47 protein-coding genes and 2 tRNA genes (2 of these 49 cut by a window edge) are annotated in these 57671 nt (G+C 33.4%); 18 read left to right on the forward strand and 31 right to left on the reverse strand.

The window, feature by feature from the left end:
• On the reverse strand, nucleotides 1-2326 hold the 5' portion of the coding sequence (gene mfd, locus RB618_RS04445; RefSeq protein WP_308067654.1) for a transcription-repair coupling factor. The gene continues 1040 nt to the left of window position 1, outside the view; only the first 2326 of its 3366 coding nucleotides appear in the window; the start codon lies at nucleotides 2324-2326; its stop codon lies beyond the left edge, outside the window.
• Complete coding sequence (locus RB618_RS04450) at nucleotides 2319-2927, reverse strand: hypothetical protein (RefSeq protein WP_308067655.1); 609 nt, start codon at nucleotides 2925-2927, stop codon at nucleotides 2319-2321. Before RB618_RS04450 ends, mfd begins: the two co-directional genes overlap by 8 nt.
• A 313-nt stretch (nucleotides 2928-3240) precedes the next feature.
• Between RB618_RS04450 and RB618_RS04455 the strand changes: the two genes are divergently transcribed.
• Nucleotides 3241-4179: an L-threonine 3-dehydrogenase gene (locus RB618_RS04455; protein ID WP_111286321.1), complete on the forward strand. Its 939-nt coding sequence runs from the start codon at nucleotides 3241-3243 to the stop codon at nucleotides 4177-4179.
• A gap of 85 nt (nucleotides 4180-4264) precedes the next feature.
• On the opposite strand, the gene RB618_RS04460 is transcribed toward RB618_RS04455, so the two are convergent.
• From RB618_RS04460 to RB618_RS04480, 5 genes are all read right to left on the reverse strand, one after another.
• Nucleotides 4265-4528: a hypothetical protein gene (locus tag RB618_RS04460; RefSeq protein ID WP_308067656.1), complete on the reverse strand. Its 264-nt coding sequence runs from the start codon at nucleotides 4526-4528 to the stop codon at nucleotides 4265-4267.
• A gap of 2 nt (nucleotides 4529-4530) precedes the next feature.
• The gene (locus RB618_RS04465) at nucleotides 4531-4977 is read right to left on the reverse strand and encodes a hypothetical protein (RefSeq protein ID WP_308067657.1); all 447 of its coding nucleotides are present in this window, start codon (nucleotides 4975-4977) and stop codon (nucleotides 4531-4533) included.
• A gap of 9 nt (nucleotides 4978-4986) precedes the next feature.
• Nucleotides 4987-5535 (reverse strand): Panacea domain-containing protein, encoded by a 549-nt coding sequence (locus RB618_RS04470; protein ID WP_308067658.1) that lies wholly within the window; start codon nucleotides 5533-5535, stop codon nucleotides 4987-4989.
• A gap of 152 nt (nucleotides 5536-5687) precedes the next feature.
• Nucleotides 5688-7568 carry a M1 family metallopeptidase gene (locus RB618_RS04475; protein ID WP_308067659.1) on the reverse strand — a complete coding sequence of 627 codons (1881 nt, stop codon included), beginning with the start codon at nucleotides 7566-7568 and terminating at the stop codon, nucleotides 5688-5690.
• Between the two features lie 64 nt (nucleotides 7569-7632).
• On the reverse strand, nucleotides 7633-9267 hold the full coding sequence (locus tag RB618_RS04480; protein WP_308067660.1) for a S8 family peptidase: 1635 nt from the start codon (nucleotides 9265-9267) through the stop codon (nucleotides 7633-7635).
• Between the two features lie 294 nt (nucleotides 9268-9561).
• On the opposite strand from RB618_RS04480, the gene RB618_RS04485 reads away from it, so the two are divergent.
• Both RB618_RS04485 and RB618_RS04490 read left to right on the forward strand, forming a co-directional pair.
• Nucleotides 9562-15120 carry a T9SS type A sorting domain-containing protein gene (locus RB618_RS04485; RefSeq protein ID WP_308067661.1) on the forward strand — a complete coding sequence of 1853 codons (5559 nt, stop codon included), beginning with the start codon at nucleotides 9562-9564 and terminating at the stop codon, nucleotides 15118-15120.
• Nucleotides 15121-15123: 3 nt separating this feature from the next.
• Nucleotides 15124-15825 carry a hypothetical protein gene (locus tag RB618_RS04490; protein ID WP_308067662.1) on the forward strand — a complete coding sequence of 234 codons (702 nt, stop codon included), beginning with the start codon at nucleotides 15124-15126 and terminating at the stop codon, nucleotides 15823-15825.
• 86 nt (nucleotides 15826-15911) lie between these two features.
• Here RB618_RS04490 and RB618_RS04495 read toward each other — a convergent pair whose 3' ends face one another.
• Both RB618_RS04495 and RB618_RS04500 read right to left on the reverse strand, forming a co-directional pair.
• The gene (locus tag RB618_RS04495) at nucleotides 15912-16769 is read right to left on the reverse strand and encodes an MBL fold metallo-hydrolase (protein WP_308067663.1); all 858 of its coding nucleotides are present in this window, start codon (nucleotides 16767-16769) and stop codon (nucleotides 15912-15914) included.
• Nucleotides 16770-16842: 73 nt separating this feature from the next.
• Nucleotides 16843-17763 (reverse strand): hypothetical protein, encoded by a 921-nt coding sequence (locus RB618_RS04500; protein ID WP_308067664.1) that lies wholly within the window; start codon nucleotides 17761-17763, stop codon nucleotides 16843-16845.
• A gap of 331 nt (nucleotides 17764-18094) precedes the next feature.
• Here RB618_RS04500 and RB618_RS04505 point away from each other — a divergent pair, with 331 nt between their 5' ends.
• The 5 genes from RB618_RS04505 to sufD all read left to right on the forward strand — a co-directional run bounded on the left by RB618_RS04505 (nucleotide 18095) and on the right by sufD (nucleotide 22585).
• Nucleotides 18095-18424, forward strand: coding sequence for an iron-sulfur cluster assembly accessory protein (locus RB618_RS04505; protein WP_068841559.1), 330 nt, complete (start codon nucleotides 18095-18097; stop codon nucleotides 18422-18424).
• A gap of 75 nt (nucleotides 18425-18499) precedes the next feature.
• Complete coding sequence (gene sufB, locus RB618_RS04510) at nucleotides 18500-19948, forward strand: Fe-S cluster assembly protein SufB (protein ID WP_308067665.1); 1449 nt, start codon at nucleotides 18500-18502, stop codon at nucleotides 19946-19948.
• A gap of 7 nt (nucleotides 19949-19955) precedes the next feature.
• Nucleotides 19956-20444: a flavodoxin family protein gene (locus RB618_RS04515; protein ID WP_308067666.1), complete on the forward strand. Its 489-nt coding sequence runs from the start codon at nucleotides 19956-19958 to the stop codon at nucleotides 20442-20444.
• Between the two features lie 11 nt (nucleotides 20445-20455).
• On the forward strand, nucleotides 20456-21202 hold the full coding sequence (gene sufC / locus RB618_RS04520; protein ID WP_008466070.1) for a Fe-S cluster assembly ATPase SufC: 747 nt from the start codon (nucleotides 20456-20458) through the stop codon (nucleotides 21200-21202).
• A 66-nt stretch (nucleotides 21203-21268) separates the two neighbouring features.
• The gene (gene sufD, locus RB618_RS04525; RefSeq protein ID WP_308067667.1) at nucleotides 21269-22585 is read left to right on the forward strand and encodes a Fe-S cluster assembly protein SufD; all 1317 of its coding nucleotides are present in this window, start codon (nucleotides 21269-21271) and stop codon (nucleotides 22583-22585) included.
• Nucleotides 22586-22647: 62 nt separating this feature from the next.
• Here the strand turns inward: sufD and RB618_RS04530 are convergent, their stop codons facing one another.
• The 4 genes from RB618_RS04530 to RB618_RS04545 are packed head-to-tail and all read right to left on the reverse strand — an operon-like array spanning nucleotide 22648 to nucleotide 26482.
• On the reverse strand, nucleotides 22648-23031 hold the full coding sequence (locus tag RB618_RS04530; protein WP_291152357.1) for an ASCH domain-containing protein: 384 nt from the start codon (nucleotides 23029-23031) through the stop codon (nucleotides 22648-22650).
• Nucleotides 23028-24560 carry a PIN domain-containing protein gene (locus RB618_RS04535; RefSeq protein ID WP_308067668.1) on the reverse strand — a complete coding sequence of 511 codons (1533 nt, stop codon included), beginning with the start codon at nucleotides 24558-24560 and terminating at the stop codon, nucleotides 23028-23030. Before RB618_RS04535 ends, RB618_RS04530 begins: the two co-directional genes overlap by 4 nt.
• On the reverse strand, nucleotides 24560-25084 hold the full coding sequence (locus tag RB618_RS04540; RefSeq protein ID WP_308067669.1) for an ATP-binding protein: 525 nt from the start codon (nucleotides 25082-25084) through the stop codon (nucleotides 24560-24562). The genes RB618_RS04535 and RB618_RS04540 overlap by 1 nt, the downstream gene beginning before the upstream one ends.
• Before the next feature lie 48 nt (nucleotides 25085-25132).
• A complete protein-coding gene (locus tag RB618_RS04545; protein ID WP_308067670.1) occupies nucleotides 25133-26482 on the reverse strand; it encodes a serine hydrolase in 1350 nt (449 codons plus the stop codon).
• A gap of 221 nt (nucleotides 26483-26703) precedes the next feature.
• Between RB618_RS04545 and RB618_RS04550 the strand changes: the two genes are divergently transcribed.
• From RB618_RS04550 to RB618_RS04580, 7 genes are all read left to right on the forward strand, one after another.
• On the forward strand, nucleotides 26704-27918 hold the full coding sequence (locus tag RB618_RS04550; protein WP_308067671.1) for a cysteine desulfurase: 1215 nt from the start codon (nucleotides 26704-26706) through the stop codon (nucleotides 27916-27918).
• Nucleotides 27919-27931: 13 nt separating this feature from the next.
• Nucleotides 27932-28357: a hypothetical protein gene (locus RB618_RS04555; protein ID WP_308067672.1), complete on the forward strand. Its 426-nt coding sequence runs from the start codon at nucleotides 27932-27934 to the stop codon at nucleotides 28355-28357.
• Nucleotides 28358-28359: 2 nt separating this feature from the next.
• Nucleotides 28360-28785: a SufE family protein gene (locus RB618_RS04560; protein WP_012023259.1), complete on the forward strand. Its 426-nt coding sequence runs from the start codon at nucleotides 28360-28362 to the stop codon at nucleotides 28783-28785.
• 184 nt (nucleotides 28786-28969) lie between these two features.
• A complete protein-coding gene (locus tag RB618_RS04565; protein ID WP_308067673.1) occupies nucleotides 28970-29380 on the forward strand; it encodes a GxxExxY protein in 411 nt (136 codons plus the stop codon).
• 87 nt (nucleotides 29381-29467) lie between these two features.
• The gene (locus RB618_RS04570) at nucleotides 29468-29791 is read left to right on the forward strand and encodes an SUF system Fe-S cluster assembly protein (RefSeq protein ID WP_008466058.1); all 324 of its coding nucleotides are present in this window, start codon (nucleotides 29468-29470) and stop codon (nucleotides 29789-29791) included.
• Nucleotides 29792-29925: 134 nt separating this feature from the next.
• Nucleotides 29926-30435, forward strand: a complete 510-nt coding sequence (locus RB618_RS04575) for a DUF2480 family protein (protein WP_308067674.1) — start codon at nucleotides 29926-29928, stop codon at nucleotides 30433-30435.
• A gap of 78 nt (nucleotides 30436-30513) precedes the next feature.
• Complete coding sequence (locus RB618_RS04580; RefSeq protein ID WP_308067675.1) at nucleotides 30514-31464, forward strand: DUF3078 domain-containing protein; 951 nt, start codon at nucleotides 30514-30516, stop codon at nucleotides 31462-31464.
• Nucleotides 31465-31631: 167 nt separating this feature from the next.
• Here RB618_RS04580 and hflX read toward each other — a convergent pair whose 3' ends face one another.
• From hflX to RB618_RS04615, 7 genes are all read right to left on the reverse strand, one after another.
• Complete coding sequence (gene hflX, locus RB618_RS04585; RefSeq protein WP_308067676.1) at nucleotides 31632-32882, reverse strand: GTPase HflX; 1251 nt, start codon at nucleotides 32880-32882, stop codon at nucleotides 31632-31634.
• A gap of 166 nt (nucleotides 32883-33048) precedes the next feature.
• Nucleotides 33049-33906 (reverse strand): hypothetical protein, encoded by an 858-nt coding sequence (locus RB618_RS04590; RefSeq protein ID WP_308067677.1) that lies wholly within the window; start codon nucleotides 33904-33906, stop codon nucleotides 33049-33051.
• A 136-nt stretch (nucleotides 33907-34042) separates the two neighbouring features.
• Nucleotides 34043-35377 (reverse strand): DUF5689 domain-containing protein, encoded by a 1335-nt coding sequence (locus RB618_RS04595; protein WP_308067678.1) that lies wholly within the window; start codon nucleotides 35375-35377, stop codon nucleotides 34043-34045.
• 18 nt (nucleotides 35378-35395) lie between these two features.
• A complete protein-coding gene (locus RB618_RS04600; RefSeq protein ID WP_308067679.1) occupies nucleotides 35396-38215 on the reverse strand; it encodes a carboxypeptidase-like regulatory domain-containing protein in 2820 nt (939 codons plus the stop codon).
• 188 nt (nucleotides 38216-38403) lie between these two features.
• Nucleotides 38404-39624 carry an MFS transporter gene (locus RB618_RS04605; RefSeq protein ID WP_308067680.1) on the reverse strand — a complete coding sequence of 407 codons (1221 nt, stop codon included), beginning with the start codon at nucleotides 39622-39624 and terminating at the stop codon, nucleotides 38404-38406.
• A 420-nt stretch (nucleotides 39625-40044) separates the two neighbouring features.
• On the reverse strand, nucleotides 40045-41088 hold the full coding sequence (locus RB618_RS04610) for a Gfo/Idh/MocA family oxidoreductase (RefSeq protein ID WP_308067681.1): 1044 nt from the start codon (nucleotides 41086-41088) through the stop codon (nucleotides 40045-40047).
• Between the two features lie 108 nt (nucleotides 41089-41196).
• Entirely contained in the window at nucleotides 41197-42267 is a 1071-nt protein-coding gene (locus RB618_RS04615; protein ID WP_308067682.1) for an NADH:flavin oxidoreductase/NADH oxidase, read from the reverse strand.
• A gap of 201 nt (nucleotides 42268-42468) precedes the next feature.
• On the opposite strand from RB618_RS04615, the gene rseP reads away from it, so the two are divergent.
• The 3 genes from rseP to RB618_RS04630 all read left to right on the forward strand — a co-directional run bounded on the left by rseP (nucleotide 42469) and on the right by RB618_RS04630 (nucleotide 44082).
• Nucleotides 42469-43812 (forward strand): RIP metalloprotease RseP, encoded by a 1344-nt coding sequence (gene rseP / locus RB618_RS04620; protein WP_308067683.1) that lies wholly within the window; start codon nucleotides 42469-42471, stop codon nucleotides 43810-43812.
• 83 nt (nucleotides 43813-43895) lie between these two features.
• Nucleotides 43896-43969, forward strand: a tRNA-Asn gene (locus tag RB618_RS04625).
• A gap of 39 nt (nucleotides 43970-44008) precedes the next feature.
• Nucleotides 44009-44082, forward strand: a tRNA-Asn gene (locus RB618_RS04630).
• 522 nt (nucleotides 44083-44604) lie between these two features.
• Here RB618_RS04630 and RB618_RS04635 read toward each other — a convergent pair.
• From RB618_RS04635 to RB618_RS04685, 11 genes are all read right to left on the reverse strand, one after another.
• Nucleotides 44605-45285 (reverse strand): hypothetical protein, encoded by a 681-nt coding sequence (locus RB618_RS04635; protein WP_308067684.1) that lies wholly within the window; start codon nucleotides 45283-45285, stop codon nucleotides 44605-44607.
• Between the two features lie 413 nt (nucleotides 45286-45698).
• Nucleotides 45699-46526, reverse strand: coding sequence for a KilA-N domain-containing protein (locus RB618_RS04640; RefSeq protein ID WP_308067685.1), 828 nt, complete (start codon nucleotides 46524-46526; stop codon nucleotides 45699-45701).
• A 171-nt stretch (nucleotides 46527-46697) separates the two neighbouring features.
• Nucleotides 46698-47894 carry a C1 family peptidase gene (locus RB618_RS04645; protein WP_308067686.1) on the reverse strand — a complete coding sequence of 399 codons (1197 nt, stop codon included), beginning with the start codon at nucleotides 47892-47894 and terminating at the stop codon, nucleotides 46698-46700.
• Between the two features lie 220 nt (nucleotides 47895-48114).
• The gene (locus RB618_RS04650; RefSeq protein WP_308067688.1) at nucleotides 48115-49275 is read right to left on the reverse strand and encodes a BamA/TamA family outer membrane protein; all 1161 of its coding nucleotides are present in this window, start codon (nucleotides 49273-49275) and stop codon (nucleotides 48115-48117) included.
• A 56-nt stretch (nucleotides 49276-49331) separates the two neighbouring features.
• Entirely contained in the window at nucleotides 49332-50300 is a 969-nt protein-coding gene (locus tag RB618_RS04655; protein WP_308067689.1) for a transporter, read from the reverse strand.
• A gap of 63 nt (nucleotides 50301-50363) precedes the next feature.
• The gene (locus RB618_RS04660) at nucleotides 50364-51539 is read right to left on the reverse strand and encodes a helix-turn-helix domain-containing protein (RefSeq protein ID WP_308067690.1); all 1176 of its coding nucleotides are present in this window, start codon (nucleotides 51537-51539) and stop codon (nucleotides 50364-50366) included.
• A gap of 129 nt (nucleotides 51540-51668) precedes the next feature.
• On the reverse strand, nucleotides 51669-52247 hold the full coding sequence (locus RB618_RS04665; protein WP_308067691.1) for a DUF4136 domain-containing protein: 579 nt from the start codon (nucleotides 52245-52247) through the stop codon (nucleotides 51669-51671).
• Between the two features lie 304 nt (nucleotides 52248-52551).
• Entirely contained in the window at nucleotides 52552-53952 is a 1401-nt protein-coding gene (locus RB618_RS04670) for a DUF2252 domain-containing protein (RefSeq protein WP_308067692.1), read from the reverse strand.
• Between the two features lie 11 nt (nucleotides 53953-53963).
• Complete coding sequence (locus RB618_RS04675; protein WP_308067693.1) at nucleotides 53964-55433, reverse strand: DUF1254 domain-containing protein; 1470 nt, start codon at nucleotides 55431-55433, stop codon at nucleotides 53964-53966.
• A 33-nt stretch (nucleotides 55434-55466) separates the two neighbouring features.
• Nucleotides 55467-56819, reverse strand: coding sequence for a DUF1214 domain-containing protein (locus RB618_RS04680; RefSeq protein ID WP_308067694.1), 1353 nt, complete (start codon nucleotides 56817-56819; stop codon nucleotides 55467-55469).
• Between the two features lie 32 nt (nucleotides 56820-56851).
• Nucleotides 56852-57671, reverse strand: partial view of a DUF1254 domain-containing protein gene (locus RB618_RS04685; RefSeq protein ID WP_308067695.1) — the 3' portion only. It continues 629 nt past the right edge of the window; 820 of the gene's 1449 nt are visible here — the last part of the coding sequence; its start codon lies beyond the right edge, outside the window; the stop codon is at nucleotides 56852-56854.

Consider the following 57671-nt stretch of genomic DNA (forward strand, 5'->3'; position numbering starts at 1 on the left):
TGAAAAAAACCTGTCCGTTTCTCTGAATTTCATAAGAAATAGCATCACGGATAATTTCTTCATTAAAACCAACCACATTAGTTTCAATAGGATATCGATTTGGCGGAGGCGTTGTAATTACCGATAAATCTCGAGCCGCCATTAACGAAAACTGTAAAGTTCTCGGAATTGGCGTTGCTGTCAAAGTCAGCGTATCAACATTCGCAGCAATAGTTTTCAGTTTATCTTTTACGTTTACTCCGAACTTTTGTTCCTCATCGACAATCAATAAACCAAGATCTTTAAAAACTACATTTTTGTTTACTAACTGATGTGTTCCAATTACAATATCTAGTTTTCCTTCAGCTAAATCTTTTAAGGTTTGTGTTTTTTGTTTCGCTGTTCTAAATCGATTTAAGTAACCTACTGAAACCGGCATATCTTTCAAACGTTCCGAAAAAGTTCGATAATGCTGATAAGCCAAAATAGTTGTGGGAACTAAAACTGCTACTTGTTTGCTATTATCAACCGCTTTAAAAGCGGCACGAATCGCCACTTCTGTTTTCCCGAAACCAACATCCCCGCAAACCAAACGATCCATTGGGCGATCGCTTTCCATATCGGCTTTTACTTCTGCCGTCGACTTCATTTGATCTGGCGTATCTTCATAAATAAACGAACTTTCCAATTCGTTTTGAAGATAACTGTCAGTCGCAAATTGAAAACCTTTTTCTAAACGGCGTTTTGCATAAAGCTGAATCAAGTTGAATGCAATATGTTTTACGCGCGCTTTGGTTTTCTGTTTTAAAACTTTCCAAGCGTTCGAGCCTAGTTTATAGATTTTAGGAGGCGTTCCGTCTTTTCCGTTGTATTTCGAAATTTTATGAAGCGAGTGAATACTCACATATACAATATCATTATCAGCATAAACCAATTTTATGGCTTCTTGTGTTTTTCCTTCGACTTGAATTTTCTGCAAGCCGCCAAACTTCCCAATTCCGTGATCAATGTGTGTTACATAATCACCAACCGAAAGTGCAGTTAATTCTTTAAGCGTAATATTCTGCTTTTTAGAATATCCGTTTTTAATGTTGAATTTATGATAACGTTCAAAAATCTGATGATCGGTATAAGCTGTAATCTGATTTTCTTCATCAATAAAACCTTGGTACAAAGGCAATACAATCGTATGATATTGCTTTCTGATATTTTCTGAATTGGCTTCATCCAAAGATTCAAAAATATCATGAAAACGTTTTGCCTGCGTATCATTCGAACAAAACAGATAATTGACATATCCGTTAAAATGATTATCGCTCAGATTATTCAGCAATAAATCAAATTGTTTATTGAAAGATGGCTGTGGCTGAATATGAAATTCGAATTTCTTAGTTGTTTTATAAACTGGTCTTGAAGCCAATTCTACAACCGAAAAATCTAAAGATCTTTTGATAAATGACGCCTGATTTAAAAATAATTGTTCTGGCGTAGCATGCTTTATTTCTTTCGAAAGTTTTTCAAAGGCTTCTTCTGCCCTTGCAAATTGTTTGTCAAGCTGGCTAAAAAGTCCTTCGGTATTTTGAATAAAAAGAACTGTTTTTTCGGCAATATAATCTAAGAAACTCTCACGGTTTTCCTGAAAAAGTTTGTTTTCAACATTCGGGATAATCGTGATTTTTTTGTGTGTTTCGACAGATAATTGCGTTTCAACATCAAAAGTTCTGATGCTATCTACTTCGTTTCCAAAAAATTCAATTCGGTACGGATGATCATTCGAAAAAGAGAATACATCGACAATTCCTCCACGAACTGAAAATTCTCCTGGTTCGGTAATAAAATCAACTCTTTTAAATTCATATTCGAACAAGACTTCGTTGATAAAATCGATAGAAATCTTATCATTCAAAGCCACTTTTAAAGTGTTTTTATCAAGTTCTCTTCTCGTAACAACTTTCTCAAAAAGCGCTTCTGGATAAGTAACAATTACGGCTGGTTTTTTTCTAGAATTAATTCGGTTTAAAACCTCAGCACGAAGCAAAACATTGGCATTATCGGTTTCATCAATCTGGTACGGACGGCGAAATGAAGCGGGATAAAACAATACATCTTGTTCTCCAATCATTTGCTCCAAATCGTTCAGGTAATATGCTGCTTCTTCTTTATTATCTAAAACAATCAGAAAAGGCAATTCAGTTTTTCTAAAAACAGAACGTATTATAAAAGAAACAGCAGATCCCAACAATCCGCTGATGTTCATTTTTACCTGATTTCCTTCCAGTAAATTTTTAGCAATCTGCTCGGCTTTTGGCAGATTGTCGTATGTAGTATATAAAGCGTTTTTACTCAACTCTTGGTATATTTTTATCTAATGGCGGTGCCGAACTCGGAATCGCGCGTGTTGTGTCTAACATTCTAAGGAAATCTTCTTCTCCTTGTTCTTTAGGAATTTTGGCTTTTTCGACAATTTTATCCATTTGTCTTTCTAAAGAAATCAGTTCTTTATTGATTTCCTGTATTAAAAAAACCACTTTATCATCTGGAATTTTACTTAAATGAATAAATAAATCCAGCATTTTAATTTTTGTAATTAAAATAGAAATACGGCTTTTGATTTGAGGCTGGTTAAATTGTGCCGGAATATTATTGTTCAACGCCATTGCTTTCTTAGAAATAGCAGCCGATTTTTTCTGAAAAGCTCCAATTGTTTTCCTTGGTTTCTCGCCAATCTCTTTCATAAATTCGCGCCACTCTGTCCACGAATTTAATTGTGATTCTGAAATTTCGTTAATGGGTTCGTCTAGAAAAGTCCAACCTTTATTTATATTATTAAAAATAGCTTCTTTCTTTTTTGCTTCTTTTGCATTTTCTGCAAGGCGTTTTTCATTTTCATTTTGGCAAGAAAATAATACAGTTGTCAAAAGCAGAAAAAGAGATATTTGGTATTTCATTTATGTAATAATGTTAGGCTGCAAAGTTACGAAGTAAATTTACAAATATGAATTCTGTTTTTTGCTAAAGATTCTATAAATCAAGGTTATCTTTTTCTTAGCAGATGAAGTCAAATAAGGCGCTTTTTTTCGTTTTAATTCTATTAAAAATGCTCTTTAAAACCAAAAATACAAAGACACAAAGACACACCCCCTGTAAAAGCGAATAATCCAACAAAAAAACTTTTTAATTATTGAATTAATAATTTATAATTCCAGAAAGCAGATGTAATTGCGAAAACGTTATATTTGTGTCTCTAAAATTCTCGGAAAAATGAATCCAAAAATATTGATCATTGGCGCTTGCGGACAGATCGGAACAGAGCTGACTCAAAAACTGCGCAAAATATACGGAACAGAAAACGTAATCGCTTCTGATATCCGAAAATTAAATACTGATGTTGTGAATTCAGGACCTTTTGAAGTAGTCAATGCTTTAGATTTTAATCAGATCGAACATTTGGTTGAAGTGCATAAAATTACCGACATCTATCTGATGGCTGCACTTTTATCTGCAACTGCCGAAAAAAATCCTGCTTTTGCGTGGGATTTAAATATGAATTCACTATTTCATGTTTTGAATTTAGCTAAAGCTAAAAAGATTCAGAAGATTTTCTGGCCTTCAAGTATCGCTGTTTTTGGACCAACAACTCCAAAAGAAAATACACCGCAATATACGGTAATGGAACCTTCTACAGTTTACGGAATCAGTAAACAAGCAGGCGAAAGATGGTGCGAATATTATCATAATATTTATGGTGTTGATGTTCGCAGTATTCGTTATCCAGGCTTAATTAGCTGGTCTACTCCTCCAGGAGGCGGAACTACAGATTATGCTGTAGATATTTTCTACAAAGCAATTGCCGATAAAAAATACGAATGCTTCTTGTCATCAGAAACTAAAATGCCAATGATGTATATGGATGATGCAATTGATGCGACTATTAACATCATGAAAGCACCGGCTGAAGAAATCAAAATACATTCTTCATACAATCTAGCTGCAATGAGTTTTACTCCAACTGAAATTGCTGCAGAAATCAAAAAACATATTCCTGAATTTGAAATTACTTATAATCCAGATTTCCGTCAGAAAATTGCGGACAGCTGGCCAGCAAGTATAGATGATGCTGAAGCAAGAAAAGACTGGGGATGGAATCATAAATTTGATTTGGAATCTATGACAAAAGATATGATTGAGCATTTGAGTTAAATTTTGATTATCATAAAAAAATAAAATCCCGTTTAGAAATTTCTAAACGGGATTTTATTTTTTATACAAACAACATGTATTATGATTACTTATTCGCATTAAAATATTCAATAAAAGAAGTAATTATTTCTTTATTTATTTCTCTAATTTGTTCGATTTGTTCTAAATTACAATTGTTTTCTTTGATATATTTATTTCCCAAATCTTTTAATACAATATCAGCTTCTTCCAAGACATCCCGAAAAATTATCAACCTCGTTTTATATTGACTTACTGTTCCATTATGAACAGGCATCAAATCTTTCTTATTCTCAACTGCTTTGTTTGCTATTTCTCTGTAATCTTCCATAATCAACTAAAATATAATTCAATCTCTTCGACTGTCAAAACACCTGACGTTTTTAATGCTAATGTAATTTGTGCGAGATCCTTTGCACAAATTTTTCCGATAACCTTACAAGATTTATCTTGTATTTTACTTTGGATATTCTCAGAAGATGATTTTATCGGAGAATTACATGATGCAAAAGAATCATGATGTAAAAATGGATTATCTGACTTTAGTATTGGAATTTGAAGGTCTAATAATTTTTTGTCCTTAGCAATAAAAGGATGAATACTAGAATTTATATATACCGAACATGTGTAAACAATATCCTGAGAAATTCCTATTACAATGAACATTTTTAAATGATCAATTCCTGGAAAATCATGTAGAAAAACATCTCCTTTACTCAATCCTGCATTAAATATTTTCTGCAATTCATCACCACCAAATAAATCTCTGAACTTACTCATTAATATTATCTATTGAAGATGGTTTTTTAACAAGTTTTGCTCTTTAAGGTAATCAATATAGCTTTCATCAGATTCAATTTCCTTTAAAATATCTACAAATGAAATAGCTGAATTATTAACCGTATTAATCCATGCTTCTCCATGCGATAACTCTCTAATTTCGTTCCATGACATATTTCCATATTTGTCTAAAGAAATATTCAATTGTTGCAAATCTGTTTGAGATAATTTATTTAGATTTGGCTCCGATTCTTCCTTTAATAAGCAACCTTCAACTACAGAAAAATATTTTGAAAAATGTCCGTTATCCTTAAAATAGCCATTACCTTTTACTGATTTAAAAATATCGTACAAATAAGAAGGAACTGGTCCATCATTCATCGCAATATAATTATCTCCTGTAATAGTTCTTCCGTACTTTAAAAGATGTTCTCTATCAGCAAAAAAAAGAATTTTAAAAATTTTATGAAAATCTTTTCTACTTAATTTTGTAAGAATGTAAAGAACTGCATTGATAGCTCTATCCTCATCAAATACTATTTTGAAATCTTTTATCATTTTACAAAGTTAATAATTTTTTAGAATTTTAAAAAGCAAGATATTCTTTGAAGGAAAAAGATTATATTTTAAATTGAGTTATTTAGCAGGAATAAAAAAATCCAAAGCCAGAAACCTGCTTTGGATTTTTTTATGTTTGAGATTGAGAATCTTTATTTCACTTCAAAAACATTATTTGCTTGTTTTACATCAGCCATTAATCCGCTTGGATCGATCGTGATTTTTTTGATTGACGTTTTGTTTTTGTCAATTGTAAAACTATAGTTTTGCTGTGCCCAAGCCCAGTCTTCTAAAACTGTTCTTTTTTCGTTCGGGTTTGGATTTGGTTTAATGAAATTCATCATTCTTAACGGAATATAGAATGTCTCAGATGTTCCGTCAGTATAATCTACTTTCAAATCAATTGGCATTGGCATTCTTCCAATTCTTTCTAAAGAAACTGTTGTTTTTCCTGCATTGTCAGCTACATCCTTAATTCCGTAATCGATCGTATTTAAGGTTTGTGTCCAATCTATTAAATACCAATCTAACTCCGCTCCAGAAACTCTTTCGGCTGTTCTTTTGATATCGTTTGGAGTTGGGTGTTTGAATTTGAAGTCGTTGAAATATCTTTTTAAAGTTGCATCAACATTCTCTTTTCCAATTACATATTCTAATTGAGAAAGGAAAAGACTTCCTTTAACATAAGAAGAAATGCTGTACGGACGGTTTTCATCGTAACGATCTCCGTGAGTTGTCTGTGGCTGTTCTTTACCAGAATTTACTAAACTGTAATACGCTTTGTAATTTCCAACAAAAGGGTTTACTTCTTTTTTATCCCCTTTTAATTCATTCAATGCACTGTCTTCGATATAAGTTGTAAAACCTTCATCCATCCAAGGGTGTTTTGATTCGTTTGAAGCTAAAATATGCTGGAACCAAGAATGTCCTAATTCGTGCGTTGCAGTTCCCAAAATTCCCTCAAGAGTTCCGTTTCCTAACATTAGAGTACACATTGCGTACTCCATTCCACCGTCTCCACCTTGAATAAATGAATATTGTTTGTACGGATAAGCTCCTACTCTCTGGTTGTAATACTCCATTACTTTAACCATTAAAGGCTCTAACTGTTTCCAGTTTGCAGTTGTTTTTTCGTTGTTTTTGTAGAAGAAATGCAAATCAACATCGTTTGGTCCTTTTACAATATCGTGTGTATATTCTTTATCGGCAGCCCATGTAAAATCGTGAACATTTGGCGCAATAAAATGCCATGTCAGCGTTTTTGTTTTTTTAGGATATGTAACAGTCACACCTGCATCTTGGTAACCGTGTCCAATAGAATTTTTGTCTTGCAAATATCCAGAACCACCAATTGTGTAGTCTTTGTCAATTGTAATTTTTACATCAAAATTACCCCAAACACCGTGAAATTCTCTTGCAATATAAGGATCTGCGTGCCATCCTTCAAAATCAAATTCGGCTAATTTTGGATACCATTGCGACATAGAAAGTTCTACTCCTTCAGAATTGTTTCTTCCAGAACGACGAATTTGAACTGGAACTTGTCCGTCAAAATCTAATGTAAAAGTTGTTTTAGAATTTGGAAGGATTGGTTTTGCCAAAGTCACTTCTAGGATTGTTCCTGAAACTCTTGTTTGAGCTGTAACACCGTCTTGTTTGAAGTTTGCAATTTTTAAATAACCAATTTCATTTGGTTTTAAAGTTTCAATACGGCTTTGCTTTACTTCTTTTCCGTCAGCTTGTTTTACTTTGTTTACCATTCTTCCGTCTGGATCTTTAATAAAATGAAGACGCGCATCCATTTCGCTTCCTGGTTGAAAAGCGTTTGGAAACAAATGATAGAATACTTTTCTCAGAGTATCAGAAGAATTGTTGGTATAAACCAATTCTTGTTTCCCTTTGTACTGATAGTTTTTTACGTCCATTGAAACCTCCATTTTATAGTCAGCGTGCTGCTGCCAATATGGGGCGCTTTGTGCAAAAGCTGAGTTAAAACCTAAACTTAGGAAAGAAAGTAAAATAATTTTTCGCATGTTTATATGTAATAGAAAATGGAAGAGCGTTAGCCCTTCCATCGGATTAATAGTGTATTATCGTTTATTTTTTAGACATCTTTTCTGCCATTAATAAGGCATTGTAAGCATTTACCATCTTAGCGGTTTTTGATGATTCTGAAGAAGAAACAGCTGCTGGTTTTTCTCCAGGATTTTCACTTTTTCCTAAAACTACCGTTGAAGGAAGCGCTACTCCAGAGTCCATCAAAATCTTTTTAACTTGAGCCGCTTTTAATTTTGGATAGTAAGAACGAATTAAAGCCGCAACACCTGCTGCATTTGGAGATGCCATTGATGTTCCTTGCAAATACTTGTATTTATTGTTCGGAACTGTTGCATAAATTTCTTCACCTGGAGCAAAAACGTCTACGTTTATTTTTCCAAAGTTTGAAAATGAAGCGACAACATTTTCTCCGTATGATTTATTAATTGCTCCAATTGTAATTAAATTATCTGCAAATTCTTTTATGTTGTCTTTAGAATCATTTGGATAATTAATGTTTTTAGTTTCATCAATATTGTAACCGTCGTTACCTGCAGCATGAACAATTAAAACATCTTTTTTGGCCGCATAAGCAATCGCATCATAAACCCATTGTTTGTGCGGAGAGAAGCTTTTTCCGAAACTTCCGTTGATTACTTTTGCTCCATTGTCTACTGCATAACGAATTGCCAATGCAATATCTTTATCGTACTCATCTCCATCTGGCACTGCTCTCACTGTTAAGATTTCAACGTTTGTAGCTACTCCGTCTCCTCCTAAATTATTTCCTCTAACTTGAGCGATAATTCCGGCAACGTGAGTTCCGTGAAGTGCTTTTTCTTTATCTGGACCAAAAACTACATTATTACCATAATGGTTGTTTTTAATGTCTTCTGGATTGTCACCTACGATCTTTCTTCCGTCGTAATCTTTGTTTAAGTTATATTTTAACTGATCTTCAACTTGTTCACTATATTCAGTTAATTCAGATTCTGGATTAAAAGTTGGGCCTGCATTTGTGAAAATCTGAGTCATAATTTTTTTACTTTGTAAAACTTTTGCATCTACAGAAGTAATTTTGCTTAAATCTTCAATTTTATAATCTGCTTTATTAAGCTCTTTTTTGATTGTATTGTGAACATCAAGTAAAAAATCTGCTTGCTGTTTGTCTTCAAGAGCCTCTTCATACTTTTTAGTATATTCTGCTAAAGCAGCTTTGTATTCTGCAGAACCATCATCTGCCTTTTTAACGATACGTGTCAATTCTAGATTTTCATGAACCGCATCTCCAAGGAAATTCCATCCGTGAACATCGTCTATAAATCCGTTTTTATCATCGTCGATTCCGTTTCCTGGGATTTCTTTTTTATTCGTCCAGATCATTCCTTGTAAATCTTCATGCTCAATATCAACACCAGAATCTACAATCCCTACAATTACTTTCTGCCCTTTTTTACCTTGCAGTAATTCAGCATAAGCTCTGTCAACACTCATTCCTGGAATTGAGTCTTTTATTAGATCAAGATGGCTCCATCTTTTTAATTCATTTTCGCTAACTGGCGCTTTTTTTACAACTGCAGCCGGCGCTGTAATAAACTCTTTTGAAGTAGAAACCTGCGCCTGAACTGTAGCGCTACATCCTGCTAAAACAAGCAATGCAAAAGCAGATAATTTAATAGGTTTTATATGACTCATGTATCTGTAATATTAAGTAAAGTTAAAAGATGGGTCTAAATTATGCTTTTTTGTTACAAAAAACTAACTGTTAACAATGTGTTATGAAATTTTGACGAAAAATACTGAAAACCAAAATTCCCTCAAAAATTTACCATTCAAATCATTATAAATGTAATTGTATTCATTCAAAAATGTACTTACAATGCTTTGAACGGTAAAAAAATCAACAAATAATATAGTCATTACGGCTTCACGTAAGGTTTCTCCGTTTAAATCTTCTATACTTGCGCGACCTAATCCTAAATTTATTCTATGAAGACAAAACTACTCTTATTGCTATTATTGGCAAGTTTTTCTAATTACGCGCAAACCAATTTAGTCAAGAATGGCGGGCTTGAAGCTTGGGGAGGAACCTTTTCCCCTACCAACTGGACTGTCACTAATTCTGTGTATCAAAATTACGAATTTGCGCACAAATCGTACAATGCAAAATTAGCCTATACCACTTTATCACCTAAACTAACGACCCTAGTACCAATGAAACCGGGCGTTACTTATACTGTAAAGTTTAAATACAAATATGTTTCTGCCAATTATAGCGGACAGCATCCTATTGCATTAAACATATCACAAAATGGGAGCGCAAGCACTATTTCTACAAGTGCTTTTGCAACAAACAATTTATGGACTGAAAAAGTAACTGAATTTACTGCAGATTCTGACTTATCATACAATTTATCTATTTCTACTTTTAGTTTTGATGGACAACCTTTTGAGGTTTTAATTGATGCTGTTCAGGTCTATGTTAAGGGTACAGAACAATATACTTCTATTCCTAGTGTTAATTTTGAAAACAAATTAATTGAGCTTGGTTATGATTTTGCTCCAACCGATGGCAGAGTGCCAACTATTAACATTACTGAATTACTTTCTTTAGATCTTTCAAATACTGCTATAGTCGACTTAACGGGTATTCAAGATTTTGTCTCTTTAGTTTCTCTAAACTGTCACCAGGCCAAATTAACCGATTTAGATATTCGTAAAAATACTAAACTGCTTAGATTAGATTGTCACGGCAATAGTTTAAAAACTTTAGATGTTAGTCAAAATACTGCCTTAACTCTTTTAGACTGTGGTAATAATTCATTAACAAGTCTTGATCTTAGCTCAAATATAGCTCTTGAGTATTTACAATGTGACAACAATGGCGGACAGAGTAATAAATTCTCAGCACTAGATCTTTCTAAAAATATCAACCTAAAAGAATTAAATGTTAGAGGCATTGGTTTACCAGATCTAGATATTAAAAAAAATACTGCACTAAAAAAACTAAACATTAGTGGAAATAATCTGACGTCTATAGACCTATCATTGAATACGGCACTGGAAACTTTACTTGCTGAAGGCAGTAAATTAACGGTTTTAGATGTAAGCAAAAACAAACAGTTAAAAGATTTAGATTGCGATTCTAACCAATTAACTTCGTTAGATGTTAGCAATAATAACGCTTTGCTTTTTTTAAGCTGCTCTAATAATAAGTTAAGCAGTCTAAATTTGAAAAACGGAAATAATGCAAATTTTTCAAAAACCCGAGGCGTCTATTTTCAGGAATTTGATGGTAATTATGGTCTAGATTACTATGCTTCTCTAAAATACAATCCAAGCCTAACTTGCATTCAAGTAGACGACGTTACTTTTGCACAAACAAATTTGTCTGACATAAAAGATAATGGAACTTATTTTACATCACTAGATTGCAGTCTTTCTACTATAATTCTAGATCCAAAATTTGAAGATAAATTAATTGCTCTACAGATTGATAAAGACGGAAAAAATGGTGCGGTCTTAACTTCGAGTATTAGTACAGTTACTTCGCTAAATGTCTCGAATAGTTCAATTTCAGATTTAACGGGTATAGAAGGCTTTACTTCTTTATTAAATTTAAATGCCTCTGGAAATACTCTGAAAAAAATAGATATTTCTAAAAACACAGCTTTAACGACCTTAAATACTGCTGGAAATCCTAATTTAACTTGTATCAAGGTTGCCGATCTTGCTGCTGTGGCAAATTGGAATGTCACAAAAGATGCTATAACAAACTTTAGTCTTGACTGTAATGTTTATACACTTATTCCTGATTCTAACTTTGAAGATTATCTTATTTCTCTAAGTCTTGACAGAGATGGAAAAAATGGGAAAGTGATCACAGAAAATATTGAAAATCTTACTCTATTAGATCTTAGTGGAAGAAATATTTCTGATTTAACAGGAATTCAAGATTTTAAATCCCTAACATTCTTACGTGCAGATCGCAATAAACTGACCAAAATTAATGTATCTAATAATACTGCTTTAACATCATTAAATGTAAGCTCTAATAGTTTAACAGATCTTGATGTCTCCGCAAATACTGCTTTAACAAATTTAGATTTTAGTTGGAATTTGATCTCAAATATCAATGTTACAAAAAATACAGAATTAAAGTCATTAACGGTTTACACAAATAAACTTACCAATATAGATCTTTCTCAAAATACAAAGTTGTCTTATTTTGATGTCCAATCAAATTCTCTTGTTGCCTTAGATGTTTCTAAAAATACAGAATTGACATCATTAATTTGCATTAGCAACCAGATTAGAACATTGGATCTTTCTAAAAACACCAAATTATTTCAAGCTGTATTAGGCCAAAATAAATTAGTAAATCTGAATCTTAAAAACGGTAACAATACTCTGCTGACAGGATCTTTCTTTATGACAGGAAACCCAGATTTAACCTGTATTCAAGTAGATGATGTTGCTTACGCTAATAAAAATTGGGCAGATAAAAAAGATGCTACGGCAGTCTACTCTTCATCTGCATGTTCAATTGTTGTTCCGTACACTTTAATTCCAGATTCAAGTTTTGAAGACAAATTAATTGCACTTCAAATCGACAAAGATGGTAAGAATGGAAAAGTGGAAACAATGAATATTGCCTTGTTAACTACATTAAATGTCTCTAGTAGCAATATTAAAGATTTAACTGGAATTGCAGACTTTGTTTCATTGACTTCATTAGAATGCAACGATAATCAATTGAAAACACTTAATGTTTCAAAAAATACTAATTTGACAAAATTAAATGCAAGCAAAAATCAATTGACAACTTTGGATGTATCTACCAATGTCTTGTTAAATGATTTAAACATTAGCAACAATGCATTTACAAGTGTAAACTTTTTCTACAACCCTCGTTTAAGTCGTTTAAATTGCAGCAATAACGCCCTAACATCATTAAGTGTTTCTGACAAAACAAATCTTACTGCTTTAAGTGCTAGTTTTAATAAAATTAGAAACTTAGATGTTTCTAAAAATACAAAGCTAAAGGAATTAGATTGTGCTTCTAATGACATGTATAATCTAAACTTACAGAATGGAAACAACGTAAATATGCAAGGTATGATTTACGGAAATTTCTCAGAAAACCCTAATCTACTTTGTATTCAAGTTGATGATGCGGCATTTTCTAACGAAAAATGGATTGCTAAAGATGCGATAGCCTCTTACTCAACCGAAGCATGCGGAAATCATACTGGTTATACAACAATTCCTGATACTAAATTTGAAGATAAATTAATCGCTCTTAAAATTGACAAAGACGGAAAAAACGGAAAAGTTGCTACGATGAGTATTGCTGCTGTGATAGATTTGAATATTTCAAATAGTGAAATTACAGATCTAACTGGTATTACAGATTTTACTTCATTAAATTCATTAGACTTTAGCAACAATGCATTGACAAAAATCGATTTGTCAAAAAATCTTGCTCTAACAAATTTAAATGCCACTAAAAATCAGTTAGGTGTTCTTGATGTTTCTAAAAACACAAAACTGGCTACATTAAGCGCAAGTTTCAATAAAATTGAAACTCTAGATGTATCTAAAAATACGCTTCTGAAAGAATTAGATTGTGCAGGAAACAATATGTATAATTTGAATTTAAAGAATGGCAATAACGTAAACATGCAAAGAATGATTTTTGGAAATTTTACTGAAAATCCTAATTTGCTTTGTATTCAAGTTGATGACGCAGCATTTTCTAATCAAAACTGGATAGCTAAAGATGCAACTGCAACTTATTCTTCTCAAGCTTGCCCTGTGAACCTGAGATACACATTAATTCCAGATCCAAATTTTGAAAAATTATTAATTGCCAGCAAAATTGATACTGATGGTGAAAATGGAAAAGTTCTAACCTCAAATATTTCAAAAATAACATATTTGAATCTTAACGATGCTACAATAAAAGTGTCTGATTTAACAGGTATACAAGATTTTACATCTTTATCAACTTTATATTGCTATTCTGCTTCATTAACATCTTTAGATTTATCTAAAAACGTAAACTTGACAATGGTTGACTTTTCAACTAATAAATTAACGTCTGTAGATTTATCTGCTAACACCAATTTAACAACCATAGTAGCATACAATAATCAATTAACAAGTTTAGACGTTTCTAAAAACACTGCTTTAAAATCTTTAAGTGTTTACAAAAACAAATTAACCAGCTTAAATATTTCTAAAAACACAGCATTAACAAGTTTAGACGCTTCTAGCAATCAAATAAGCAACTTAGATATTAGTGCAAATACAAATCTAACAAAAATAGATGTCTATAATAATCAGCTAACTTCTTTAGATTTTTCTAAGAATCTGCTTTTAAAAGAAGTAAGAATTAGCGGTAATAAGTTCGAGAGCATAAATGTATCTAATCTTAACGCTCTAGTATCATTTGCAGCAAGTGAAAATCTACTAACTGCAATTGATCTTTCTCGAAATACCGGATTACTTTCTCTTGATGTTTCTATTAACAAATTAAGCGCGATTGATGTTTCGTCTAATACTGCTCTTACCGCTCTAAGTGTTTCGAATAATCAATTAAAAACTTTAGATATCACAAAAAACAAAGCTTTGGTTGGTCTTTATGCAAATAATAACCAACTAACAAGTTTGGATATGAGAAATGGAAAAAACACATTGATCCAAAATTACAATTTATCACTTGGCACTAATCCACAATTATATTGCATTCTTGTTGACGATGTTACTTATTCAAATGCCAATTGGTCTTCTAGAAAAGATGCAATTGCCAAATACAACACAGAATGTACTGGCGAATTAATTTTGGCTTCAAACAACTTTACTGTAGAAACTAAAGGGGAATCTTGTTTAGGTGAAAATAATGGCGAGATCAGCATTGTTGGAAAAGCTTCGTTTGCTTACAATGCGATGATAAACGACAAATCGTACGCGTTTACAAACAATGCTTTAAAAGTTACGGCATTAACTCCAGGAGTTTACAAAATCAAGATTACTATTCCTGAGACCATTTTTGAGCAAACTTTTAATGTAACCATTCAGAAAGGAGCAACTATTACAGGAAAATCTGAGGTAAGTGCTAAAAATGTAAATGTTGAAATTACGGAAGGAACCGCTCCTTTTACAGTATTTGTTGATGGTGCAGAGCAATTCCAGACAACAGACAGCAATTTTACAGTTTCTCTTGATAAAGCTGGTTTAGTTGAAGTGGCAACAGCAAAAGCTTGTGAAGGTGTTTTTGCTAAAAAAGTTACTTCTTATGAATTAGGAACAATACTTTCGGCTTATCCAAATCCTACTTCTGGCAGTATCGAAATCGAAATTCCTAATGCAAAAACTGAAGTTTTAATTGAATTATACAACTTTGGAGGTCAATTAGTTTCTAAAGGAAATTACAATACCGAAAGTGGTAGAGCAATTTTAAATCTTGAAAATTTACCATCAGGAATTTATGCTGCTAAAATTTATTTGGAAACTCCTGAGTACATTAAAATCATAAAAAAATAAAAAATGAAGAATTCTATATACCTCTCAATAATCTGTTTAATATTTGCAGCCTGTGGAAGCGGAGGTGGAGATGATCCCGTTACTCCCCCAGCAACAAACACAGCTCCTACCGCACCTGTATTGAGCATACCTGCAGACAATAAATTATGTTTAGACAATAATGTTTCTTTTCAGTGGAATGCTTCAACTGATGAACAAAAAGATGCTATTGTTTATCAGATTCAAATTGCAAAAGACAATGCATTTGCTCAAATCGTGAATACTCTTGATAATTCATCTCTTTCTACAAGTGCTTTAGCATTAGAAAAAAACACGGCTTATTATTGGAGAGTAAAAGCAACAGATGCCAAAGGATTATCTAGTGCTTATTCTTCAACATTCAAGTTTTATACTGCTGGTACAGCTGTTGTAAATCATTTGCCATTTGCTCCAGAAATAATATCTCCAGCAATCAATGCGGCCTTGAGCACATCGACTGCAACTTTAACTTGGAATGCTTCTGATGTTGATCTATCCGATGTTCTTACTTATGATGTTTATTTTGGAACTGCAAATCCGCCAACAGCAAAAGTAAGCGAGAATGCAAGTTCAAAATCATTTGAAGTTGCGCTTCAGCCCACTACACTGTATTACTGGAAAGTAGTTGTCAAAGACAATAAAGGTGGTGAAACCGTAGGCCAAGTTTGGAAATTTAAAACCAACTAAGCTTAAAAATTACAATTAGTTAAATCAAGAATCCCATTTTCAATAAAATGAAAATGGGATTTTTTTATGTTTAATATTTGTTTCTTCTAAAGTATTTCGTCGCAAGTAAAAACCTCTTTCAATCGAACACCTTTTTCGGTATGTTCCACTGTTATAATTTGATTATGCGCATCGTGTTCCAAAAATAAATAATGATTTTGGTCTGCTGCCAAATTCAAGAATTTAGATTTCTCAGGCATTGTTAACAAAGGCCTTGTGTCATAACCCATCACATACGGAAGCGGAATATGTCCCGCTGTTGCCAATAAATCGGCGCAAAAAACAATCGTTTTATCTTGGTATTTTATATACGGAATCATCTGTTTTTCGGTATGCCCATCAACATAGTAAATTTCAAAACCAAGTTCTTTTGCAAAGCCAAAATCAGATTCAGGTCTGTCAATAAAACTTAATTGACCGCTTTCCTGCATTGGCAAAATATTTTCAGACAAAAAAGAAGCTTTTTCGCGTGCATTGGGTTTTGTTGCCCATTCCCAATGATTTTCGTTTGTCCAGAATTTAGCGTTCTTAAAAGCTGGTTCGTAACCTGTTTTATCAGCATTCCATTGCACACTTCCTCCACAATGATCAAAATGAAGATGCGTCATAAAAACGTCTGTAATATCATCTCTATTAAAACCATATTTTGCTAAAGACTTATCTAAAGAATGAGAACCCCAAAGCGAGTAATATCCAAAAAACTTTTCTGATTGCTTATCGCCCATTCCTGTGTCAATTAAAATAAGACGATTACCATCTTCGATCAATAAACAGCGTGCAGCAATATCAATTAGATTATTGGCATCGGCAGGATTGGTTTTATTCCAAATGGTTTTAGGAACAACGCCAAACATAGCGCCTCCATCTAACTTAAAATTTCCAGATTCTATTGGGTAAAGTTTCATGAGAGTGATTTTCTAAAACAACAAAGCTAGAAAATTCAAACTCCTTTTGCTAAATTTTAAAGCCAAAAAACTTTTATTCTAATGTAACCGAAGTGCTTCCCATTATTTCCTGCTTATCAAAGTAATTCACAAAATAAGTTCCTTTTTTAAACTGGTCAGCATTTAAAATTCCGTAAGCATTTACCGATTTACCTTGAAAATCGGTGCTTACTATAAAACTATAAACAAGCGCTTTATCATTACCAAATTCAATTAACTTATTATCGCCTAGAACGGTGTTTTTCTGATCTAAAACCTGAACATAAAAAACTTTTCTTCCTGTCTTTGCAACAGCATTTCCGTTAACGGTAAAACTAATTTTAAGTTTCTTAGTATTCTTCGCCTTGGTCGTTTCCAATTCAGCTCCAGAATTTTTTTCACGAAGTGCAATGGCTTTAAAATTGCTTAAATACAATTTTGAAGCATCTTTTAAAGTCGATTCTAACTTTTTTTGTTTAGAGACCAAAGTGTCATTTTCTACTTTTTGATTGTACATGACAACATTCTGGCTTTCTATTTCTGTCAATAAATTTTTATTCTGAGATTTCAGCTTTTTAATTTCCTGAACCCTATTTTCCAATGATGCATTTAAATCTGAAAGCTGATTTCGATAAACTCTAATCTGTTCCGCCGATGGATTATTAGAAGCTTTAATAATAGCTGCTAAATTTTCAACATTTTTACGCTCTAACTCTAATTCTTTAGACAAAGCTGTTTTTTCTAAAATAGCCTGATCATATGCTTTTTTTAATGCATTTAAAGAATCTAAAATATTCTTTTGCTCACTTGTTTCTTTACTTTCAAATGAGATTATATTGGCAATACTTTCCTCTTTAGCTTCACTATTATTCTTATCAGGTTCACTGCTAAAAACCAAGACTACAGCACCTACTCCTAAAACAAAAATTATAGCAAACAAGGGTTTAAACCACTTTATTTCATTTTGTTTTTTCATAATTACTCCTAATTTTCTGCAAAAATATTGAATAAAAAATGGTTATAATCAGTAGAAATACTTGTTTTTTAACATTTAGGAGCGATATTTGCAGCTTAATTCTAAAAAGGAGTTCCTTTTGAAATTTTAGAACTATTTCAAAGTCGATTTTATCAAAATAAGTATTATCTATTTTCTCATTTGTTATAATAATGTGAACCGTTATGGAAAAAGGTTTTTAAGTCGTATCTTTGCAGATAATTTCTATTTAACATTGAAAATTAGCGTTTTAAATCTGTAATAAATTCATTACAGACAAAAAATGTTCATTAAAAACAAACATCTAAGAACAATGATAAAAGTTTCTGATACTGCCAAAAAGAAAATCATCGACCTGATGACTGATGATGGTTTTGACGCCGCAAGCGACTACGTAAGAGTAGGCGTAAAAAGCGGTGGATGCTCTGGTTTGTCTTATGATTTAAAATTTGACAAAACCAAAGGAGATGACGACAAAATATTCGTTGACAACGACATACAAATTGCTGTAGAAAAAAAATCATTCCTTTATTTAGCCGGAACAATTTTAGAATTCTCTGGGGGACTAAACGGAAAAGGATTTGTTTTCAATAACCCTAACGCAAGCAGAACTTGCGGATGTGGAGAATCATTTTCTCTTTAAATCAAAAAAATAAAAGCCTTAAAGTCTTTATGAGGAAATTGACTTTTAATCTTTAAGACAACATTAAAAAATATAATGAGCAAATACACCGAAGACGATTTAAAGATCGAACTGGAAACTAAAGAATATGAGTACGGATTTTATACCAATATAGAATCTGAGACTTTCCCTATTGGCTTAAACGAAGAAATTGTAAGAGCTATTTCTCTTAAAAAAGAAGAACCTGAATGGATGACCGAATGGCGTATCGAGGCTTTCCGTGCTTGGAAAGAAATGATCGAGCCAGAATGGGCAAACGTACGTTATGAAAAACCAGATTTTCAGGCAATTTCATATTATTCAGCTCCAAAACAAGTAGATCCTAATAAAACTCTAGACGATGTTGATCCAGAATTATTAGAGATGTACAAAAAGTTAGGAATTTCTATCGACGAACAAAAAAAGATGAACAATGTTGCTATGGATATTGTGGTCGATTCTGTTTCGGTAGCAACAACTTTCAAGAAAACTTTAGCAGAAAAAGGAATTATTTTCTGTCCAATTTCTGAAGCTATTAAAGAACATCCTGAATTAGTAAAAAAATATTTAGGAACTGTTGTACCTCAAAAAGACAACTTCTATGCGGCATTAAACTCAGCGGTTTTCTCTGACGGAAGTTTCTGTTATATTCCAAAAGGTGTAAAATGCCCAATGGAACTTTCAACGTATTTCAGAATCAATCAAGCGGGAACCGGACAATTCGAAAGAACTCTAGTTATTGCTGACGAAGGAAGCTACGTTTCTTACCTTGAAGGATGTACTGCTCCAAGCCGTGACGAAAATCAATTACACGCTGCTGTAGTTGAATTGATCGCTTTGGATGATGCTGAAATTAAATATTCTACAGTTCAAAACTGGTTCCCTGGAAACAAAGAAGGAAAAGGTGGAGTTTACAACTTCGTTACAAAAAGAGGTTTATGCGAAACAAACGCTAAAATTTCTTGGACACAGGTTGAAACAGGTTCTGCTGTAACTTGGAAATATCCTTCTTGTATATTAAAAGGAGATAATTCAGTAGGAGAATTTTATTCTATTGCTGTAACAAATAATTTCCAACAAGCAGATACTGGAACAAAAATGATCCATTTAGGAAAAAACACTAAATCGACAATCATTTCTAAAGGTATTTCGGCTGGAAAATCACAAAATAGCTACCGTGGTTTAGTGCAAATCTCGCCAAGAGCTGAAAACGCAAGAAACTTTTCTCAATGTGACTCATTATTAATGGGTAACAATTGCGGTGCGCATACTTTCCCATACATCGAAAGTAAAAATCCATCTGCAAAAATTGAGCACGAAGCAACTACAAGTAAAATTGGAGAAGATCAAGTTTTCTATTGCAACCAAAGAGGTATTCCGACTGAAAAAGCGATTGCCTTAATTGTAAACGGTTTCAGTAAAGACGTCTTGAACAAACTTCCAATGGAATTTGCTGTTGAAGCTCAAAAATTATTAGAGATTTCTTTAGAAGGATCTGTAGGTTAATTTAAAGATGCAAAACAAAAAAGTCATCATTTTAGGTTCATCCAGAAAAAATGGAAACACAACAAAAATTGTGGACCAAATTTCGAAGGAACAGCATATTGATGTAGTTAATTTAAGTGATTATAATATTTCCTATTATGATTACGAAAGCAAAAATTTAGGTGATGATTTTTTGCCTCTAATAAGAGGAATTATCGAAAAGTATGATACTTTAATTTTTGCAACGCCCATTTATTGGTATAATATGAGCGCAATTATGAAGGTCTTTTTCGACAGGATTTCAGATTTAATCCGAATTGAAAAAGAAACTGGAAGAAAACTAAGAGGAAAAAAAATCGGAGTGATATCAAATTCTCACGATGATGAAACTGACGAAAGTTTTTACATTCCGTTTCAAAAATCTGCCGATTATTTAGGCATGGAATATTTAGGACACGCGCATTTTAATGCCAACATCCTAAACCAAACAACAAAAATAGAATTGACATTTATATAAAATAAAGAACAATGTTATCAATAAAAAACCTTCACGCCGCGATTGGTGATAAAGAAATCCTTAAGGGAATTAATATAGAAGTTAAAGCTGGAGAAGTTCACGCGATAATGGGACCAAACGGTTCTGGAAAAAGTACTCTTTCTGCTGTTATTGCAGGAAACGAAAATTATGAAGTTACAGACGGAGAAGTTATTCTTGACGGAGAAGATCTTGCTGATTTAGCTCCTGAAGAGAGAGCACATAAAGGTGTTTTCCTTTCTTTTCAATATCCGGTAGAAATTCCTGGAGTTAGCGTTACTAACTTCATGAAAACGGCTATCAACGAAACTCGTAAAGCAAACGGACAAGAAGAAATGCCGGCTAACGAAATGCTGAAAGTAATTCGTGAAAAATCTGAATTATTAGAAATCGACCGTAAATTTCTTTCTCGTTCTCTTAACGAAGGTTTTTCTGGAGGAGAGAAAAAAAGAAACGAGATTTTCCAAATGGCAATGTTAGAGCCAAAATTAGCTATCCTTGACGAAACCGATTCTGGTCTTGATATCGATGCTTTAAGAATCGTTGCAAATGGTGTAAACAAATTAAAAAGCGACAAAAACGCAATTATTGTAATCACACACTACCAACGTTTGTTAGACTATATCGTTCCTGATTTCGTTCACGTTCTTTACAACGGAAGAATTGTAAAATCCGGAGGTAAAGAATTGGCTTACGAACTGGAAGAAAAAGGATACGACTGGATTAAAGCAGAAAACTAGTTTACAGTTACAGTTTACAGTTTACAAAAACTCATAACTCATAACTCATAACTTACAACTAAGAAAATGGATTTAAAAGAAAAATTAGTATCGTCTTTTATGGCTTTTGAAGAGCGTGTCGATGTACATTCAGATTTACATGACATACGCACAAATGCTTTAAAAAACTTCGAAAATAAAGGTTTCCCAACCAAAAAAGAAGAAGCTTGGAAATATACATCGCTAAATGCCATCTTAAAAAATGACTTTACGGTTTTTCCAAAGCAGGAAAATGCAATCGAATTTAATCAGGTAAAAAAATACTTTTTACACGAAATTGATACTTACAAATTAGTATTTATCGATGGGGTTTTCAGTTCGCATTTGTCTTCTACAACGCACGACGGAATCGATGTTTGTTTGATGTCATCGGCATTAACAAAACCAAAATACAAAATGGTTATTGATACCTACTTCAATCAAATTGCAAGCAAAGATGACAGCTTGACTTCATTGAACACTGCTTTTGCAATGGAAGGTGCTTTTATCAATATCCCAAAGAAAAAAGTAGCAGACAAACCAATTGAGATTATGTATTTCTCAACTGGTGCAGAATCTGCTTTAATGGTTCAGCCAAGAAATTTGGTTATTGTGGGCGAAAATTCACATGTTCAAATTATTGAGCGTCACCAAAGTTTGAATGAAAATCCTGTTTTAACAAACTCAGTTACTGAGATTTTCGCTCAAAAACGCGCAATTGTTGATTATTACAAAATTCAAAACGATAACAGCGAAGCCAATTTAATTGACAATACTTACGTTTCGCAACAGCAAGAAAGCCATGCTTACGTTCATACTTTCTCATTTGGAGGAAACTTGACTCGTAACAATTTGAATTTCTATCATTTCGGAGAAAGATTGACAAGTACGTTAAACGGAATTTCGATCTTAAACGATAAACAACACGTTGATCATTATACTTTGGTAAACCACGCGCAGCCAAACTGCGAAAGTTTTCAAGATTATAAAGGAATTTTCTCTGATCGTTCGACTGGAGTTTTCAACGGAAAAGTTTTGGTAGAGAAAGAAGCTCAAAAAACAAATGCTTTCCAAAAAAGCAACAACATTTTATTGAGTGACAAAGCTACTATCAATGCAAAACCTCAATTAGAGATTTTTGCTGACGACGTAAAATGTTCTCACGGATGTACAGTTGGACAATTGGATGAAACAGCAATGTTCTACATGCAATCTCGTGGTATTCCCCAAAAAGAAGCTAAAGCTTTATTAATGTACGCATTCTCAAATGCCGTTATCGAAAGCATTAAAATACCAGAATTAAAACAAAGAATTACTAAAATCATTGCCATGAAATTAGGCGTGAATTTAGGATTTGATTTGTAAAAAATTCTATTTAATAAAAATGAAAAAACGATAAGCTTTTAAAGTTTATCGTTTTTTTGTTTTTATCTTTTTTCATTTGACCAGTATGCAAATGATTGAGGTGGTGTTAAATTATAATCAGCCTTTAAACATTTAGGCTCTTCAAATTTATTTTTGTTTTTTATCTGAATAGCAAAACCTTGTTGCCTATTTTCGAAATATTCATAAAAATAATCTTCCGTTATACCAGAATATTCTTTAGTTGTATCCCAAAGTTCCTTAAGGTCAAGATTAAATATTTTCTCTATTTCAAATTCTCCAATCACTTTTTGAACAGGTGAAGAAGCATAAACCAAAACGGAAGTAACATTTTGGTTTTTGAAAATAGCTTTTCTGAATTCAAATTTTTTAGTCCCATCAAATATCTTATTTGCAAATTGGGGTTTAATTGACAGTACTACTTTCATAATATTTTTTTTATTTTATATGCAAAATTAATTAAATCTTTGAACTGTTCATCAGTTAATTTTATAATGCCTAAAGGTATACTTTTACTATCTTCAAAAATCTTTAAGTCAATTAAATCTTTTATTGTTGGCTTTGGTGTTGGCAATGAATATGCAAATAGAAAATTGATTACAAAAGGTCGATATTTAGGGAATTTATCCCACCATTTATTTCTCAAGTCTTCTTTTGAAATCATTGTTTTCCTATTACAAGTTTCAAAAAACTCGTCAAAATTTTCAAATTCATTTTTAATGTTCTCAACGATACAAATTGTTGTAATAGTACTTGTGTAGATCTTTTGAGTTCCTTCTTCTCCAATTCTATAAATTAAAACTATATCTCCAGATTTTAAATTTCGATCTTTCGAGTGTGATATATAGACTTTACTTATTCGATTTCTATACGGTTCGTTTTCGATATATTTCGATTTATCTTCCCTTGTATTTATACTATCTGGGAAAAGTTCTGTATGATATTGCGGTTCAATTTTTATAATGTATTTATTCGTTTCCCAGGAAAAAAAGGGAAAAGTTAATTTGGGATTTTGAATATTCTTCGGTAGGTTTTTACCAAATGATCGAACATACACTCGTTCTTCACCATTTTTAGTTGTTTTTATTCCGTGGAACAAAAATCCCCATTCTTCAAGCATTTCAATCAGCTGTTCTTGCTCAGGTCTTTTCGTAAAGAGAGTAACATAAATTTCTTCCACATTATACTGAAGTGCGTTGTCAAAAATAGTTTTAAGAAAACGTTCTCCTATTTTATAACCATTTCCAGTAACTTTTAAAGTACCTATTTTCAATCTTTTTTTTGGTTGAAAAAAAGGTGAAATGTTTGAATAATTTTCTTTTTCACTCTCGATTTTAACAAAAAGAAATGCTGTTAAGTTTCCATCACTATAACAGACATAACATGACTCTTCTGATTTGTCATTAAACCAAATATCAAACTCTTTATAATCTTCTCTAAAACTATCAAAAAATGAGTCCTTAATGTTAACTTTTGCAAAATCGACTTTTTGAACGGATAAAACTTTATAATTAACCAATTCAGGATTTTCTGAAATGACTTTTTCTAAAAAAGTTTGGATTTTATAAACTTTATTTGAAATCCCTAATAAATTTGCTTTGGTATGTATTTTTTTATCCTCTGAAATTAGAATATTTACTCTACCTTCATAAACTTCATTTAAGATTTGGGTGTCATTTATATCATTATCTTGATTATCAATCTTCTTACTAACTTTAAGAATTTCTTCACCCAGCGGAGCTTGATGTTTAAGCAAATTGTAACTCTCAATTTTAATACTCATAGTATCGAGAGCGTTTAAATCTCTATATCTTTTTAATTCTTCAACAGTCAAAGGATGAATGTATTTTGAATATTTGAGATTATCTATCCACTTGAAAAGTTGACCAATTTCTGGTTTGTATATTTTATTTGCTTCTCTATGAATAATAATATTTGTGTCTAGCAAAACTTTCATTACCTAGTGATATTTAATAACTGTTCATAATTATTATCCATAATCTCGATATACGGAACAGAATACTTTTTCGAAAGATATTTTGCATATTCAATTTCTATATTCTGTAATTCGCTCAAAACTTGAACATCATATTTTTTACCATCACGATTCTCCAGTCTTTTTACTATTTTTTCTGTATCATCTATGACAATGGAAATCACCCTTGGATTAAGAATATCAAAAGTTTCTTCATCAATTTTACAAGGAACATTTAATGAATTCAGCAAACAAAAATGCCCATCAAGTAAATACTTCTTATCCCTATCGACTAAATTATTTAATCCAAAAATTAATTTTTCTTGCGTTGAAGAAATATTTTCAACCAATTTATTATCCAAAGAACTAATATCACTCCATTTTAAAACTTCACTTGCCGTAATATGTATCAATTCACTTTTAGAAGCAATTTCTTTACAAATAGTTCCTTTTCCAACTCCATGAATACCACCGATAAAAAATATGTTATCAAACGATTCCATCATTAATTTTTTTTTTAGCAAGTTATAAAAAAGAATGAAATGTACTACAAATTATTTCTTCACACTCTCAATAATCCCTTTCAAAAACCCATTAAAATCAAATCCAGGTTCTTCTTCCCTCACTCCCATTCTCACAATAACCATATCTTTTGACGGAATAATCGCCACCATTTGACCTTGATAACCACTACAATAAAACATATCACGAGGAACATCAGGGAATTTTCCTCCGGCATTTAACCAAAATTGCGCTCCGTATTTTCCTTCAGAAGTATTCGTTGGCGTTGCTGTGTATTTTACCCAGCTTTCATCTAAAATTTGTTCTCCGTTCCAGTTTCCTTTTCTTAGATATAATAATCCAAATTTAGACCAGTCTCTCGGTGTCGCCCATCCGTAAGACGAACCTACAAAAGTTCCAGACATATCTTGCTCGACAATCATTGAATTCATCCCAATTTTGTCGATTACAGCGCTATACCAAAAGTCAAGATATTCTTGTTGGGTTTTAAAATGTCTTCTTAAAATCAGGGACAATAAATTGGTTGTTCCTGATGAATAATTCCAATGTGTGTTGGGTTTAAATTGAGCTGGTTTGTCCAATTGCACTTTTCCCATATCTTCTGCCTGAAAAAGCATTTTTGTTGCGTCGCAAATTGTACTGTAATTCTCTTCCCATTCTAAACCAGAATTCATGTGAAGCAAATCATTAATCGTAATAATTTTACGATCGTCATTTTGCCATTCTTTAATTGGTGCTGATTTATAAATATCAATTTTTCCTTGTTTAGCCAAAACTCCAAAAGCTGAACTTGTGATACTTTTTGTCATTGACCAACCCAGAATTTTACTGTCTTTATTAAAACCTGTATCGTATTTTTCGGCAATTAATTTGTCCTTATATAAAACTACAACCGCACGAGTTCTTTTAATTCTTCCGCCTGTTTTGTCAAAAGCATTATCAACTGCTTTTTTCAGTTTTGAATAATCGACATTAGAAAACGCAGTATCTTTTGGTTCATTATTTCCATATGGAAAAGGAAGGTTGTTTTCGAGCTTCGTTCTTTTTGGAAGCAGATATGGTTTTGAAAGATCATAATCATCATTAATCAAAGTTGCTCCTAGACCTTCACGATAAATAGCTTTTCTTTCTTTCAAACCATAAACTGCTGACGTTGCAAATTTTCCGGCGTCATTAATTGTGTTTGTCGCAAGATCTAATAAATGAATATCATTATCGGTTTTTTGAATTAAATCCAGTGATCGATGATCCATAAAATGTCCAGATGCGACACTTTTGGCAGAAAATCCAGAAATCAAATCAAGCTTCGGATAAGTAGTAAAGCCGAAATACAAAAAAGCAAGAACCAAAGCAAGCGCAAGTACTTTTAGAATTTTTTTCATAATGATGTTAGATATTTTTAATGCAATATAAATAATTTATGTTCACGATTTTAGAACTCAAATTATAAATCTGTTTCGGATAATGTAAAAAAACAAAACTATTTTTAGGGAATCAGCATTTACAACATCTGACAATCGTATCATAAAAGGAAATTATAGAATTCCTGTATAAACAAATTTAGTTTTAGTACTTTTGTAAATAGATTTTTTCTAAATAAGACATGCTAGATATTCAAAAAATAAGAGCTGATTTCCCGATACTTTCACAAACTGTAAACGGAAAGCCATTAGTATATTTCGACAACGGAGCTACTTCGCAAAAACCACAAGTTGTAATTGATGCTGAAGTAAAATATTATAACGAAATAAATGCCAACATTCACCGTGGCGTTCACACACTAAGCCAGTTAGCAACTGATGCTTATGAGATTGCTCGAGGAAAAGTAAAAGATCATATAAATGCAAAACATGCTCATGAAGTGCTTTTTACTTCAGGAACCACGCACGGAATTAACTTAGTTGCAAACGGATTTGCTTCGATTTTAAAACCTGGTGACGAAGTGGTTGTTTCTTCATTAGAACATCACAGCAACATTGTGCCTTGGCAAATGTTATGCGAAAAAACTGGTGCAGTTTTGAGAGTAATTCCAATCGATCAAAACGGAGAATTAATCATTTCTGAATTTGATGCTTTACTTTCGGAAAAAACGAAAATTGTTACCGTAAATCATATTTCAAACGCATTGGGTGTAATCAATCCAATCAAATATATTATTGATAAAGCGCATTCAGTTGGCGCTGCAGTTTTAATTGACGGTGCTCAAGCAGTTCCGCACTTAAAACCAAATGTACAGGAATTAGACTGTGATTTTTATGCTTTTTCAGGACATAAAATGTGTGGTCCAACGGGAACTGGAATTCTTTATGGAAAAGAAGAATGGCTAAACAAACTTCCTCCTTATCAAGGCGGAGGCGAAATGATCAAAGAAGTGACTTTCGAAAAAACAACTTACGCAGATTTGCCTCATAAATTTGAAGCAGGAACGCCAAATATTGCTGGCGGAATTGTTTTAGGAACTGCAATTGATTATTTAAACGAGATCGGTTTTGATAAAATTCATGAATATGAAAATGAATTATTAGAGCACGCAACAAAACGTCTTAACGAAATTGAAGGTATCCGAATTTACGGAAACACCAAAAATAAAGCTTCGGTAGTTTCGTTTAATATTGATGGAATTCATCCGTATGATGTTGGTTCTATTATAGATAAATTAGGAATTGCCGTTAGAACAGGACATCATTGCGCACAGCCAATTATGAATTTCTTCTGTATTCCAGGAACAATTCGTGCTTCTTTTTCTTTCTATAACACTAAAGAAGAAATTGATCAAATGGTTGATGCAGTTAAGAAAGCGCAAACTATGTTAAGCTAAAAAAACTAAATATATGCGAATAGTATCATTATTGCTCCTGACACTTTTTATTGCTACGGGATGCTGCAGTCAAAAAAAAGCAGACATGAAATCTACACAAATTGAATATTCTGCAATGTCGAGAGGGTATTACAAAAGTATTGTAGTGCAAAATAAATCGGTTTCTGTGGTTAAAGAACGTAACGCCGAGGCTGTCAAAAGCAAGATTAATGATGCGAAATGGAACGAAATTGTTTCAACATATTCAAAAGTTAATTTAGACAATCTTTCTACCTTAAAAGCACCGACAGATAAACGTACTTATGATGGTGCTGCAATAGGAAATTTAAAAATAACTAAAGATGGAAAAACATATGAGACAGCTGGTTTTGACAATGGTTTTCCTCCAAAAGAAATCGAAAAACTAGTTAATTTATTAGTTGATTTTTCTAAAGAATAATTATGACAATAAAAGAAATACAAGACGAAATAATAGACGAGTTTTCAATGTTCGACGACTGGATGCAGCGATATGAGTACATCATCGAACTAGGAAAAAGTCTTCCGTTAATCAAAGAAGAGTACAAAACCGATGATAATTTAATTAAAGGCTGCCAGTCAAAAGTTTGGCTGCAAGGCGAACAAAACGATGATAAAATTGTTTTCACTGCTGACAGCGATGCGATTTTGACAAAAGGAATAATTGCGATTTTAATTCGTGCTTTCTCCAATCAAAAAGCAAAAGATATCCTGGAAGCTGATACCGATTTTATAGACGAAATTGGCCTAAAAGAGCATTTATCTGCAACACGCGCAAATGGTTTAGTATCGATGATAAAAAACATCAAAATGTACGCTTTGGCTTTTGATGCTAAAAACAAAAATTAAAAAAATTTAAACCATATAAGTTATATAAGAAAATTTAAGTTTTGGCGCTTAAATTAATTGTGTTGATAAGTATAAGAAATATAAGTATCCTAATTAAATGAACTTATATAACTTATATGGTGAAAAATAAATATTGTAGGTTTTATCTTTCTTTTTTTATTTCTTATTATTGCTAAAAAAAGCAATGATTACAAAGAAATATTTGACTGATTTAGTTTATCAGGTTAATGGAGCCGCAATTGAAGTTCATAAAAGTATTGGAGCAGGACTTTTAGAAAGTATTTATCATCAATGCATGATTAAAGAATTATCATTGAGAGGAATCAATTTTAAATCTGAATTGATAATTCCCGTTGAATATAAAGGTTTAGAATTAGAGTCAAATCTAAGATGTGATTTATTTATCGAAAATTGTTTAGTTCTTGAATTAAAATCAGTCGATCAAATTATACCTATTCATGTTGCAAAGCTGATGTCTTATATGAAACTTTTAAAGTCACCAATTGGTTTAATGATAAATTTTAATGTAACAAACATTTACCACGAAGGACAAAAAACATATGTCAACGATTTATATCGTTGGCTAGAAGATTAAAATGTAAAATAAAGCATCAATATATTTTATTTAAGCGCAAAGTTTTAAATGAACTTATATAACTTATATGGTGAAAAACAAAAAACAATGGAACAAGAAATAGACACAAACGAATTAGGAGAATCAATCGTAAGAGTTTTAAAAGGCATTTACGATCCGGAGATTCCTGTAGATATTTATGAATTAGGATTAATTTACGATGTAATGGTAAACACAGATTACGAAGTAAAAATCCTTATGACACTTACCTCTCCAAACTGCCCAGTTGCAGAAAGCTTGCCAAGAGAAGTAGAAGAAAAAGTAAAAGCAATCGAAAACATAAAAGATGTTGATGTTGAAATTACTTTTGATCCGCCTTGGAGCAAAGATTTAATGAGCGAAGAAGCTAAATTAGAATTAGGAATGCTTTAATAAAGTGTTCAGTTTTCAGTCACAGTTTTCAGTAATTAACTGTGACTAAAAAACACTTTAGAAATGTATACAGTTTTCAGTCTCAGTCACAGTGATCAACTGCGACTGAGACTGCGACTGAAAACTCAAAAGAAATGGAAGAAATCATCAATAAAGTTGCCAATAGTGCTTTAGAAGTTTTTGATCTTGAGGATTATTATCCAAAAGGAATGCGAGTTCAGATTGACATCTCGCAATGGCTTTTGGAAGGATTTTTATTGAAAGAAAGAGACTTTAGAGAATATCTTAAAAATCACGACTGGTCACAATATCAAGATCAATATGTTGCTGTACACTGTAGTACAGATGCTATTATTCCCGCTTGGGCATTAATTTTAGTTGGCGTTCACCTAGCTCCTTTCGCAAAAAAAGTGGTAAACGGAACGATAGAAGATGTTGACGCAAGCCTTTACGAAGAGCTTTTAAGCAAAATAGATTATTCTGTTTACAAAGGCAAACCTGTTATCGTAAAAGGCTGCTCTAGAAAGCCAGTTCCAATGCGTGCTTATATTTTGGCCACAAATTATTTACAGCCATTTGCTCGTAGTATTATGTATGGCGAAGCATGTTCTGCAGTGCCTTTATACAAAGAATCTAAGAAATAACCTGCATTAACACTACTGCAGAACTTAACTTTCCATTGGTTTTTAGTATATTTGATTATACACTCTAAACTAAAAACCATGAGAAAGCTAACCTTATTACTTTTCATTTTAGTAAACTTCACATTTTTACAAGCCCAAAATTCAGAAAAAGAGTTAATTCAGAATACTGAAAAAGCAGTAAAAAAAATTAACGATACTATCGAAGGCGAAGGCTGGAAAACAAAAGGAACCGTTTCCCTTTTACTGAACCAATCAAGTTTTAACAACTGGATTGCAGGAGGTGAAGATAGCTTTTCTGGAACGTTAGGAATCAATTATGATTTCAATTACAAAAAAGATGATTTGACTTGGGATAACAAAGTTTTAGCATCGTACGGTCTTCTACAAACCAAAAATGACGACTTCACAAAAAAAACAGATGACCGTTTAGAATTCAACTCTATACTCGGGAAAAGAGCTTTTGGAGAATGGTATTACTCCTACTTCCTAAATTTTAGAACACAATTTTCAACTGGCTACATTTACGATCAAGATGCCAATGGAAAGCAAATAAGGACTGAACAAACCAAATTTATGTCTCCTGGATATCTTACAACAGGTCCGGGTATTTACTGGACGAAAGACGATAATCTTAAAGTAAATTTTGCTCCGCTAACTTCAAAATTCACTTTTGTCGACAATGCCTATACAACCGGTATTGATAGATTTACAGGCCTGCCATATGTCGACGGCAGTTATTTCGGGGTTGACGAAGGCAAAAGCATGCGTTACGAACTTGGTTTTTATGCTTCAGTTTATTACAAATTGGCAATCATGACAAATGTGACTGCCGAAAACACACTTAATCTTTATTCAAATTATCTTGAAGACCCACAAAATGTCGATATAAATTATTCGTTAAATGTTATAATGAAAATCAACAAGTTTTTATCTGCTAATTTATCGTTTCAGGCTATTTATGATGATAATGCTTTTGCAGGACTTCAAACTAGAGAAGTATTTGGTTTAGGAGTTAATTTTGGATTTTAATCTGAAAATTGACACCGATAATATTTCACCGCATAAAACGCTACGATTTTTATAATTTGCGTTTTAGATAAAACAAAGTTCGCAAAGCTATATGTAGATTTAGCTTTGCGAACTTTATATTTCTTAAGATACTTTAAATAATCTTAGCGCTCTTTGCGTTTAATTAATTATTCCTGTTCTTCTTCATCTTCTTTTTCAACTGCATCCTTATAATCTGGATACAAGAAATTGTTGTAAGGAAAACGCGTAATATGAATTTGACGAACCGCTTCATAAACCGTTTCTCTAAATTCTTCAAAATTTTCTTTATTTCTGGCAGAAATAAACAACGCTTTATCCTGCCCCACATTACTCACATTACTCATCCAAGTTTGTTTCCACTCGTCAAGTGTCCAGTATTTTCTGGTTCTTTCGGTGATCAAATCATCTTCATCGATGGTAAGATGTTTGTAAGCATCGATTTTATTAAAAACCATAATAGTTGGCTTGTCGTTGCTTTTAATTTCTTGTAAAGTCTTATTTACAGACTCGATATGATCTTCAAAATCTGGATGCGAAATATCTACTACATGCAACAATAAATCGGCTTCACGAACCTCATCTAAAGTACTTTTAAAAGAATCAACCAATTGTGTTGGCAATTTTCGAATAAATCCAACTGTATCAGAAAGTAAGAAAGGAAGGTTTTTAATAACCACTTTTCTAACTGTAGTATCTAAGGTTGCAAACAATTTATTCTCAACAAAAACATCGCTTTTACCAATTGCATTCATCAAAGTCGATTTTCCGACATTGGTATATCCAACAAGAGCTACGCGAACCATTGCACCGCGATTGCTTCGCTGAATACTCATTTGCTTATCGATTGTTTTGATTTTATCTTTCAATAACGAAATTCTGTCACGCACAATACGTCTATCGGTTTCAATCTCTGTTTCTCCAGGTCCACGCATACCAATTCCCCCTTTTTGACGCTCAAGGTGTGTCCATAAACCAGAAAGTCTCGGAAGCAAATACTGGCATTGCGCCAATTCTACCTGAGTTCTTGCATAAGAAGTTTCGGCTCTTTGCGCAAAAATGTCCAGAATTAAGTTGGTTCTGTCTAGAATTTTACAGTCAATAATTCTTGAAATGTTTTTCTGCTGTGAAGGCGTTAATTCATCATCAAAAATTACAGTCGATATTTTGTTTTCTTTTACAAAAAGATTGATGTCATCAATTTTCCCCGTTCCCACAAAAGTCTTCGGATTAGGGCGTTCCATTTTCTGCGAAAAGCGTTTAATAACTTCACCGCCAGCAGTAAAAGTCAGAAACTCCAATTCGTCTAAATATTCATTTAGCTTTTCTTCACTTTGATTCTGAGTAACAATACCAACAATTACTGTTCTCTCAAAATTTATAATTTCTTTTTCTAACATAGTCTTGAATAAGGTGCAAATTTAATCATTTGTCGGCTACAATCAATTATACAATTTTGTTTTTACATTTATATTTAGAAGAATAGACTTCAAAAAAAAATGGAACCCGTCAAGATAAACTCAACAAGGTTCCACTTACTCAATAAATGGTCTAAGTTTAAAACTTTTATTCGTAAATAAAGGTTTTTTCCGTTTTCACAATTCCGTTTTCTTCTATTTGAGAACAAGAAATCGGGTAATTTAATTTGTTGTATTTGTATTTTCTGCTCACCGCAACCAAAGCTGTAGATGATGGGCTGAAATTCATTTCATTATTATAAGAAATAGATTCAAACTCAAATTCTTCCTCATGATAAGAGATCATTGGTACAATTACTTTGTAATTATCTCCGAAAAGACTTTGAACAATTAGCTGATCAACCGATTTTTTATCGTCATAAGTAAATGATTTCGAGATTTTGTCACCAACCAATCCTTTGTGTCTTGACACATTATCGTTTACATAAACATATTCCAATTTTCCAATAATCGTCTTGTTTCTATCACGCGAAGTACGTCTTACAATAATTCCGTTTTCAACAAGATATTCAATATCATCTACTAAATTCTGATGATTGGTACTCTTTTTTGTTGTTACTTTTACCCTTGCTCCTTCATAAACAAATGAAACCGTTTTGGTAATGTAATTTGGCCCCTCTTGATATTTTTTTACAAATTTGGTAATATTGTTATCTGGGTTATACGTATAATTGATCACTTCTTTCCAGTCGCTTCCCACTTTATCTTTTACAGTCATATCCAACAAACCGTTTTTGTTGTAATAAAAATGCTGTACAACATCTGAAGTAGTTATCGTTTGAAGTTTACCATCTTTAAAAACAAATGTTTTATTAACAATCTCTCCGTCTTTAGAGTTTTGGTAATTTGTTTTTACAATGTTGATCTGCTTTAGTTTAACATTGTCTTGACTGTGCATCAAGAAAGGAAACACCATCATTAAGATGGCAATAAAGTAGGTTTTCATGTGGTATTTGTATTGATTTGGGATGACCAAAGTACAAAATTCAATTAGATTTTAACACTTTGAAGTACAAAAACTACAAACTTTTAAACAATACTCTAAAAATCAACACATTATTTCATTTATTCTAAATTACTTCTTACTTCTCTCCAAATATTTTTATATCATCTACCATAAAAGCACCATTTAATGTTTTATCTTTTCCAGAACCAATGTACTTAAAAGCAATATTTATGTTTCCAGAATAAGCAGAAAGATCGATTCCTCCAGAACTTATAAATTCGCGAGAAGGTGTTGAAAGTGTTGGCACTTTTGCTTCTAATTTTGTCCATTTTGCTTTAGTCACACTTGCTCCATCAAAGTTGGTTGAAACATAAACTTCTAATGTATTTAAAGGTGAATCTATTTTCAAATCATGTTGTGCACTTCTAAACGAAAGCACCGCATTTTTATATCCTGATAAATTTATTTTAGGAGAAACCAGCCAAGCCACATTCTCGGCTGCAGTCGTACTTGTAGTATTAAATTCTGCATAACCATTTCCAGCATACACCATACTTTTCCAGAGTTTGGCTGCTTTTTCTACAATGTTACTCCAACCTGGAAGTGCAAAATTAACGTTGTTTTTAACCGACTGAAAATCTTCTGCAAAAAACGGAGTATTTCTTTTTCCATTCATCACAATATCACTTTCATATCGAACCATAAATTGATAGTCTGTGCCAAATTTTGTTAGAATTCCTTTTATCTTTCCACTTCCTTCTGGCACATCGTGATCTGCAAATTTTGCATAGCTGCTGGTCCTAAAAATAATCTGATTTCCTGTTTTATCCCTCAAATACCAGTTTGTAGAACCTCCAACATTATTAGATTCTTCAAAATAATGACGCCCTAATGCTGCTTCAGTAAATTCCACATCGTTTAATTCTATCAAAGTATTTAGTTTAGAATCTGAAAGAGCTTCTTCTACAGAAAGTGATTCAACCAAATGACTCTCATCTATATTTGAGCACGAAGCGTTTAATACATTTTTGTAGTCGTTTTGAGAAATTCTGCCAATTGTTGGATCACCGGCATTGCTCACGTACAAACTTCCAATTCTTAAACCTCCATAATACAAATCTGTAAATTGATTTTTAAGTTTTACAAAAACTTTATTTCCAACCCGATAATCAATATAAGTATTTGTTGCATCAACAGGAATACTAAAACCAATCGCAGGAGTTCCCTCAATTTCTCTTGTCTGCAGGAAAATAGTTTTAAAAAAATTGCCCCCTTCGTCACTCGAAACTACATAAGCTTCTATAATGTCATCGTACAAATATTGCTTTGCTGTTGTACCCGAAAGTTCATAAACTTTTTCTACACTTTTATTTACAATTAGATTGGGCTGAATACAAGCTAATTCTGGGGTTTCGACTTCTTTACTGCAGCTGATTATGGATAATGCAAAAAGTAAAATTAGATTTTTCATGAGAAATAAATTTTCAGTTTATAAACCGATTGTAAGATTTAAAAAATAAGTTCGACCATAACCATAATAATATCTCGGACCAAAAGATGGTGTTCCGCTTGAAACATCTTGATTTAACGCTCTAAAATTGGCATTCCTCGCCTGTTCGAAACCGCCCGTTTTGTACATTAAATCCAAAACATTATTTACACTGGCAAAAAGCCCCACGTATTTTTTATGAATACGCCAAGATTTTCCTCCATTAAAATTCAGCAGCATGACAGGTTGAAATTTTTCTTGTTTCAGCAATTCATTCCCTCTTTCGGAAGTTGCTTCAGGAAAAGGAAAACCATTAGCTGGATTGATGTAAAATTGAGATGTTCTAGAAATTGGCGAAACATCTATATAACTCTCTGCCAAATAATTGATATTGCCACCAATCCACCAAAACTTAGGATCACGATATTCTAATCCAAATGAATACGCCTGCTGCGGAGTTCCAGGCTGTTTGTAGTTCTTTAAATAAGCAGATCCAAAATCAAAAGTGGCTTGCGCTCCTTCTTTTGCTCTATTGGCATCGTTTACAATCACTACATTTGGATTACTGCTATAAACATAATTTCCAAATGCTGCAGATAAAGTTGTTTTCAATGTGGGGCCAATCTGGTATTCAAAACTTAATTCTGCTCCCGTATTTTTCTTATCCAAATTGGTCAAAGTCTGGCTGACAAATGCATTTGTTGGATCATAACCAGAACCGTTATCGAAAATTCCTTCGGCATAGAAATAAGAAGTTTTTGAAGTGTTTTTGATTATAGTATAATATGCTGTTAAACGCAATTTGAGTTTTGCTGAACGGTATACATAATTAGCCTCAGCACTGCTTATATTTTCACTTTCAATTCCGTCCACAACATTATTATTTAAACGTGAATTTGAAAAAGTATTTCGAAGTGAAGGCGCTCTGGTAAAATGTGCAGCATTAAAAAACAACAATTGTTTTCCTGAAATTTTATAGGTAAAACCGCCTTTGAAACCGAAATTCTCAAAATTTACTTTCTCGCTTTTGCCTAAAGAATTTGTTGGATACAATCCGTTTTGATATACCCCCTCTCTCTGATAATCTGACATGGAATACAATTGCGACAAGAAAAATTCTGTTTTATTATAACTAAATTTAAACTGTGTAAAAACATCTAAAGTATTAGCCAATAAATTATAATTGTATCCGTAAATATCTCCTACTCCAACTTGTCGATTTGGATGCAACAAATCTGATTGCGACAGATTTCCTTTGTAAAACGGATCAATATCTTCAAAATATGCTCCACCAAGAAGGTCTAATAAATACTGAAAATTATGCGATTTTAATTTCTTAAAAGTAAATCCGCCATCAAAAGAAATATTGGAAGTAATCTGTGCATTCAAATTTGAATTTACTGCTAAAGTTCGATCATCTGTTCTGTCTTCATAAAGCACATAATGGCTTTGAGCAGGCGAATAACCATTTTGCCCTATTTTTTGATTGGCAAAATACATTTCATCCCAATTGATCTGAGGATGCTCCAAAAATGTCATTCTGCTTTTTGCTACATTTTCATAATCTGGAGTAAATTCACCCGAAAACTCTCCTTGATCTTTTGCATAAAGCGAACTAAAATAGCTTGGCATTTTCCTGTAATAAACAGGATCTGGACTGTCTGCATTTTGGTAATCGATATTGCTGTTTCCAACTTTCCCAAATTGATACATAATAGCAGAATTTAGATAGGTTTTATAATCAATTTTAAAATAATGATTGAGCATAAAGAGTGGCTCTTCTACATTTTTTACTCTTGCATTTCGCTTCTCGCCATTTTGAAATCCCCAATACGAATTGTATTTTTCGCTCATTAAATCAGTAACCTCAGCCGTGTTAGCAGAATTCTTTCCGCGTGAATTTGGCGTATAAAACCCTGTAAAATTGAGAGAATGTCTGGCGTTTAGTTTCTTTTCGACACTAAGGAAAAAAGAGTATGCATCGAAGTTTGTGCCTTCAAAATAACCTTCATCAGCCCAACGTTTTCCAGCCGAAACCACAAAAGCCCAGCCCGAAGCATTCATTCCTGAAGCATAAGTGCCAATTGCCCGCCATAAATAAGTGGTATTACTTCCCGAAAACGTTAGTGATGTTCCTTTTCTATACAAAGAAGCACGAGTAAAAATCTGCTGTGTACCTAAAATTCCACCAAAAGTATAATTGGAAGCTGCCGTTCCGACTGAGAATTCCTGATTGCGAAGCACATTGTTTAAACCGCCCCAATTTCCCCATTGCGGTCTGCCATCGTAAATTTTGTTCATCACCATTCCATTAAGCATCATAGCTCCGTTTTCGCTATCTAAACCCCGAATGCGAAATCGAGCTTGCCCCCAATTGAATGCTGATGCTTGCATAAAAGCATCTTTTGAAGATTGTAAAAGGCCTGATGTCATTTCAGATGAACTGTTGTCATCTGAAAAATCATTGTCTGATAATGTAATTAATGCAGCTGGAACCTCATCTGAATAAGTGTCTTCTAATTGTAAAATTCCGAGATCTATATCCTGTTCTAAATTGGACTGTACTTTTAAAAGGAAATCTTTATAGCCTTGGCTTCTCAGTAAAAGAAATTGCTCTTTTTTGGGAAATATATGAAGTTCAAATTTCCCCGTTTTTGACGTAAGCTGCATCACGGCTGTGTTCTGTATCGTCACAACTACACTTTCCACCGGATTCTGTGTTCGTGCATCAATAACAATTCCTGTTACCGTAATTTCTTTCTGCGAAAAAACAAAACTAGAAAACCATACAAAAAAGAAGACCGCGTATTTTTTCACCATTAAAAATCCAATTTACTTTGAAAAATAATTTTAGGATTGAAATCCTTTATTCAAAAGATAAAATTGGTTTTTGGAAAAAAGCATTTTAAATTCAAGTCATTGCTTGAATTCAAATATAGAAAAAATATTTAAAACTGAATAAATTCTTACAAAATTGTTTAATTTTAATCGATATTAGTCAAAAAACATTATGCTTCAGTTCTAATTTTAGAAACCATAAAAGCAATCAGAACTCCAAAAATACCGATAAAGGCAAAAGAAAACTGCAAACCGAAACTTTGTGCAATATGCCCAATCACAGGTGGCCCCATTAAGAAACCTAAGAAACTTACACTCGAAACAATCGTTAAAGCCTCTCCTGCAGGAACTGTTGGGTTTTTCCCAGCAATACTGTAAACCGTAGGAACAATCGTTGCAACTCCCAAACCTACAAACATAAAGGCAATCGTACACGGAATTATATAAGGAAGAAAAACAGCTGTAAAAAGTCCAGCCGAAATCATAACACCGCTAATCTGCATAACACGTTCGCGTCCAAATTTATTGATTAATCCGTCGCCTAGGAATCTTCCGCTTGCCATCATAATCATAAAAGAAGTATAACCTAAAACCACCAACGGCCCAGGCGCTTTTACAATATCTTTAAAGTAAACTCCACTCCAATCGAACATAACGCCCTCGCTAGCCATACTGCAGAATCCAATAACGCCTAGCCAAAGTAAAGCCGTATCTGGTTTTACAAATAGTTTTTTGCCTTCTTTTTTTGGTTTCTTTTTTTCTTTGGCTCTAACCAAAAATTTAAAGTTAAAAGCCACCATCAATAAAACAATTCCGGCTACAATTATAAAATGATGCAACGGACTTAATTTTAAAGCCAGCATTCCTAAACCTACCAACGCACCCGTAAATCCTGCGAAACTCCACATTCCGTGAAACGAAGACATAATTGTTTTTTTGAATAAAACCTCTGTATAAACTCCTTGAGTATTTACGGCAATATTGGCAAGATTTCCGAACACACCAAACAAAAATAATCCTAATGATAATTGTAACGATGTTGTTGCCAAACCTAAATTGATTAAGCACAAAACATACATTATTAAAGAGAAAATCAAAATACGATGGCTACCGAATTTGGTTACCATTTTTCCTGAAAAAGGCATAACAATTAGCTGCCCAACCGGAAGTGCAAAAAGAATAGAACCTAAATCGCCTTCTGTTAAATGCAAAGCCGTTTTAATATCTGGAATTCTGCTGGCCCACGTGGCAAAACTCAACCCCATTCCGAAATAGAACATTCCAACAGCAAAACGGATCCGGTTTAAATAGGAAGCTTTGGCTTCTCTAAATACTTTCTTGATTTTGGCTTTGGTCTTAAAAAGCGATAATGGATTAATGTTTAACAGCATATTGAATTTTTATTGGAATGTTGTCAAAAATACTAAAAACGCTCGTTAAAGTGCATAAAGCCTAAGGTTATCCACAATATACAACGTTATTGTTTATAAATTCAAAGGTTTTTATTTGAATTTGGCTTATTAAAATTACAATTTTTCGGGTTTAAAAGAATTATAATTTGTTTGATTTTTTTAAGAAAATAAAAAGGGATTATCTCAAAAATTGAGATAATCCCTTTTTATTTATATTTCATTGTTCCGTAGGAACATTTCATCGGTAGAAAAAAATATCGTTGTCAATATTTTACGTTCCGTAGGAACGTTTGAAACATTAGATTATTAAAAAATTGCCCGAAATCAAACGTTCCTACAGAACGTAAATGCGGATAAATATTATTATTTTCTACCGATGAAACATTCCTAAGGAATGTACTATGATATACCTATTACTTTTTGCTGGGCATTACTCGCAATTACGGCTTCTATAACCTGCATTACTTTTACCCCTTCGTCTGCGGTAACAGGTTCTGTTTTATCGTTTGCAATAGAATCGTAAACGCCATCGAAGAAACTGAAATAATTCCCTTGAAGCGTTGGGATTTTTTCTCTCACAATTTTACCGTCAATTTCGGTATGCAAAAGTCCTTGTAAACTTTCATCTTCTGTACCCCAAGAATCTAGGTTCGGTTTTTTACCTACTTTTAAATCGTCTTCTTGAACATCTCCGCGAGGTTTTAAGAAAGAGCCTTTTTTTCCGTGAAGCGTGTACGCGGGATTGGCTTCTCTCACAAAAAATCCCGCTTTTAAACGGACTCTGAAATTAGAATAAAACAACGTCAAATCGATCCAATCGTCTACAACAGAATTTTCTCTCGTTACTCGAATGTCGCCAAAAACAGCTTTTGGACAGCCAAACAGACTTATCGCCTGATCTATAATATGCGGACCTAAATCTTTTAGAACTCCTGCTCCATCATTGGCCGTTTCTTTATGCGCTTTCGGACTCAATAGCGGATTATATCTGTCAAAATGAAATTCAGCTTCTACTAAATCTCCTAAAACGCCATCATCGATTACTTTTTTTACGGTTTTAAAATCGCTGTCCCATCTTCTATTCTGGAAAACAGCCAGTTTTAATCCTTTTTCTTTTGCAATTTTTGCCAATTCTTTTGCTTCTGCTGCAGTTGTCGTAAATGCTTTTTCTACAACGGCATGTTTTCCTGCCAAAAGCACTTTTTTAGCATATTCGTAATGCGTTCCAACTGGCGTGTTTACAATTACCAAATCGACATCATCGCTTAATAATTCGTCTATAGAAGCGTAACTTTTTACATATGGATAATCTTCTTGAATTAATTTTTTGCTTCTTTCCCAAGAACCCAAAAGTTCAAATCCTTCGTGAATATCTAAAAACGGAGCGTGAAAAACTTTCCCCGACATCCCGTATGATAATAATGCTGTTTTTATCTTTTGCATTGGTATAGTTTTTTTGGTTTGCCACGAATTGCACGAATTAGCACAAATCGGCATGTATAAAATTTTTAATTCGCAAAAATTCGTGCAATTCGTGGCTAATAAAAATATTTAAAGTTTAGCTCTTTCGTATTGTTTTGGCCATTGAATTTCGTCATTTAGTTCTTTAGCAAAATCCAAAGGAAGATTTGGGTTTCTTAAAGATTCTCTGGCAAATAAAATTAAATCGGCTTGATCCAAATTTAAAATTTCTTCTGCTTGTTCTGCTTCTGTTATTAATCCGACTGCTCCTGTTGAGATGCCAGCTTCTGCTTTCACTTTTTCTGCAAAAGGAACCTGATAACCTGAACCTAATGTTATTTTTTGATGTGAAACTAATCCGCCTGACGAAACATCTATTAAATCTACTCCTTTTTCTTTTAATATTTTAGAAAGTTGTACAGATTCTTCTGGATTCCAACCATTTTCTGCCCAATCGGTTGCCGAAATTCTAACGAATAAAGGTAAATCTGATGGCCATTCTGATTGAACAGCTTCTACAACTTCCAGTGTAAAACGGATTCTGTTCTCAAAACTTCCTCCATATTCATCTGTTCTTACATTTGTTAAAGGCGATAAAAACTGGTGCAATAAATAGCCATGAGCCGCATGAATTTCTAAAACCTGATATCCTACTTCAACTACTCTTTTTGTAGCAGCTTTAAAATCGGAGATTACTTTCTGAATTCCGTTTTTATCTAACGCTTCTGGAAGAAATGGTTCGCCGTCATGATACGGAATCGCACTTGGAGCCACGGTTTGCCATCCGCCTTGAGCGAAATCTAACTTTTTATTACCAAGCCACGGAGCCGAAACACTTGCTTTTCTTCCTGCATGTGCTAACTGAATTCCGGGAATCGAGTTCTGAGAAACTATAAAAGCGTTGATTTGTTTTAGTTTTTCGATATGTTCATCTTTCCAAATTCCTAAATCGGAAGGAGAAATTCTGGCTTCTGGAGAAACTGCTGTTGCTTCCTGAATAATAAGTCCAGCTCCGCCAGTTGCACGGCTTCCTAAGTGAACAAGATGCCAATCGTTTGCAAATCCGTCAATAGCAGAATACTGGCACATTGGCGAGATCGCAATTCTATTTTTTAAAGTGATTTTTTTTATGGTGAGCGGAGAAAATAATTTCGTTGCCATATATATGTAACTTTTAATGATTTTATACTACCAATTGAGTAAAGCAGTGTTCAAAAAGTAAAGTTACAGCATCTTGTTAAAACGAGAAATCTAAATGTTTATTAATTAACAAACATTTAAAATCTTAAACACTATCTTGCACTCTTATATTAAAATAGAAAACGCTACTTTTGTGCGTTAAATACGAATTAAAAACAAAAAATGGATATAGTTATCAAACTCTCTCAATTTCTATTGAGTTTATCTTTACTTATTATTCTTCATGAATTAGGGCATTTTATCCCTGCAAAATTGTTTAAAACTAGAGTCGAAAAATTTTACTTGTTTTTTGATGTTAAATATTCACTTTTCAAAAAGAAAATCGGAGAAACAGAATACGGTATCGGATGGCTTCCGCTTGGTGGTTATGTGAAAATTTCTGGAATGATTGATGAAAGTATGGACAAAGAGCAAATGGCGCTTCCGCCTCAGCCTTGGGAATTTCGTACTAAACCAGCTTGGCAACGTTTAATTATCATGCTTGGTGGTGTTACGGTAAACTTTATCCTGGCTTTTATTATCTATATCGGAATGGCGTTTGCTTACGGAGATACTTATATTGCTAATGCCGACTTAAAAGATGGTGTTCTAATTGAAAATCCTGCAATGCTTAAAGCTGGTTTTAAAACGGGTGACAAAATTATTTCTATTGATGGTAAATCTGTAGAAAATTTTGACAAAGACATGAATATAAATATCATCATGGCAAAACATGTCTTGATCGAAAGAAACGGGCAGCAGCAAACGATTACGATGCCAACAGATTTTGTTGACCAGCTTTCTAAAACAGAAAAAGGAATACTTATCGATATCCGCAGACCTTTTGCCATTGGAAAAGTTACAGAAGAATCTGCTAATCAGAATTTAAAAGCAAAAGATCTGATTCTTTCTCTTAACGGACAAAAAGTTAAATATTTTGACGAAGCAAAAGCTGTTTTATTAGCTAATAAAGGAAAAGAAATTCCTGCGGTTGTTTTACGCGATTTGAAAGAAACACCTCTTACTTTGAAAGTTTCTCCAAAAGGAACTTTAGACGTTTTTGCTGGTGGTTTAGACATGAAATCATTAGAGAAATTAGGATACTATAAAATAAGCACTAAAGAATATGGTTTCTTCGAATCTATTCCGGTTGGTCTTGAAAAAGGAAAAGATCAATTAGTAAGTTATGGAAAACAATTGAAAATGATTTTTAATCCAGAAACAAAAGCTTACAAACAAGTAGGTGGTTTTGCGGCGATTTACAATATTTTCCCTAGTTCTTGGAGCTGGGAAGTTTTCTGGTCAATCACGGCTTTATTGTCGATTATGCTTGGAGTTATGAATTTATTGCCAATTCCGGCTCTTGATGGTGGTCACGTAATGTTTTTATTGTATGAAATCGTAAGCGGTAAAAAACCGAGCGATAAATTCCTAGAGAATGCGCAAATGGTTGGTTTTGTTTTACTTATTTCACTACTACTGTTTGCTAACGGTAACGACATTTACAAGGCGATTGTAGGCAAGTAAAAAAAAGTCAAAAAAAGAGTGAAAATGTTTTTGAGAAACTAAAAATAGTTTTATATTTGCACTCGCTAAAAAGAGCAACACTTTCCTCCTTAGCTCAGTTGGTTAGAGCATCTGACTGTTAATCAGAGGGTCCTTGGTTCGAGCCCAAGAGGGGGAGCAACTTTTTTTAGCAAACATATTAACCTTTTAAGGTGATTCCTCCTTAGCTCAGTTGGTTAGAGCATCTGACTGTTAATCAGAGGGTCCTTGGTTCGAGCCCAAGAGGGGGAGCTTAAAAAAAGACGATCAAATTTGATCGTCTTTTTTTTTGTTCAAATTCCAAAGTTTCAAAATTCCAAATTCCAATATTAGGATTGTTTATTTAATCGTAAAGGTTTTTACGCAAAGTTCGCGAAGAGTTTTTTTTTCGAGACTTAAATTAGGAATCTATAACGGAGATCGCAAAGGTCGCCAATCTGTGTCGATATGCGAGTGTGATTTATCCTTCGATCGAAATGACAAAACCATTCAATTAAATAAAACAAAAAAATCTCGCAGAGCTTTATAAACACAAAGCTTTGCGAACTTAATCTTTAGATTTATCTCAAAATAACCTTAGCGCCCTCTGCGTAAACCTTAGCGCTCTCTGCGATAAAAAAACTTCACACAAAAAGAAAACAAAAAAAGCTCGCAGAGCTTTACAAACACAAAGCTTTGCGAACTTAATCTTTAGATTTAGCTCAAAATAACCTTAGCGAACTTTGCGTAAAAACTTTGCGCCCTTTGCGGTTAAAAAAACACAAAAAGAAAACCCTATTTCATCGTCAAAGTTTCGCTTTTAAACCTTTTCATTAAAGTATTTGCTTTCTCATCTTCATTTATTGCTTTTAAAGACTGTGCGTATCTATAATAGTAAATAACATCCAGATCTTGGGCTTGATCAAATAATTGAGTGTAATAACCCGCTGCTGCAGTAAGATTTCCTTCAAAATAAAAACGATCGGCTACTTTTTTTAGCATATCAATAGATTTATAACCTTTATCAATCACTTTTTCGTAGGTGTCGACCATATTAACAGTTACATATTTGGAACCTGTAGCCACAGGTGCTGTAATTTCGACTTTAACAGGCTTTACAGCAGCAGACGAACTTGCAACTGTTGTTTTTGTTTCTATTGCATTTGGAGCTACTTTAGGTTTCTTTTTTACGTAATTCGGAATTACTGTTCTTGTATTATTAGGTCCAAGATCGTAAGTTTCGACCAGATCCAATTTTGAAACTTGGTAGGTAATAATTCTACCTCCAAAAAGCTTATTTATTCTTTCCTCTACATAGTAAGACTGTATTACCAAATCATCTGTAGGGAAACTATCCGTCAATAATGTCGTTTTTCCTGGTGCCGGAGAAGCAGAGGCATTGTTTGTGCTCTGAGCAAAACAGCCGAGAGAAAATACGAACGCAAGTGTACATAAAATTGCTTCATACTTTTTCATGATTTTTTGAATAAAATTAATGCTCCTATTAAAAAACTCAGACTAAAGATACTGATTTTCTTTCACTTAGCTTTATTCTAACCGCCAACTACCTAGAAAGCCGATTAAGTACTTCTTTTTACGAATTTATCATTTGAACGCAGACTTTTTGTATATCTTCGTCTGAAAATGGCTCTAGTGCTTTTGCCAACATTTTACTGGTTCTAATACAACCATAAACTCAAAAAGCGCCGCAATCCAAAGATTGCGACGCTTTTCTATTTTCTTAAAAACTCTCAGGTAATTAAACCCCTAATTTCTTAGCAATTTCAACAGGAATTCCTCCTTTGTTTACTAGTAATGCAGTAGTTTTATATTTTACGAAGTTCTTAGTTACAAACAAAAAACCTTTGTAGTTGTTTGTTTTTATTATTTTAGGATGAAATATTCTTCAATTCAGTTGTATTTATTAACGATTTCATTTGGCTAATTGCAATTTCATTCAACTTTAGTAATCTTTCATTCTGTTCTATATCTTGTTGTATCAGCATAGCATTTATACTTTCAAGATTAGATAACACAACTAGCTGTTCAATAGATGCTATATCTCTAATATTCCCTTTTTCATTAGGATTTTCAATACGCCATTGTTTTGCTGTTTTTCCAAACAAAGCAACATTCAATATATCTGCTTCATCTGCGTAAATAAAGTTTCTCTGATAAGTTGTTAAGCTTATGGGTATTAGATTTTCCTTTATTGCATCTGTATGTATTTTGCAATTAATTTTAGAAATGGTTCTTTGCAAATTCCACTCTAATTTTTTAGTACTATTTTCTTCTTCCTTTAGTCGCTGAAATTCTTTTATTAAATAAAACTTAAACTCTGCACTCAACCACGTGGCAAATTCAAAAGCGATATCTTTATGAGCAAACGTTCCTCCATATCTACCTGTTTTCGAAATAATTCCAATAGCATTAGTAGATTCAATCCAACGTTTCGGAGTTAACGAAAAGCTATTAGAACCTGCCATATTTTTAATTCCATCGAATTCGATGGAATTAAAATCAGGATTATTAAATTTCTCCCATAAGCCAACAAATTCAATTGTGCTTCTGTTTCTCATCCAGTTTTGCAAAATATAATCACTTCTTTCATCATCGCGATGTCTCGCAATATCCGTTAGAGATATAAAATCCTCTTTATTGTCTTCATATAAAGCAATATCAACACCTTTTACATTTATCTTTTTATTTTTTGACATACTATTTGAAAGAAAAGTATTAATTAATTTAAAAGCCAAATATACATTTTTATGCAAATAAATGATTCAATTAAAAAAATCAAAATAATATATTATAACTAAAATTTAAAGCAAAAAGCGCCACAATTTACATTGCGACGCTTTTCTATTTTCTTAAAAACTCTCAGGTAATTAAACCCCTAATTTCTTAGCAATTTCAGTAGGAATTCCTCCTTTGTTTACTAGTAATGCAGTAGTTTTATATTTTACGAAGTTCTTAGTTACAAACAAGAAACCTTTGTAGTCGTTTGTTTCTCCCCAAGAATTTTTTACGATATAGTATTCTTTTCCAGTTTGATCTTTTGCAAGACCAATAATGTGCATTCCGTGGTCGTCTGTTGTAGTGTAGTTATCAAACGCTGCCTGACGCATTTCTGGAGTAATTTCTGGTTCTGCTTTTGGTCCGTTAAACATGTCTGCTTTTTCTTCAGCCGTCATATCGTCGAATTTTTTAGTAGCCACGTAAGCCACACCGTTTTTCCAGCTAAAGCTTTTCTCGCTAACATCTGTTGCCCAAGCTACAGTGTATCCTTTTTTAAGTGCATTGTCGATAACGTCTGTCATATCGTTCAATTTTACGTTGTAAACTTGATCTAATGACCAGTTGTCTGGCACCATCATAGTAGTTTTTTGATAGTATGGAGCGTTTGTAAAAGATGACATTTCTACGTACTCGTCTGGGTTAATTCCTACTACTTCTTTAGCAAAAGATTGTGGCGTATAGTTTTTCCCTTTGTATGTAAAGCTATCTGGCACTTTTCCTAAATAAGAATCAATAACAGCTGAATATGCTTTTTGCCAGTTTGGAGTCAATTCTCCGTTCGGGTTTTTCACAACTGCTGCAAGAACACCTTCGATAAGAGCGCCCATTTCAGCAAATTTATTTTTGTCTGTTCCGTAGTTTAAACCAGTGTAAACTTCTCTAGGCACAGTTCCGTATTTTTTGTACATATTAATTACATCGTGAAGAGCACCTCCGTCACCAAGCGTAATTGCTCCATGCATACGAACATAGTTAATTCCTTTTTCTACATACACGTTTCTTGCAGAATAAATTTGAGAAAGCTCAACAGGCTGTTTTCCTAAACGAATCATTTCTGACTCTAAGAATGAGTTTGTTGAGTAGCTCCAGCAAGTTCCAGATGATCCTTGAGATTTTACCGATGTTGTACCTAGGTTAATTACTTCTGTAAATTTGAAGTTCTCTTTACTTTTGTCGCTAGCATTCAGTTTAAGTGAATTTACTAAAATGTCTTGCGCAAAACAGCCTGCAGTTCCAGCCAAAAATATTGAAGCAGCAAACACTGATTTGAATGAAAATGTATTCATAAGTTATGTTTAAGATTTTATAAAATTAGTCTCCAATGTTTCCAATTTGTTACAAAACAATTAAATATTATACAATTTGTGTAATGTTTAGTTGTTAATGTTTTCTTAACGGTTAGAATTATTAAGGTATTTAATACAGAAAAGCCTCAATAATACATTATTAAGGCTTTTTTAGTTTATTATTTATAAATTAACTTCTTACAAGTTTTTTGCTTTTTTGCTATCGCATCCAGTTGCTTCCAAAAACGATATAGTACGCCCATTCTTCTGGACCTTTGGCAACGTCTACTCCCATTCGGAGTTTGAATTTTCTGGCAATGAGGTATCTAAAACCTGTTCCGTAGCTATAAACAATGGGTTTGGCAAAGGCTTGATCCCAATCGTTAAACGCGCTTGCGAGACCACCGTAGCCCATAAGGCTCCATCTACGGTACAAATCCCATCTAAATTCCAGTTCAGATACAATGCTCGTTTTTCCCATGTAACGGGCAGCGGGAATTCCTCGCATATTAATTCCTGGTTGTAAATAAAAAGGCGGACTCCCCAACGCCTGCTCCCCTTCAATCCTTAGTCCGCCAATTAGAGTTTTCGCCAACGGATAATATCCAATTGCCGATAAATTGATACGCCATGCCTGATAATCGCTCCCCAATGCTTTATCTGACCAGAAAAAATCGGTTTGGATTCTTATTCCTTTATCTGGCGTAAATATGTTGTCACGTCCGTCAAATTGAAGCGCGGCTCCAAGCTGACTTATGGTGCTTTTAATATCTTTTGGATCTACAAATGGCGGCGGAAGATTAAAATCGGGCAAGTTTATTTTTGAATTTAAAAATAAATACTGCGGCCCTGCGCTCCATTTTGCATTTTTAAACTGCTTAAGCCATTGCGTATAAAATATAGTCGATTTAAAATTGAGCTTAAATTCCTGATCGGACTGATTGGGCAAATTGTTTGCATAAAATGATAAATTCATATCGCCATAAGCTGCAAAGCCACGATATAAGATTTTAGATTTTACCAATGTTGCAGAACGAAAAGCTCCTGCCATCCAGCTTTTGTTTGCGGTGTACATTCCTAATCCTCCTGTAATATCTGGATTTACAAGACGTTTGGTTCCATCTGCTTCAATAACCGGTGGGCGTTTTTTTAGGAAAATTGGAGCAACGGCACCTCCAAATCCGCCTAAAGCGGGTTCTGTAACAATGGTTGGCACTACTAAGAATCCGTTGGCGTAGATAAGAAAATCACTTAAATCAAAAGCTCCATCGAGAGAATCTTTAAAAACTACCTGATGTTTCTGCGCGCTTAAAACATTAAACGATAAAATAATCCAGATCAAAAACAGAACTTTATTATGTATTGTTTTTTTGCTTTTCATAGAATAGTTATCGCTTTTAATTTAAATTTTCACTTCCTCTAAAAAATTTTCAGTAATTATTTTTTCTTAAAACTAAACACGTGCGCCAGCGTAATAAAGAAAGTATTTCCCTGAAATCTATTTACTGCGTTTACTTCTCCAATCCATCTAAAACCTGCAGAAGTCATGCAGCCAAGATGCAAGTAATTTACCTCAGCCCCTAGCCCGCCAACTCTGTCTTTGTCTGGTTCTACAACAAGAATGCTTCCTACTGGAATTTTATCGTCTGATACTTTGTATTGCAAGTAGTAAATCAAACCTGCGTTGAATATGCCTTTTGGAGCCGTTTTTTCGGCATTCATGAAATAAAAAGTCTTTCCTAAACCTCCTTCAATGCTCAAAATATCTCCCGTTTTAATATCGGTATCTTTCTTTTTTCCGTTGATTTCGTAAGCAGCCAATGCCGAAAAATGAAATGTTTTCTTATCATTAAAGTACAAAGTTGTTCCCGCCGAAAACTCGTTCATAAACATTCCTAAACCGCTGTTATTGCTTCCGCCGAGTTCGTACTTTCCTGTTGGCAGATACATTTGATAACTGAAGACAAAGTCGGCTCTTTTATTATGCCAGCCTAACTGAACGGGCTGAATATACATATCTGTAAACGCAAAATCGCTTTTAGAATCAATGTAACTCCCTTGAATGGTATTGGAAGCCCCAGCGAGCAGGATGGTGGCTCCGTAATTGGCGCCCAAAATTTTAAAATCGCTTACATAATTGGCTCCAACACCTGTAATAAACATGGTAACATCTGGATTGCCTACTTTATCTCCGTCAGCGTTTCTTAAAGAAGATGCGCTATAAATATAGCCTGGAATATACACGCTCAAGGTTTTTTCTGGCGCTTGAGTTCCCGATTGGAGCCCCATTGCGCCAAGAATATGTCCTCCTTTTAATTGGGCATTACAGTAAACCGAAACCAATAAGAGCACTACTGTAAAAGCATACTGCATCTTTTTTTCCGAATAATTGTTTCTTACTTTCATGGTGGAATATTTTGCATTAAGGCTCTGTAACAGCCATTACTAATTATTTTTCCAGAAAAAACTTTACTTAAAGTAATAAGCTCCTGAACGGTCAGGATTTATTCGGATGGTTTTAAAGTATTCTGAAGGAGATTTTCCGGTGTGTTTTATAAATGCTCTGAAACAAGTGGTTCGAGATTTAAAACCAGATCCCCAAGCCATACCCTCTAAGGACAAATCTTTCCATTCAGGATCGTTTATTTTGTCTTTGAAATATTCAATTCTTTTAAGATTTACATAGTCCTGAAAATGAAGCCCAAATTCTGAATTAATCAAATTGGATAAGTGATGAACTGATATTCCGGTTTCGTCAGACAAATCTCTAATTACAAAATCTTTCTTCAAAAACAGATTTTTAGAATTTAGCTCATAATCTAATTTTAAAAGGTATTCTTCTCTTTTCTCAAGAGTAAGTTCGTTTACAATCGGAAGCGTATTTTTTGTTTCTTTTGTTTTTACTGCTAATGTATTATCGACAACAAAATCGAATGTCTCTTCTTCGTCAAGAAAAATTTGCGGTCTGAAATAAAGCCATCCAACAGTAAAAAACAATACCGAAGAAATTAACACATAGCAGGAAAGATCTGTTGCTTCTACTTTTTGCAATAAAAAATGATGCACAAAAAGTGCCGAAAACAAAAACAAAATCATGAGATTGTATACTCTAATCCAGTTTATTACTTTACTATGGTGAAATTGGTTTCCTTTAAATTTTTTCAGATCATAGTTTAAAATCAACATGGTTTGAAAAAACACATAGAAAAGCCAAATCGTCAATGTTAAAACAGAAAATGGATTTTTGATTAGTCCTGCAATATAATCGACTGCTTTTATATTGGTATAACTTCCAACATAAACAACTAGCGTTAAAAAGAAATAAATAGCAAAAGGCACAAAATGAAGCCAGTCGTATTTTCTGAAACTTTTATTTAATGATAAAATATTTCTAACATACAAAAATGAACATGGGGCGGTTAAAAATATAAATGCTTTTGTAATAGTAAGGAGATCTGGGAAATTTTTAAATAAATTGGCCGAAAGATAAAAATTGTAGATACTTACTACCGCCAGACTCAGCAGAAACATTCCCAAAAAGAAACTTTTCGAGTAATTTTTTTTGGAAAATAAAACCATAATCGCAGTGGCTAGCCCAGCAATAGTGGCTATAAAAAAGAATAGGGAAAGTAAAATATCGATCATTTTTTTAAGCTTAATTTAGTAACGTTAATTCTCTTAAAATCTTAAAAATAGAATACGATGGGGGCGTACGCATGAAGAAAAAGAATTGTACTTGCCGAAGTGTGGCAAGTGCAATTCTTCATTTTTTAGTTATTTTTTAACTGCTCCAGGAGGGAAACCAGTTAATATTTTTTTTATTGCATCGTTGATGAATTGTTCAGGATTATCTGGTCTGCTGTCAATTTCAGCATTTCCGATTCCTTGCCAAACCAGTTTATCTGTCTTGGTAGATACAATGTCTATTACCAATGAGCCATCAACATAATCGTAGGTATTAAATGTTGTGTTAGCACCGCCCATCATAGCACCGCCTCCCCAATATCCGTATGGACGATACATTCCGCCATAACCGTAAAAATCTGTATTAGCACTAACCGATGTTTTATTTTTTAGGATAGAAACGGCATTAACTTTTAAATCAGGATTGCTAGATTCTGTAAATCCTTTTGCCAGCATTTCATTTCGGATTGCTTTTGCAACACGATCAACATTTAACTGATTTACTTGGCCTTGCTGCGCTTTTAAGTCATAAACCGCAAAAGTTTTGTATTCGCTGAAGTTAGCAGAATGATCATAATCAGTTGTAACTTTTACAGTTGGAGCGCAACTGTAAAACAAACCCAAAAATAAGATTGGGATTATACGAAGACTTGTTCTTTTAATATTCATGTTGTGGTATTTATTAAATTAATAATTAAATCAGTTTAACTCGAATGTATTAAAATCAAAAAAATCTTGAACGAAGGGGGCTAAAACGTATCAATAATTGCTAAAATGGCACAAACCTTTACTAAACAATTACTTAGATCACTCTCAAAGATAAATTATTTTATTTAATTAACAGTATTAAATAAATAAAATCTTACTTTGCTGTTTTGCAATCTATTTTGTTCAAAAATTTAAGTTTTTTTAAAGTTTTATTTACTTTGTACAACTACATATTTGTTCTTCTTTTCTTTTAGATTATAAAGAATCAAATTTCTGCAGCTATAGGCAATTTTCCATGTTTTATCGCTTCCAGCATTTTATTGTAATCCGATTCGTTTTGATCGGCATATAAAACTGAAAATTCTGAAACGGCATCTGCAAATTCGTTCGAATCTCCGATATAACCCGAAATTACTGAAGGATCTCCCGAACGTGCATGAGCTCTTGCAAGTGCCCATCCGCAGGCTTTGGCATATTCTGCCATATTTTTAGGTTTCATCACTTCTAGAATTGGTTTTACTTTGGCGTCTCTAAGCTGACGAATGTAGAAGAACCTATTTTTACTGTCGTCTGTCCAACCCAAAAACATATCCGATGCAGACTGCATTAACTTTTGTCCCATTACAATTCTCTCACCCTGATGATAGTATTTTCCTTTTATTTTTACATTCCCTTCTAAAACACTTTTTCGGGCCTCTTTAAACTGTAAAAAAATCGGTTCTCCAGTTGCAGACATCAATAGGCTAATGCCACACAATGTACCCACACTGCCTACACCCACTACTTTTATAACGATGTCATGAAGCATATATCGGCTTAACAAAATCTGCTTTTCTTCTGAAAGCGATTCTAGATATCTATTATGGATAATTTCGCCCTCTTTAGCCACTTGCTTTTCAAGCTCTCCGCTTGGGTGAAATATCAAAGGCGGATCATCTTTTATGCGAGCTCTAGCGCCATCAAAATAAGTCATCTTTGCAAACTCCTTTTCGTGAGCGGTATACTCTGATGCTTTTTTAATTCTTTTCTGGTCAAATTCTTTAAATTCTTTATCTCCGCTTAATTCAATCAGTTCTGCTAAATCAATATCTGCATACCAAATTTGAAGAGCCGATAATTTACTGTAATCCAACATATGCCGTTTATAACTATCCGCAACATGCCAAGCAAATTCTTTGCAATTTTTATTTGAAAATTTTCGCCATCTTCCCGCGATCACAAAACTGGCAGCGAGTCTTTTTACATCCCATTCCCAAGGGCCAGGAAATGTTTCGTCAAAATCATTTATATCAAAAACCAACTTACGTTCTGGAGTTGCAAATCCGCCAAAATTCATCAAATGACAATCACCGCAAAGCTGCAGATTTATTCCAGATACAGGAGTATGAACCAAATCGGCAGCCATAATGGCAGCAGCGCCTCTGTAAAATGCAAAAGGAGACTCCATCATTCTTCTGTATCGAATAGGCAGCAGACTTTCAACTCTTCCCTCACTAGTCTGAATTAAAATATCTACAGGATCTTTTCGGTTTTTGAAAGAATTCCATTCCTTGTGTTTCTCCAAAGGAATTTTCTTTCTAATCGAAGCTCCTTTTTCATAACGTTCTGCCTTTGACGCTATCGGATTAAATGGGGTTTCGGCTATATGTTTTGAATCTTGACTCATATCGATGATAGCTATTTTACCTCTTTAATGTCATCCATTTTCCAGCTTTTATCAAAATAAGCTTTTGTTGGTCCATAGAAACGCATATAAGTAAACCAATGTTTTCCTGGTAAAGTTTGCACCCAGTTTTTCTCTTTTCCAGCTGGTGCTTTTGGTCCAAAATACAAATCGACAGAACCGTCACTGTTTTTTATCAAATCTTTTCGAGAAGACAAATCGCCACTTTGTTGCGGATTATCAATCAAACAGCGTGTTGCCGAATCATAAACCGTAACAGACCAAAAATTGACTGCTGGTGGATTTGCTGGTATATTTAGGGTATAATTTTTTCCTCCATCCAACCAATTTCCTTGATTATCATAATAAGCCCCCAAATAAGCCTGTCCTACATTTGGCGTTTTCGTAATCATTGCCTTAGAATATCCTGTTGCTTCGTAAAAATAAGAGGCACGCTCAAAAAACTCGTCATAATTCTCATCGCGCTGTGATGGATTTTTAATAATCATAACATAATCCCATTTCTTGTCTGGCCAGTGTTTTACATCTGCAAAACGTTTACTAAATGAATTCGCCATTGCCATTTGCTGTCCTTTAGTGGCTGCATCAATTAGAATTTTTTTCTGACGCTCGTCTGGCGCAAAAGGTTTTCCTTTTTCTATGCCTAAATTTTTAAGCCAAGCTGTAAAAAATCGATCGCGATCTTCAACAGGCTCAACTTGTAAAATAGCATGAAGGCGTTCCCAATAAGCAATCCCAATTGGTTGATTTCCCAGCCATTTTTTCCCTGCTGGCGGGCTTACTATTTTGGTTTGAGTTGGATTATCACGTTTCGAATATGGATAAATCTTTACCTTTTTTACAATGTCTTCTGTTGATTTTGGATCAGGATCTAACGAACGAATTCCAAAAAACATATTCATTGTATTGCACGGAACAATAAAATATCCTGCTGGTTTTAAATCTTTCATTGTTGGTGGCACTAATAAATACTTGCCGCCTTTGCCTTTATCTGGTCCCATTTCACCAATTACGGCTTGCTCACGTTGCCAGAAATCTCCAAGTCCTCCGGCAGTATGACCAGCAGGCATTTCAAGAACTGTCGGCCCATTTGTTGCCAAATCGATAAAAGACATTATATAAGGTGTTGTCGCGTTAGCAGTAAGAATTCCTATACGATCATTGTATGAGTTATAAAAAACAAGATCGTTACTAGACGCTTTAAATTGATTATAATGCACATTTTGCCATTCTGCGAAAGTTACAATTGGCAATGCCCACAAATAACATTGTGTTGCCTGCTGCAAATCCATTTCGTCAAACAGTTTAGGAATAGATTCTTTAGATGGCAGCTCACCATCCATTTTTATTTCAGTTCCAGATGATGCAACTGCTGTTGATGAAGTTTCTGATGTTTCTTTCTTACATCCAATATTTAAAATAAGAGAGATTCCAACAACAATAATTAAGCATTTATTTTTCATATAATTTGTGTTTTTAATGTTATTACACACTTATTATTTCTTTTCAATTGGAGCAGGAAACCATTTTTTATCTAGAACTTCATTTTTCGAAACATAAAGACGTAGATTCAAAGAGAATCCTTTTCCTGCGGGAGTTGGCAACCAATTACTTTCAGGTACATTTTTAGGCAGAGCCGAAGCAAGCCAAATGCTTAAAGAGCCATCTGGATTTTTCTTTAAGTGCGAAACATTGTTTAAATTGTATCTTTTTAATTTATTATCAACCACTCTGTAATCAGGTACGCTATACAATGTAATCGACCAAAATGCATTGACTGCTAAATCTGGCAACTGTTCTTTTGGAAACTTAATTTCATAAACTTTATCGCCACTCAACGGTTCTTTATTGCTGTCTGTAAGTCCAATAAAATAAATCGCTTCCTGAATTTGATTGGCCCATAAACCTCCATAATTGATGATGTCTCTGGCCATAATATTATCACCAAATTTTCCAGCAACATACGATACAGACCAGCCTCCTTTTTGCGTGCCAAAACCTTTTGCTCCCGCTAAAAAGGCAGGAATTGCTTTTGTTTTCACTACTTCATCAATATGAGCTTTGGCTTTATCATCTATTTTGGCATAATTACCAACTGCGATTGCTTTATCCTGATATTCTTTTGCTTTTGGATTAGTGTCTGGATAAGAATTGATTACTTCTTCAACCTTGTCGAAAATTTCTCCAGCAATTGGTGCTTTTGGAGTAAATTCTGGAATTGTTATTGGAGGTTCTATTTTAATTCCATCAGGAACTGTTAAAGTAAATTGTTTTTGAAGTTTTTGTGCCACATCTGGAGTTCCTTTGAGCTCAACTCTTGCTAACATTTTAGCTTTATTTGATGGCAATTCGATTTTTACAGCATCGGATGGAATTGTAGGATTGGTACCTTTTAGAACTAATGCAAATTTACCGAAAGGCGTTTTAGGAAAATTGCGTTCGTTAATATTCACAATCACTTCTCCCCAGCCGTCCAATAATTGTGCGGTATAATAACGATTTGTAATTTTAGGTATATTTAAAACAACAGCATGAGCTGCATCAACAGCAATCCAAGCTTCAAGATAAGCTACATCTAAATTTGGATTGACAAATTGTGCAGACCCAAGCGGGTTATATTTTATTTTATTATACCCCACTTTTTCTACATTTATATCATGATTCTCCTGTTGTATTACAAGATATCTTCCATATAAATAGGTATAGGCGTCAACAATATCTTGATCTGTCGGATTTATTAAATTTTCTGAAGCTGTCGCTGTATTGGTTGAAGTTGACACCTCTTTTTTACAGCCAATATTTAAAATCAGAGATATTACAGCTAAAATTATAAGAAATTTACTTTTCATAATGACTTATTTAATTAGAAATCAGATCATAATTATTTCACTTCCGTCAAATCACCCATTTTCCAGGTTTTATCAAAAAATCCTTTTTCTGGGCCATAAAAACGAGCCAATAACTCAAATTTTCCTTTTGGATCTGTTGGAACCCAGTTTGATTCTTTTCCTGCAGGTGCTTTTGCTCCAAAATAAATATCAACAGAACCATCGCTATTTTTCTGAATTCCTGGAGTGGTTGAAGCACGGCTAAAATATTTCATGCCTTTTATTAAAGCATGCGTTTCACGATCGTAAGCTGTTACAGACCAATATAATTTTACAGGAACATTTGCTGGAAGATGCAATTGATACAGTTTTGAACCATCAAATTCCTGACCTTTATCGTCTTTAATTGTCATTAAATAAAACTGCCCTGTACCTAAATGTTTAGCACTGAAATAAGCGATTGAGTAGCTTATTGCCCGTTCGCTTACCGGATAAATATTTGGAGCTGTATAATTGGACATTATTGCTTTTACAACATCTTGAGAAGCGGGTAATGCCCAGTTTGTACCGTCATAAAAAGGAGGAGTAAAAATTGCCTCATATTTACTGTCAATCCATTTTCTGGCATCTTTTACGGCTATTTCCAGAATCTCTTTTGTTCGGGCATCTGCCTGAAAAGTTTTTCCTTTTTCAATTCCAATTGATTTTAAAAAATCAACCATAACCAAATCTCGGGTCAGCCAAGGTTCACGCTGTACAAACTGATTTAAGAGCTCGAAAAAATGAAAATTATATGGAATTGTATTGCTAAAATCGACTTCAAGCAAATCGGTAAATTTTGTAGCTGCTGGATTTGATGCCTGAGAATAAGGA

This window comes from Flavobacterium sp. LHD-85 (genome assembly GCF_030929595.1).
Classification (GTDB): Bacteria; Bacteroidota; Bacteroidia; order Flavobacteriales; family Flavobacteriaceae; genus Flavobacterium.

What these genes read in the sequence shown, in the direction of transcription:
- RB618_RS04450 (WP_308067655.1), bottom strand. Translation starts at nt 2,927, where the DNA reads ATGAAATACCAAATATCTCTTTTTCTGCTTTTGACAACTGTATTATTT.
- RB618_RS04455 (WP_111286321.1), top strand. Translation starts at nt 3,241, where the DNA reads ATGAATCCAAAAATATTGATCATTGGCGCTTGCGGACAGATCGGAACA.
- RB618_RS04460 (WP_308067656.1), bottom strand. Translation starts at nt 4,528, where the DNA reads ATGGAAGATTACAGAGAAATAGCAAACAAAGCAGTTGAGAATAAGAAA.
- RB618_RS04465 (WP_308067657.1), bottom strand. Translation starts at nt 4,977, where the DNA reads ATGAGTAAGTTCAGAGATTTATTTGGTGGTGATGAATTGCAGAAAATA.
- RB618_RS04470 (WP_308067658.1), bottom strand. Translation starts at nt 5,535, where the DNA reads ATGATAAAAGATTTCAAAATAGTATTTGATGAGGATAGAGCTATCAAT.
- RB618_RS04475 (WP_308067659.1), bottom strand. Translation starts at nt 7,568, where the DNA reads ATGCGAAAAATTATTTTACTTTCTTTCCTAAGTTTAGGTTTTAACTCA.
- RB618_RS04480 (WP_308067660.1), bottom strand. Translation starts at nt 9,267, where the DNA reads ATGAGTCATATAAAACCTATTAAATTATCTGCTTTTGCATTGCTTGTT.
- RB618_RS04485 (WP_308067661.1), top strand. Translation starts at nt 9,562, where the DNA reads ATGAAGACAAAACTACTCTTATTGCTATTATTGGCAAGTTTTTCTAAT.
- RB618_RS04490 (WP_308067662.1), top strand. Translation starts at nt 15,124, where the DNA reads ATGAAGAATTCTATATACCTCTCAATAATCTGTTTAATATTTGCAGCC.
- RB618_RS04495 (WP_308067663.1), bottom strand. Translation starts at nt 16,769, where the DNA reads ATGAAACTTTACCCAATAGAATCTGGAAATTTTAAGTTAGATGGAGGC.
- RB618_RS04500 (WP_308067664.1), bottom strand. Translation starts at nt 17,763, where the DNA reads ATGAAAAAACAAAATGAAATAAAGTGGTTTAAACCCTTGTTTGCTATA.
- RB618_RS04505 (WP_068841559.1), top strand. Translation starts at nt 18,095, where the DNA reads ATGATAAAAGTTTCTGATACTGCCAAAAAGAAAATCATCGACCTGATG.
- sufB (WP_308067665.1), top strand. Translation starts at nt 18,500, where the DNA reads ATGAGCAAATACACCGAAGACGATTTAAAGATCGAACTGGAAACTAAA.
- RB618_RS04515 (WP_308067666.1), top strand. Translation starts at nt 19,956, where the DNA reads ATGCAAAACAAAAAAGTCATCATTTTAGGTTCATCCAGAAAAAATGGA.
- sufC (WP_008466070.1), top strand. Translation starts at nt 20,456, where the DNA reads ATGTTATCAATAAAAAACCTTCACGCCGCGATTGGTGATAAAGAAATC.
- sufD (WP_308067667.1), top strand. Translation starts at nt 21,269, where the DNA reads ATGGATTTAAAAGAAAAATTAGTATCGTCTTTTATGGCTTTTGAAGAG.
- RB618_RS04530 (WP_291152357.1), bottom strand. Translation starts at nt 23,031, where the DNA reads ATGAAAGTAGTACTGTCAATTAAACCCCAATTTGCAAATAAGATATTT.
- RB618_RS04535 (WP_308067668.1), bottom strand. Translation starts at nt 24,560, where the DNA reads ATGAAAGTTTTGCTAGACACAAATATTATTATTCATAGAGAAGCAAAT.
- RB618_RS04540 (WP_308067669.1), bottom strand. Translation starts at nt 25,084, where the DNA reads ATGATGGAATCGTTTGATAACATATTTTTTATCGGTGGTATTCATGGA.
- RB618_RS04545 (WP_308067670.1), bottom strand. Translation starts at nt 26,482, where the DNA reads ATGAAAAAAATTCTAAAAGTACTTGCGCTTGCTTTGGTTCTTGCTTTT.
- RB618_RS04550 (WP_308067671.1), top strand. Translation starts at nt 26,704, where the DNA reads ATGCTAGATATTCAAAAAATAAGAGCTGATTTCCCGATACTTTCACAA.
- RB618_RS04555 (WP_308067672.1), top strand. Translation starts at nt 27,932, where the DNA reads ATGCGAATAGTATCATTATTGCTCCTGACACTTTTTATTGCTACGGGA.
- RB618_RS04560 (WP_012023259.1), top strand. Translation starts at nt 28,360, where the DNA reads ATGACAATAAAAGAAATACAAGACGAAATAATAGACGAGTTTTCAATG.
- RB618_RS04565 (WP_308067673.1), top strand. Translation starts at nt 28,970, where the DNA reads ATGATTACAAAGAAATATTTGACTGATTTAGTTTATCAGGTTAATGGA.
- RB618_RS04570 (WP_008466058.1), top strand. Translation starts at nt 29,468, where the DNA reads ATGGAACAAGAAATAGACACAAACGAATTAGGAGAATCAATCGTAAGA.
- RB618_RS04575 (WP_308067674.1), top strand. Translation starts at nt 29,926, where the DNA reads ATGGAAGAAATCATCAATAAAGTTGCCAATAGTGCTTTAGAAGTTTTT.
- RB618_RS04580 (WP_308067675.1), top strand. Translation starts at nt 30,514, where the DNA reads ATGAGAAAGCTAACCTTATTACTTTTCATTTTAGTAAACTTCACATTT.
- hflX (WP_308067676.1), bottom strand. Translation starts at nt 32,882, where the DNA reads ATGTTAGAAAAAGAAATTATAAATTTTGAGAGAACAGTAATTGTTGGT.
- RB618_RS04590 (WP_308067677.1), bottom strand. Translation starts at nt 33,906, where the DNA reads ATGAAAACCTACTTTATTGCCATCTTAATGATGGTGTTTCCTTTCTTG.
- RB618_RS04595 (WP_308067678.1), bottom strand. Translation starts at nt 35,377, where the DNA reads ATGAAAAATCTAATTTTACTTTTTGCATTATCCATAATCAGCTGCAGT.
- RB618_RS04600 (WP_308067679.1), bottom strand. Translation starts at nt 38,215, where the DNA reads ATGGTGAAAAAATACGCGGTCTTCTTTTTTGTATGGTTTTCTAGTTTT.
- RB618_RS04605 (WP_308067680.1), bottom strand. Translation starts at nt 39,624, where the DNA reads ATGCTGTTAAACATTAATCCATTATCGCTTTTTAAGACCAAAGCCAAA.
- RB618_RS04610 (WP_308067681.1), bottom strand. Translation starts at nt 41,088, where the DNA reads ATGCAAAAGATAAAAACAGCATTATTATCATACGGGATGTCGGGGAAA.
- RB618_RS04615 (WP_308067682.1), bottom strand. Translation starts at nt 42,267, where the DNA reads ATGGCAACGAAATTATTTTCTCCGCTCACCATAAAAAAAATCACTTTA.
- rseP (WP_308067683.1), top strand. Translation starts at nt 42,469, where the DNA reads ATGGATATAGTTATCAAACTCTCTCAATTTCTATTGAGTTTATCTTTA.
- RB618_RS04635 (WP_308067684.1), bottom strand. Translation starts at nt 45,285, where the DNA reads ATGAAAAAGTATGAAGCAATTTTATGTACACTTGCGTTCGTATTTTCT.
- RB618_RS04640 (WP_308067685.1), bottom strand. Translation starts at nt 46,526, where the DNA reads ATGTCAAAAAATAAAAAGATAAATGTAAAAGGTGTTGATATTGCTTTA.
- RB618_RS04645 (WP_308067686.1), bottom strand. Translation starts at nt 47,894, where the DNA reads ATGAATACATTTTCATTCAAATCAGTGTTTGCTGCTTCAATATTTTTG.
- RB618_RS04650 (WP_308067688.1), bottom strand. Translation starts at nt 49,275, where the DNA reads ATGAAAAGCAAAAAAACAATACATAATAAAGTTCTGTTTTTGATCTGG.
- RB618_RS04655 (WP_308067689.1), bottom strand. Translation starts at nt 50,300, where the DNA reads ATGAAAGTAAGAAACAATTATTCGGAAAAAAAGATGCAGTATGCTTTT.
- RB618_RS04660 (WP_308067690.1), bottom strand. Translation starts at nt 51,539, where the DNA reads ATGATCGATATTTTACTTTCCCTATTCTTTTTTATAGCCACTATTGCT.
- RB618_RS04665 (WP_308067691.1), bottom strand. Translation starts at nt 52,247, where the DNA reads ATGAATATTAAAAGAACAAGTCTTCGTATAATCCCAATCTTATTTTTG.
- RB618_RS04670 (WP_308067692.1), bottom strand. Translation starts at nt 53,952, where the DNA reads ATGAGTCAAGATTCAAAACATATAGCCGAAACCCCATTTAATCCGATA.
- RB618_RS04675 (WP_308067693.1), bottom strand. Translation starts at nt 55,433, where the DNA reads ATGAAAAATAAATGCTTAATTATTGTTGTTGGAATCTCTCTTATTTTA.
- RB618_RS04680 (WP_308067694.1), bottom strand. Translation starts at nt 56,819, where the DNA reads ATGAAAAGTAAATTTCTTATAATTTTAGCTGTAATATCTCTGATTTTA.